The 57,671-nt window shown below is 68.7% G+C and carries 42 protein-coding genes and 2 pseudogenes (1 of these 44 running past the window's edge); 20 read left to right on the top strand and 24 right to left on the bottom strand.

Going from position 1 to position 57,671, the window contains the following annotated elements:
• Positions 1-27, top strand: partial view of a glycoside hydrolase family 15 protein gene (locus tag A9X00_RS09800; protein WP_067152375.1) — the final stretch only. Its footprint begins 2,025 nt before the window's first position; the window shows 27 of its 2,052 coding nt (coding positions 2,026-2,052); its start codon lies off the left edge, out of view; the stop codon is at positions 25-27.
• 21 nt (positions 28-48) lie between these two features.
• Here the strand turns inward: A9X00_RS09800 and A9X00_RS09795 are convergent, their stop codons facing one another.
• The 3 genes and pseudogenes from A9X00_RS09795 to lepA all read right to left on the bottom strand — a co-directional run bounded on the left by A9X00_RS09795 (position 49) and on the right by lepA (position 3,727).
• Positions 49-855, bottom strand: coding sequence for a sensor domain-containing protein (locus tag A9X00_RS09795; protein ID WP_197515114.1), 807 nt, complete (start codon positions 853-855; stop codon positions 49-51).
• A gap of 118 nt (positions 856-973) precedes the next feature.
• A complete protein-coding gene (locus A9X00_RS09790) occupies positions 974-1,741 on the bottom strand; it encodes a sensor domain-containing protein (protein WP_067152373.1) in 768 nt (255 codons plus the stop codon).
• Between the two features lie 2 nt (positions 1,742-1,743).
• Positions 1,744-3,727 (bottom strand): annotated as a pseudogene (gene lepA, locus A9X00_RS09785) (translation elongation factor 4).
• On the opposite strand from lepA, the gene A9X00_RS09780 reads away from it, so the two are divergent.
• Positions 3,709-4,287 carry a type II toxin-antitoxin system PemK/MazF family toxin gene (locus A9X00_RS09780; RefSeq protein WP_067152369.1) on the top strand — a complete coding sequence of 193 codons (579 nt, stop codon included), beginning with the start codon at positions 3,709-3,711 and terminating at the stop codon, positions 4,285-4,287. The pseudogene lepA and the gene A9X00_RS09780 sit on opposite strands and share 19 nt — an antisense overlap.
• Positions 4,288-4,482: 195 nt before the next feature.
• Here the strand turns inward: A9X00_RS09780 and A9X00_RS09775 are convergent, their stop codons facing one another.
• Positions 4,483-4,911 carry a CBS domain-containing protein gene (locus A9X00_RS09775; RefSeq protein WP_067152367.1) on the bottom strand — a complete coding sequence of 143 codons (429 nt, stop codon included), beginning with the start codon at positions 4,909-4,911 and terminating at the stop codon, positions 4,483-4,485.
• Positions 4,912-5,069: 158 nt separating this feature from the next.
• Between A9X00_RS09775 and A9X00_RS09770 the strand changes: the two genes are divergently transcribed.
• Entirely contained in the window at positions 5,070-5,912 is an 843-nt protein-coding gene (locus A9X00_RS09770; protein ID WP_067152365.1) for a ribonuclease Z, read from the top strand.
• Here A9X00_RS09770 and A9X00_RS09765 read toward each other — a convergent pair.
• Positions 5,880-6,578: a hypothetical protein gene (locus tag A9X00_RS09765; protein ID WP_082974960.1), complete on the bottom strand. Its 699-nt coding sequence runs from the start codon at positions 6,576-6,578 to the stop codon at positions 5,880-5,882. The genes A9X00_RS09770 and A9X00_RS09765 overlap by 33 nt on opposite strands.
• 155 nt (positions 6,579-6,733) lie before the next feature.
• Here A9X00_RS09765 and A9X00_RS09760 point away from each other — a divergent pair, with 155 nt between their 5' ends.
• A complete protein-coding gene (locus tag A9X00_RS09760) occupies positions 6,734-8,092 on the top strand; it encodes a PE family protein (RefSeq protein WP_067152363.1) in 1,359 nt (452 codons plus the stop codon).
• Positions 8,093-8,098: 6 nt separating this feature from the next.
• Here the strand turns inward: A9X00_RS09760 and A9X00_RS09755 are convergent, their stop codons facing one another.
• From A9X00_RS09755 to A9X00_RS09745, 3 genes are read right to left on the bottom strand one after another with little or no spacing between them, the layout of a single operon-like run.
• Positions 8,099-8,938: a transglutaminase family protein gene (locus tag A9X00_RS09755; RefSeq protein WP_067152361.1), complete on the bottom strand. Its 840-nt coding sequence runs from the start codon at positions 8,936-8,938 to the stop codon at positions 8,099-8,101.
• Positions 8,938-9,915, bottom strand: coding sequence for an alpha-E domain-containing protein (locus A9X00_RS09750; RefSeq protein WP_067152359.1), 978 nt, complete (start codon positions 9,913-9,915; stop codon positions 8,938-8,940). Before A9X00_RS09750 ends, A9X00_RS09755 begins: the two co-directional genes overlap by 1 nt.
• The gene (locus A9X00_RS09745; RefSeq protein WP_082974959.1) at positions 9,915-11,621 is read right to left on the bottom strand and encodes a circularly permuted type 2 ATP-grasp protein; all 1,707 of its coding nucleotides are present in this window, start codon (positions 11,619-11,621) and stop codon (positions 9,915-9,917) included. The genes A9X00_RS09750 and A9X00_RS09745 overlap by 1 nt, the downstream gene beginning before the upstream one ends.
• Before the next feature lie 145 nt (positions 11,622-11,766).
• Here A9X00_RS09745 and rpsT point away from each other — a divergent pair, with 145 nt between their 5' ends.
• On the top strand, positions 11,767-12,027 hold the full coding sequence (gene rpsT, locus A9X00_RS09740) for a 30S ribosomal protein S20 (RefSeq protein ID WP_067152355.1): 261 nt from the start codon (positions 11,767-11,769) through the stop codon (positions 12,025-12,027).
• Between the two features lie 16 nt (positions 12,028-12,043).
• Here the strand turns inward: rpsT and holA are convergent, their stop codons facing one another.
• Genes holA through A9X00_RS09725 form a run of 3 tightly spaced genes read right to left on the bottom strand, consistent with a single transcriptional unit; the run spans position 12,044 to position 15,467 of the window.
• Positions 12,044-12,994, bottom strand: coding sequence for a DNA polymerase III subunit delta (gene holA / locus A9X00_RS09735; RefSeq protein ID WP_156772021.1), 951 nt, complete (start codon positions 12,992-12,994; stop codon positions 12,044-12,046).
• Between the two features lie 44 nt (positions 12,995-13,038).
• Positions 13,039-14,565, bottom strand: a complete 1,527-nt coding sequence (locus A9X00_RS09730; protein WP_067152444.1) for a ComEC/Rec2 family competence protein — start codon at positions 14,563-14,565, stop codon at positions 13,039-13,041.
• A gap of 35 nt (positions 14,566-14,600) precedes the next feature.
• Entirely contained in the window at positions 14,601-15,467 is an 867-nt protein-coding gene (locus tag A9X00_RS09725; RefSeq protein ID WP_067152351.1) for a ComEA family DNA-binding protein, read from the bottom strand.
• Positions 15,468-15,622: 155 nt separating this feature from the next.
• Between A9X00_RS09725 and A9X00_RS09720 the strand changes: the two genes are divergently transcribed.
• The 3 genes from A9X00_RS09720 to A9X00_RS09710 are packed head-to-tail and all read left to right on the top strand — an operon-like array spanning position 15,623 to position 18,323.
• A complete protein-coding gene (locus tag A9X00_RS09720; protein ID WP_067152349.1) occupies positions 15,623-16,783 on the top strand; it encodes an acyl-CoA dehydrogenase family protein in 1,161 nt (386 codons plus the stop codon).
• Positions 16,784-16,790: 7 nt separating this feature from the next.
• On the top strand, positions 16,791-17,897 hold the full coding sequence (locus A9X00_RS09715) for an acyl-CoA dehydrogenase family protein (RefSeq protein ID WP_067152347.1): 1,107 nt from the start codon (positions 16,791-16,793) through the stop codon (positions 17,895-17,897).
• Positions 17,898-17,900: 3 nt separating this feature from the next.
• Positions 17,901-18,323, top strand: coding sequence for a PPOX class F420-dependent oxidoreductase (locus tag A9X00_RS09710; protein ID WP_067152345.1), 423 nt, complete (start codon positions 17,901-17,903; stop codon positions 18,321-18,323).
• A gap of 12 nt (positions 18,324-18,335) precedes the next feature.
• On the opposite strand, the gene A9X00_RS09705 is transcribed toward A9X00_RS09710, so the two are convergent.
• Positions 18,336-29,474: a type I polyketide synthase gene (locus A9X00_RS09705; protein ID WP_067152343.1), complete on the bottom strand. Its 11,139-nt coding sequence runs from the start codon at positions 29,472-29,474 to the stop codon at positions 18,336-18,338.
• Between the two features lie 445 nt (positions 29,475-29,919).
• On the opposite strand from A9X00_RS09705, the gene A9X00_RS09700 reads away from it, so the two are divergent.
• The 7 genes from A9X00_RS09700 to A9X00_RS09670 all read left to right on the top strand — a co-directional run bounded on the left by A9X00_RS09700 (position 29,920) and on the right by A9X00_RS09670 (position 42,030).
• Positions 29,920-31,341, top strand: a complete 1,422-nt coding sequence (locus A9X00_RS09700; RefSeq protein ID WP_067152442.1) for a condensation domain-containing protein — start codon at positions 29,920-29,922, stop codon at positions 31,339-31,341.
• Positions 31,342-31,363: 22 nt separating this feature from the next.
• Complete coding sequence (locus A9X00_RS09695; RefSeq protein ID WP_067152341.1) at positions 31,364-34,396, top strand: RND family transporter; 3,033 nt, start codon at positions 31,364-31,366, stop codon at positions 34,394-34,396.
• A 53-nt stretch (positions 34,397-34,449) separates the two neighbouring features.
• Positions 34,450-35,580: an acyltransferase PE gene (pe, locus tag A9X00_RS09690; protein ID WP_067152339.1), complete on the top strand. Its 1,131-nt coding sequence runs from the start codon at positions 34,450-34,452 to the stop codon at positions 35,578-35,580.
• Between the two features lie 44 nt (positions 35,581-35,624).
• A complete protein-coding gene (locus A9X00_RS09685) occupies positions 35,625-37,373 on the top strand; it encodes an AMP-binding protein (protein WP_082974958.1) in 1,749 nt (582 codons plus the stop codon).
• 96 nt (positions 37,374-37,469) lie between these two features.
• The gene (locus tag A9X00_RS09680; protein ID WP_067152335.1) at positions 37,470-38,528 is read left to right on the top strand and encodes a dihydrodipicolinate reductase; all 1,059 of its coding nucleotides are present in this window, start codon (positions 37,470-37,472) and stop codon (positions 38,526-38,528) included.
• Between the two features lie 143 nt (positions 38,529-38,671).
• Complete coding sequence (locus A9X00_RS09675) at positions 38,672-39,109, top strand: MmpS family transport accessory protein (RefSeq protein ID WP_068107905.1); 438 nt, start codon at positions 38,672-38,674, stop codon at positions 39,107-39,109.
• Positions 39,106-42,030 carry an RND family transporter gene (locus A9X00_RS09670; protein WP_067152333.1) on the top strand — a complete coding sequence of 975 codons (2,925 nt, stop codon included), beginning with the start codon at positions 39,106-39,108 and terminating at the stop codon, positions 42,028-42,030. Before A9X00_RS09675 ends, A9X00_RS09670 begins: the two co-directional genes overlap by 4 nt.
• Here A9X00_RS09670 and A9X00_RS09665 read toward each other — a convergent pair.
• The 5 genes from A9X00_RS09665 to nadD are packed head-to-tail and all read right to left on the bottom strand — an operon-like array spanning position 42,013 to position 45,315.
• Positions 42,013-42,849, bottom strand: coding sequence for a DegV family protein (locus tag A9X00_RS09665; RefSeq protein WP_067152331.1), 837 nt, complete (start codon positions 42,847-42,849; stop codon positions 42,013-42,015). The two genes, A9X00_RS09670 and A9X00_RS09665, sit on opposite strands and share 18 nt — an antisense overlap.
• Positions 42,850-42,853: 4 nt before the next feature.
• Positions 42,854-43,597 carry a diglucosylglycerate octanoyltransferase gene (gene octT / locus A9X00_RS09660; RefSeq protein ID WP_067152329.1) on the bottom strand — a complete coding sequence of 248 codons (744 nt, stop codon included), beginning with the start codon at positions 43,595-43,597 and terminating at the stop codon, positions 42,854-42,856.
• Positions 43,587-44,267: a glucosyl-3-phosphoglycerate phosphatase gene (gene gpgP / locus A9X00_RS09655; protein ID WP_067152328.1), complete on the bottom strand. Its 681-nt coding sequence runs from the start codon at positions 44,265-44,267 to the stop codon at positions 43,587-43,589. The genes octT and gpgP overlap by 11 nt, the downstream gene beginning before the upstream one ends.
• The gene (gene rsfS / locus A9X00_RS09650) at positions 44,264-44,659 is read right to left on the bottom strand and encodes a ribosome silencing factor (protein ID WP_067152326.1); all 396 of its coding nucleotides are present in this window, start codon (positions 44,657-44,659) and stop codon (positions 44,264-44,266) included. Before rsfS ends, gpgP begins: the two co-directional genes overlap by 4 nt.
• Positions 44,656-45,315 carry a nicotinate-nucleotide adenylyltransferase gene (gene nadD, locus A9X00_RS09645; protein WP_082974957.1) on the bottom strand — a complete coding sequence of 220 codons (660 nt, stop codon included), beginning with the start codon at positions 45,313-45,315 and terminating at the stop codon, positions 44,656-44,658. Before nadD ends, rsfS begins: the two co-directional genes overlap by 4 nt.
• Positions 45,316-45,386: 71 nt before the next feature.
• Between nadD and A9X00_RS29730 the strand changes: the two genes are divergently transcribed.
• Together A9X00_RS29730 and A9X00_RS09635 are read left to right on the top strand one after the other, a co-directional pair.
• Entirely contained in the window at positions 45,387-45,620 is a 234-nt protein-coding gene (locus A9X00_RS29730; RefSeq protein WP_082974955.1) for an AbrB/MazE/SpoVT family DNA-binding domain-containing protein, read from the top strand.
• On the top strand, positions 45,604-46,032 hold the full coding sequence (locus A9X00_RS09635; RefSeq protein ID WP_067152322.1) for a type II toxin-antitoxin system VapC family toxin: 429 nt from the start codon (positions 45,604-45,606) through the stop codon (positions 46,030-46,032). Before A9X00_RS29730 ends, A9X00_RS09635 begins: the two co-directional genes overlap by 17 nt.
• Before the next feature lie 35 nt (positions 46,033-46,067).
• Here the strand turns inward: A9X00_RS09635 and A9X00_RS09630 are convergent, their stop codons facing one another.
• Genes A9X00_RS09630 through A9X00_RS09610 form a run of 5 tightly spaced genes read right to left on the bottom strand, consistent with a single transcriptional unit; the run spans position 46,068 to position 53,335 of the window.
• Positions 46,068-47,513 carry a VWA domain-containing protein gene (locus A9X00_RS09630; protein WP_067152320.1) on the bottom strand — a complete coding sequence of 482 codons (1,446 nt, stop codon included), beginning with the start codon at positions 47,511-47,513 and terminating at the stop codon, positions 46,068-46,070.
• Complete coding sequence (locus A9X00_RS09625) at positions 47,513-48,388, bottom strand: MoxR family ATPase (RefSeq protein ID WP_067152318.1); 876 nt, start codon at positions 48,386-48,388, stop codon at positions 47,513-47,515. Before A9X00_RS09625 ends, A9X00_RS09630 begins: the two co-directional genes overlap by 1 nt.
• A 30-nt stretch (positions 48,389-48,418) precedes the next feature.
• Entirely contained in the window at positions 48,419-49,666 is a 1,248-nt protein-coding gene (locus A9X00_RS09620) for a glutamate-5-semialdehyde dehydrogenase (protein WP_067152316.1), read from the bottom strand.
• A gap of 46 nt (positions 49,667-49,712) precedes the next feature.
• Positions 49,713-51,116: a mechanosensitive ion channel domain-containing protein gene (locus A9X00_RS09615; RefSeq protein ID WP_067152314.1), complete on the bottom strand. Its 1,404-nt coding sequence runs from the start codon at positions 51,114-51,116 to the stop codon at positions 49,713-49,715.
• Positions 51,116-53,335, bottom strand: a complete 2,220-nt coding sequence (locus tag A9X00_RS09610; RefSeq protein ID WP_082974954.1) for an adenylate/guanylate cyclase domain-containing protein — start codon at positions 53,333-53,335, stop codon at positions 51,116-51,118. The genes A9X00_RS09615 and A9X00_RS09610 overlap by 1 nt, the downstream gene beginning before the upstream one ends.
• A 134-nt stretch (positions 53,336-53,469) precedes the next feature.
• Between A9X00_RS09610 and A9X00_RS09605 the strand changes: the two genes are divergently transcribed.
• Entirely contained in the window at positions 53,470-54,357 is an 888-nt protein-coding gene (locus tag A9X00_RS09605) for a ribokinase (protein WP_067152312.1), read from the top strand.
• Between the two features lie 15 nt (positions 54,358-54,372).
• Entirely contained in the window at positions 54,373-55,014 is a 642-nt protein-coding gene (locus A9X00_RS09600) for an isoprenylcysteine carboxylmethyltransferase family protein (RefSeq protein WP_232006735.1), read from the top strand.
• Here the strand turns inward: A9X00_RS09600 and A9X00_RS09595 are convergent.
• Entirely contained in the window at positions 55,011-55,829 is an 819-nt protein-coding gene (locus A9X00_RS09595; protein WP_232006734.1) for a GntR family transcriptional regulator, read from the bottom strand. The two genes, A9X00_RS09600 and A9X00_RS09595, sit on opposite strands and share 4 nt — an antisense overlap.
• A gap of 71 nt (positions 55,830-55,900) precedes the next feature.
• On the opposite strand from A9X00_RS09595, the gene A9X00_RS09590 reads away from it, so the two are divergent.
• The gene (locus A9X00_RS09590; protein ID WP_067152310.1) at positions 55,901-57,331 is read left to right on the top strand and encodes an MmgE/PrpD family protein; all 1,431 of its coding nucleotides are present in this window, start codon (positions 55,901-55,903) and stop codon (positions 57,329-57,331) included.
• Between the two features lie 153 nt (positions 57,332-57,484).
• On the opposite strand, the pseudogene A9X00_RS32745 reads toward A9X00_RS09590, so the two are convergent.
• Positions 57,485-57,671: pseudogene (locus tag A9X00_RS32745) on the bottom strand (carboxyvinyl-carboxyphosphonate phosphorylmutase); the annotation flags it as partial.

The raw sequence follows: 57,671 nt of genomic DNA, 5'->3' as shown, positions 1-57,671 counted from the left end.
TTCCAGCCGGCCAACGCGCCGGTGTAGGAGCGTGTCAGCGCCCGCCCCTTAAGCGAGGGCGCCGACCTTGTCCAAGATGGCCTGCGCGACGTCGACGGCGCTGGCCTGGGGATCGGCGTCGCGGTCCGACGGCTGGGTGTCACCGAAGAAGGCGACCTCGACCTCGACCAGGCAATTGCCGCGGACGCCGAGGGCACGCCCCGATGACAGGGACGCCGAATCCAAGCTACGCGACGCGAACCCCATCGAAATGGTCGCCGAGGCAACCGAATTCGCAACCTCGACGTTGGCGACGGCGGCCTTGAGCCTGAACACCGTGCCCGACAAGGGCATCGTCGTGCCGTCGCATTGCTGCCACTGCTGGGCGAATTTCTCGAACAGCGCCTGGGCCTCGGCGGGGCTGGGCAAGCTGACCACACCCTCCTTCACGCTGGTCAGCTCCACCGACTTCGGGGCGTGCCGCCACGTTTGCACGGCGACGTGGCGCACCTGGCTGGACTGATAGACGACGCGCTGCAGCATCGACGCGACGCCCAGGCAGTCACCGGGCGAGAGCCACCCGTCGTCGAGCAGCGCGTCGGGCCCACCGAACCGCGGCCGAAAGCGCGGATCAATCTTGAAGGACTGGTTGAGAATTCCCGACAACGCCCGGTGACCCAGTAGTACCTGCTTGATGGTTTGTCCGTGCAGCGATCGCGGTGCGATGCCCGGCGCCGGCCGCGCCGTGCCGTCGACAACCGTGGCGCAGCCGGCGGTCGCCATCGCGAGCAGCAGCGCGGCCACCACGCGCCAGCGGCGTCCCCCACGCGCGCGACATCGCGCCCGGTCTTCACCCGTCACACCCGCGCCATTCATCTTCCGGCTCCTTTGCGTTCACCGGAAGTTTACTTTTGAGCCAGCCGCGCCCGCCGTAAGACACACCAAAGACATAGAAAACCGCCAGCGTTGGCTCAGGGTGCGGCGACGGGGCGCCTCAGCTCAGGGCGCTGACCTTGTCCATCATGGCGCGCGCCACGTCGATGCCGCTGGTGTCCAGGTTGCCCGATCCCGGGTCGGACGGGCGGCGCTCGCCGAAGAAGACAACCTCCACCTCGACGAGGCAGTTCATCTTGACCCCGATCGCCCTCGCCTGTGGGGTGGGCCGCAGGGGCGGCATGTTGGGCAGCACCGACGTGGCGGTAATGGTCGCCGCGACAATGGTTTTGGACCCCTCGGGCACCCGGACGTCGCCGATGACGTTGGTCGTGCTGATCGGGCCGTTTTGCTCGGTCGTCGTCGCGCCGTTGCACTGCTGCCACTGCTGCGAGAATTGCGCGAACAGCGCCTCGGCCTGCGCGGCCGAGGACAGGGCGACCACGCCCTCGATGACGCTGATCACCTGCGCCGGATCGCCGTTGTTCCACCACGACTGCGACGCAACGTCTTTGACGTCCGCGGACTGGTACACGCTTTTCTGCAGCATCGCCGTGACGCCCAGGCAATTGGGCGGCGACACGGTTTCGTCCTTTTGGCTCAGCACGTCGGGACCGCCGAACTCGACCGGCTTGCGGGTGGCGAAGGGCTGGTTGAGCATCCGCGACAGGGCATCACCGTCGAGCAGCACTCGGCGGACGGTGTCGCCGGTGAGCGGTCGCGGCTTCAGGTTCGGTGCCGGCTTCGCCGTGCCGTCCACCACGCCACCACAGCCCGCCGCCAACGCGGCGACCAATATCAAGGCCGTCGCCGGCCCAACTATTCGCACGGCTACTTCTTACCCTTGTCCCCGGCGGCGTCGGTGGACAGCGCGGCGACGAACGCCTCCTGCGGCACCTCGACCCGGCCGATCGTCTTCATCCGCTTCTTGCCTTCCTTCTGCTTTTCCAGAAGTTTGCGTTTGCGGGTGATGTCACCGCCGTAGCACTTGGACAGCACGTCCTTGCGGATGGCCCGAATGTTCTCGCGGGCAATGATTTTCGATCCGATCGCCGCCTGCACCGGCACCTCGAACTGCTGGCGCGGGATCAGCTCCTTGAGCTTGGTGGTCATCTTGTTGCCGTAGGCGTACGCCGAATCCTTGTGCACGATCGCGCTGAACGCGTCGACGGCCTCGCCCTGCAGCAGGATGTCGACCTTGACCAGTTCGGCCTCCTGCTCGCCCGCCTCCTCGTAGTCCAGGCTGGCATAGCCGCGGGTGCGCGACTTCAGGGAATCGAAGAAGTCGAAGATGATCTCGCCGAGCGGCATGGTGTAGCGCAATTCGACCCGCTCGGGCGACAGGTAGTCCATGCCGCCCAGCTCGCCGCGCCGCGACTGGCACAGCTCCATGATGGTGCCGATGAACTCGCTGGGCGCGATGATGGTCGTCTTCACGACGGGTTCGTAGACGATGCGGATCTTTCCCTCCGGCCAGTCCGACGGGTTGGTCACCACGACCTCGCTGTCATCCTCTTTGACGACCCGGTAGACGACGTTCGGCGACGTCGAGATCAGGTCCAGGTCGAACTCGCGCTCCAGGCGCTCGCGGGTGATCTCCATGTGCAGCAGACCCAGGAAGCCGCAGCGGAAACCGAAGCCCAGCGCCACCGACGTCTCCGGCTCGTAGGTCAGGGCGGCGTCGTTGAGCTGCAGGCGGTCCAAGGCGTCGCGCAGATCCGGGTAGTCCGAGCCGTCGACCGGATAGAGCCCCGAGTAGACCATCGGCTTGGGTTCGCGATAGCCCGTGAGCGCCTCGGTGGCGCCGTGCCGGGCCGTGGTCACGGTGTCGCCGACCTTGGACTGTCGGACGTCCTTCACCCCCGTGATCAGGTAGCCCACCTCCCCCACACCCAGGCCCTCGCTGGGCTTGGGTTCGGGCGAGACGATGCCGACCTCGAGCAGTTCGTGGGTGGCGCCGGTGGACATCATCGCGATGCGCTCGCGCGGGGTGATCTTGCCGTCCACCACGCGCACGTAGGTCACCACGCCGCGGTAGATGTCGTAGACGGAGTCGAAGATCATCGCGCGGGTGGGCGCGTCGGCGTCACCCTCGGGCGGCGGGACCTCACGCACCACGTGGTCGAGCAGGTCGGCGACGCCCTCCCCGGTCTTGCCGGACACCCGCAACACGTCCTCGGGCTCGCAGCCGATGATGTGGGCGATCTCGCCGGCGTAACGGTCCGGGTCGGCGGCCGGCAGGTCGATCTTGTTGAGCACCGGGATGATGTGCAGGTCACGGTCCAGCGCCAGGTACAGGTTGGCCAACGTCTGCGCCTCGATGCCCTGGGCGGCGTCCACCAGCAGGACCGCGCCCTCGCAGGCCTCCAGCGCGCGCGACACCTCGTAGGTGAAGTCGACATGGCCGGGGGTGTCGATCAGGTGCAGGACGTAATCGGTCTCGTCGACCTTCCAGGGCAGCCGCACGTTCTGCGCCTTGATGGTGATCCCGCGCTCGCGCTCGATGTCCATCCGGTCCAGGTACTGGGCGCGCATCGACCGCTCATCGACGACGCCGGTGAGCTGGAGCATCCGGTCCGCCAGCGTCGACTTGCCGTGGTCGATGTGAGCGATGATGCAGAAATTCCTGATCTGCGCCGGCGGGGTGAAGGTCTTGTCGGCGAAACTGCTGATGGGAATCTCCTGGTCTGGGCCTGCTCGCGGCCGCCTGAGCGGTATGTCCAGGGTATCTGTGCGGGGTCGCCGGGACCTACTTGGACACATTCGCGCCCGGCCGCCCGCGGTTATGCTGCGAATATGGCGTCTCCCCGCAAATCCCAGTGGAAGACGTTGCAGCGCTTCGCCCGAAATGTGGTGGTCTACGCGCAGACCGCCCAGGTCGTCGCGCGCGAACTCGAGCGCGCCGTGAAGATCACCGCGAATGTCATCGCCTCGGCCGCGCCGCCGTCGCCGGCCGAGATCGCGGCGGGGCGGCCGGTGACCAGCACCAGCTTTCCCACCGCCCAGCGGGCGCGAAAGCTCGTCTACGCCCCGAACCTCGACGGCCGCGCCGACCCCGGCGAGATCGTGTGGACCTGGGTGGCCTACGAGGACGATCCCACCCGCGGCAAGGATCGACCGGTCCTGGTCGTGGGCCGTGACCGTCGCGTCCTGCTGGGGCTGATGGTGTCCAGCCAGGAGCGCCACGCCGGCGATCGCGACTGGGTCGGGATCGGGGCCGGCGCCTGGGATTACGAGGGCCGGGAAAGCTGGGTTCGCCTGGACCGGGTGCTCGACGTGCCCGAGGAGGGCATTCGCCGCGAGGGCGCGATCCTGGATCGCGAGATCTTCGACGTCATCGCCGCCCGGCTACGGGCGGACTACGCCTGGAGCTAGTGCGCGACAAGCGCCGAACGTGTAACCACGGCGCAAATTTCGCAGGATCTGCGCCCTGAGAACACGTTCGGCGAAACGCCGCGTCAGCCCCGCCCGGCGACGATGCGGGCCGGGCGCGGCCAGTTGAGGAGCCGGGCAATCAGCCCCGCCCGGCGACGATGCGGGCCGGGCGCGGCCAGTTGAGGAGCCGGGCAATCAGCCCTGCGTGATGTAGGACTGCAGCTGCTCGTGCTCGGCCTCGAGCTCCTCCATACGCGTCTTCACCACGTCGCCGATGCTGACGATGCCGATCAGCTTCTTGCCGTCCAGTACCGGCACGTGGCGCACCCGGTTCTTCGTCATCAGCACGCTCAGGGAGTCCACGGTGTCGGACTTCGTGCACGTGGCAACCGTGGAGGTCATGATCTTGGAGATCGGCCGCGAGAGCACGCTCGCGCCGTGGGTGTGCAGCTGGCGCACGACGTCGCGCTCCGAGACGATGCCGACGACGCCCTCGTCGCCGACCACCACCATGGCGCCGATGTTTTGCTCGGCGAGGCCGGCGACCAGCTCCTTGACGGTCGCATCGGGGTGGATCGTCACCACCGCCGCGCCCTTGTTCCGCAAGACGTCCGCAATCCGCATCAAGGCCTCCAGCCGGTTGTGATCCGCTTCACATCAGGCTACGGCTAACTCGCCCGGCGGGAAAGCCAACACGAAAAGCGGTAACCGCGGGCTCCCATACCCTCGGATTCCACGCCCAAACCCCACTGCGGGCGCGTCGGGCTTGCAAGGATGAACCCATGATCGAGATCACCCTGCTGGGCACCGGAAGCCCGATTCCCGACCCCAACCGGGCCGGGCCGTCGACCCTGGTGCGGGCCGGCGGGCAGGTGTTCTTGGTGGACTGCGGACGCGGGGTGCTGCAGCGCGCGGCGGCGGTCGGCGTGGGCGCCGCCGGGCTGTCGGCGCTGCTGCTCACCCACCTGCACAGCGACCACATCGGCGACCTCGGCGACCTCCTCATCACCCGCTGGATCTCCACCTTCGCGCCCGAGCCCGCGCCGCTGCCGATCATCGGGCCGCCGGGCACCGCGGAGACGGTGGAGGCGACGCTGAAGGCGTTCGGCCACGACATCGGTTACCGGATCGCACATCACGCCGACCTGAACGCGCCGCCGGCGGTCGAGGTTCACGAATGCACCGAAGGCCCGGTGTGGGAACGTGACGGCGTGTCGATCCGGGTCGCGCCGACCGACCACCGACCGGTGGCACCGACCATCGGGTTCCGCATCGAATCCGGCACGACGTCGGTGGTGCTGGCGGGGGACACGGTCCCGTGCGCGGGCCTGGACGAACTGGCAAGCGGCGCAGACGCATTGGTGCACACCGTGATCCGCAAGGACATCGTCGCCAACATCCCGCAGCAGCGGCTTCAGGACATCTGCGACTACCACTCCTCGGTTGAGGAGGCGGCGACGACAGCGGACCGCGCGGGCGTGGGCACCCTGGTGATGACGCACTACGTGCCGGCGCTGGTGCCCGGGCAAGAGGAACAGTGGCGCGCGCTGGCCGCCACCAAATTCGGCGGGCGCATCGAACTCGGCGACGACCTACTTCGGGTCGAGGTCACGGCGCGGCAGTAGCGCGCCGACCACCACCAGCCAGGCCAGCGCCGAAACCCGCGCGATCGGCAGCATCACCCCGAGTTGGGGCCACACCAAGACCAGCGTCGCCGCTTCGGCCAGGGCGGCGATCACCAGGCCGGTCCACGCCAGCGGGCGCGGCGTCAATCCCAAGACGAGGCTGGGCACCGCCATGCCCGCCACCAGCAGCCCGAGCGCCACGATGTGGCCCGGGCCGCCGACCAGAAACACCAGGAAGTAGACGGCGCGAACCAGCGCGGGGTCGGCGCTGACGTCCGGCCGTGACAGCGTCCACCCGAGCAACCCGGTCAGGCCCAGGGCACCCGCGGCCAGCGTGCCGCCGGCGAGGGCGATCGCGGCGCCCGTGGCAGTGACGCCGAGCTGCAGCAACCGGGCGCCGGCCGCCGCCGCGTAGATCGCCAACGGCACCGACGACGCGAACACCGCGGTGGCGATGACGTGGATGGCGACCGGCTGGGCGTGGACGTACGCAGTGACGGCGGACGCGGGCCCGTACGGCAACGGCATCACACCGCCCAGCGCGACGCCGATCGCAATCCCGCCGAAAAGCAATCCCACACAAGCGGCGGAAAGCAACACCAAGGGCGGCCCGCCCCGCCGGCGGCGACGGGCAACCCGAGTTGGAGCTGCCGGTGAATCGTTCATGGCATGAACGATATGCCGGCGTTTTGCCCGATTGCGGCCGCACCGGGTGACAACCTGGGAAAAACCCAGTCGAGTATCCCGGGATGGTTTGCTGTCGGCCCGGATGGCGATAGGATCCGCTTCGGCGGTACGCCCACGACGATGCGAGGTGCCGGATGTCGTTTGTAATCGCGGGGCCACAAGCAGTGCTGGCGGGCGCCGCCGATGCGGCCGGGATCGGTTCGGCGATCAGGGAGGCCAACGCGCTTGCGGCCGCCCAGACCACCGCCGTGGAGGCGGCCGCCGCCGACCAGGTATCGGCGGCCGTCGCCGCCGTGTTCGGATCGCACGGGCAGAGCTACCAGACGGTGAGCGCTCAGCTCGCGGCGTTTCACGACCAGTTTGTAGAAAACCTGGCCGCGGCCGGCGGGGCCTACGCCAGCGCCGAGGCCGCAAATGTGCAGCAAACCCTGCTCGACCTGATCAACGCGCCCACCCAGGCATTGCTGGGACGCCCGCTGATCGGCAACGGCGCCGATGGCGGGACCGTCGGCGGGGGCGGGCAGCCCGGCGCGCCCGGTGGCCTCTTGTTCGGCAACGGCGGCCGCGGCGGCGACAGCACGGGCCCGCTGGCGACCGGCGGAAACGGCGGGCCCGCCGGGCTGATCGGCAACGGCGGCGCCGGCGGTAGGGGCGGGTCCGGCAATGCTGCTATCCCATTCGGCGGCACCGGCGGCGTCGGCGGCACCGGCGGATGGCTGTTCGGCAACGGCGGGCCCGGCGGCCCCGGCGGGACCGGCGGCCTCGGCGGCGCGGGCGGCAGGGGCGGATTCGGCGGGCAGGCCTTTTTGATCGGCGCCGGCGGAGCCGGCGGCATCGGCGGATTGGACGCCAATGCCGGTGGCAACGGCGGCGACGGTGGGAACGGCGCGCCGGGTGGATTCCTCTATGGGCCCGGCGGCGCCGGGGCCGGAGGGGACGGCGGGATGTTGTTCGGCCACGGGGGCGCGGGCGGTGGCGGCGGCTTCGGCCTCCTGCAGGGCGGCAACGGCGCCAACGGCGGCTTCGCGGGGCTGTGGGGCCACGGCGGTGCCGGCGGAGCCGGCGGAACGGGTGGCGGCGCCGCCGGGGCCGGCGGCCAGGGCGGACTCCTCTACGGCGGCGGCGGCGCCGGCGGAGCGGGCGGAGACGGCACCGCCGTGCACACGAACGGTGGGCACGGCGGTAACGGCGGCGCCGCGATCGGCCTGATTGGCAACGGCGGCCACGCCGGCTCCGGCGGGGCCGGCTTTCTGGGCACTGGACCGGGTGGTGCCGGCGGCGACGGCGGGTCCGGCGCGCTGCTGCTGGGCAACGGCGGCGCCGGCGGTAACGGCGGCGCCGGGATCCCGCCGGTGGGTGGGGCCGGCGGTCGCGGCGGCAATGCGCAACTGATCGGTTTCGGCGGCGCCGGCGGCCACGGCGTCGACGGTGGTTCCGGCGGGGCCGGCGGCGAGGGCGGCAAGCTGTTGGGCCAGCCGGGCCCGCACGGTTAACGGCCTTCAGGCCAGCCGGGTGACCTCGACGATCACGTCGAGATCGGTCGCCCCTTCCCCGGAATAGATGCCCTTGAGCGGGGCGACGTCGGTGTAGTCGCGCCCGGCGCCCACGCTGACGTACTGCTCGGTGATCTCGCTGTCGTTGGTGGGGTCGAAGTTCCACCAGCCGCCGGTCCAGGCCTGAATCCACGCGTGGCTTCGCCCGTCGACGGTGTCACCCACGACGGCGTGGCGTTTGGGGTGCAGATAGCCGGACACGTAGCGCCCCGGAATTCCCATGGCGCGCAACAACATCAGCGTCAGGTGCACAAAGTCCTGGCAGACGCCCTTGCCCTCGGTCAGGGCGTCCAGCCCGGAAGAGTGCACGCTGGTGGTCCCCGGCAGGTAGTCCAGCTCGCTGCGCACCCACTTGCCCGCGGCGACGACGGCCTCGGCGGGGTCGCAGGACTTGGCGATCTTCTTGGCCACCGACGCGACGCGCTTGCCTATCGGGGTGTGCGCTGTGGGCCGCAGCAGCTCGTCGAAACGATCGATCACGGCCTCGGAGCGCAGGTCGTTCCAGCTGACCTCCGCCACCGCCGGGTCCCCCCGTTCCGTCTCGACGACCGAGGACGACGTCACCGTCAGATCGGTGTGCGGCGCGTGCAGGTCGAACGCGGTGACGGCGGTTCCCCAATAGTCGATGTAGCGGTGCGACCTTGTCGCCGGGATGGTTTCGACGCGATTGAGGATGACGTTTTGCCTGGTGTCCGATCGCGGGGTCAGCCGAGCCTCGTTGTAGGACGCGGTCACCGGCGATTGGTAGGCATAGCCGGTGGTGTGTACCACGCGCAGCCGCCACATCAGTTTTCGCCCTGCCTGCCGACCAGCCGCGCGCGCTGGCCGGCGTCCGACCACGCGACCCACGGGGTCACATGGAAGTACTGCAGCGACAACGCTTCTCCGACATCGCGACAGGTGAGCTGCAGGCCCGCCAAGCGGCTCTCCAGCGACTCGAGCAACACACCCGGTTGGACGAATTCCAGTTCGCTGCGGGCCTTCCCGAGCAGGCGCTGCGCCTCGGCGGTGGAACCGATCCGGCTCTGCGGATTATGCAGCAGCTCTTCGAGATTGTGTTCGGCCAGCCTCAGCGAGTAGAACACCGAGCGCGGAAACAGCCGGTCCAGCAACATGAATTGGACCACCCGGCTCGCGTCCAGCACCCCCCGGTAGGTCCGCAAGTAGGTGTCGTGCGCGCCGGCCGAGCGCAGCAGGGTCACCCACGCCGGCGACGACGCGCTGTCCCCGACCCGCGACAGCAGCAGCCGCACCGTCATGTCGACCCGCTCGATGGCGCGGCCCAGCAACATGAACCGATACCCGTCGTCGCGCGACAGCGTCGAGTCGGCCAGCCCGGCGAACATCGCCGCGCGGCCCTCGATGAACGCCAGGAATTCGTGCGGCCCAAGGCGTTTCGCGGCGCGCTCGCGTTCGGCCAGGGCGTGGTAGGTGGTGTTGAGGCACTCCCAGATTTCGCTGGACGTCACCTCGCGCGCCGACTTCGCGTTCTCCCGCGCCGCGGTGATGGCATCGACGATCGAACAGCCGCCCGACGCGTTGGTGCTGAAGGCCACCAGGTCGGTCAACGACCACACGTCCAGGTCGTGATCCGGCGGGTCGATGCCGAGGACCCGCAGCAGCAACCGGGATGCCTGGTCCGGGTCGACGCTGGAATCCTCGAGCAGCTGGTGCAGCGCGACGTCCAAAATTCGTGCGGTGTCGTCGGCGCGCTCGACGTAGCGACCGATCCAGTAGAGCGCCTCGGCGTTGCGGGCCAGCATCAGCGCATCCTCTGCTGTTGCTGCTGCTGGGGCTGCTCGTCCGGCGCCCCGCTGGGCTGCGCCTGCTGCTGCGACAGCCGTGGCGCCCCGTCGAGCACCGGATCCGGGATGGACTTCGGCAATGACCGCACGACCTCCGCGGCGCCCAGCTCCCTGGCGCCTGCCGCGGCGCGCGGCGCCAACACCCAGGTGTCCTTCGAGCCGCCGCCCTGGCTGGAGTTGACCACCCGCGAGCCCTCGACCAGGGCAACCCGCGTCAATCCGCCCGGGAGCACCCACACGTCGTCGCCGTCGTTGACCGCGAACGGCCGCAGGTCGACGTAGCGGGGCGCCAGCGCGCTGCCGATCTGCGTCGGCACGGTCGACAGCTCCATCATCGGCTGGGCGATCCAACTGCGCGGATCGTCGCGGATCTTCTTGGCGACGGCGGCCAGCTCCTTGTCGGACGCCTCGGGACCGAACACGATGCCGTAGCCACCGGACCCCTCGACCGGCTTGAGCACCAATTCGTCGATGCGGTCCAGGACCTCTTCGCGCTCGTCGTCCAGCCAGCAGCGGTACGTCTCGACGTTGGCCAACAGGGGCTTCTCGCCCAGGTAGTACTCGATCATGGTCGGCACATAGGTGTAGACGAGCTTGTCGTCGCCGACGCCGTTGCCGATCGCGCTGGAGATGACGACGTTGCCGGCGCGGGCGGCGTTGACCAGGCCGGCCACCCCCAGCACCGAGTCGGCGCGGAACTGCAGCGGGTCCAGGAAGGTGTCGTCGATGCGCCGGTAGATGACGTCGACCTGGCGTTCGCCCTCGGTGGTGCGCATGTACACCTGGTTGTCGCGGCAGAACAGGTCGCGGCCCTCGACGAGCTCGACGCCCATCTGGCGGGCCAGCAGCGAATGCTCGAAGTAGGCCGAGTTCGCCACGCCGGGGGTCAGGACGACGACGGTCGGATCGGCCTCGTTGGTGGCCGCGGAATTGCGCAGCGCGCGCAGCAGGTGCGAGGCGTAGTCGTCGACGGCACGCACCCGATGGGTGGCGAACAGGTTGGGAAAGACCCGCGCCATGGTGCGCCGGTTCTCCATCACGTACGACACCCCGGAGGGCGAGCGCAGGTTGTCCTCCAGGACGCGGAAGTTGCCCTTCTCGTCGCGGATCAGGTCGATGCCGGCGACGTGGATCCGCACGCCGTTGGGCGGGACGATGCCGAAGGCCTCCCGGTGAAAGTGCTCGCAGGAGGTGATCAGGCGGCGCGGGATGATGTCGTCGTTCAGGATTTCCTGGTCGCCGTAGATGTCGTCGAGGTACATCTCGAGCGCCTTGACCCGCTGGGTGATGCCGCGCTCCAGCCGGCTCCACTCTGCGGCCGAGATCACGCGCGGCACCAGGTCGAGCGGGAACGGCCGCTCCTGGCCCGACAACGAGAACGTGATGCCCTGGTCGATGAACGCGCGGCCCAGCGCCTCGGCCCGGGCCTTCAGCTCGGACGCGTCGGAGGGCGCCAGCTCGGCGTAGATCCCCTTGTAAGGGCCGCGGACGGTGCCCTGGGGGTCGAACATCTCGTCGAAGGCCTTGGAGTACACGTCGGCGTAGGAGTCCGACGTGGTGTAGCCGCCAAAGATGCGTTCGGAGCGCGCATCCGGGCGCGCCGCGGCGCCGCGCGATCCCCGCCTGGTGTCCTCAAGCTGGTTCGGAAGACTCACTTTAGAGATGCTGCCTCACATCGGCGTTATAGCAGGCCACGGGTTCCCATTTTGGGAAAAAACGTAACCGACTGCTAACCTGGGCAGTCGCTATTGGGTGTGGGGCGCCCCCCGAAAAGCACCGCAATCACCGATTCGAAGAAGGAACTCACGCGTGGCCAACATCAAGTCGCAGCAGAAGCGCATCAAGACGAACGAGCGCGCCCGGCTGCGCAACAAGTCGGTGAAGTCCTCGCTGCGTACCGCCGTCCGCGCGTTCCGGGAAGCCGCCGAGGGCGGCGACAAAGAAAAGGCCGCTGAGCTGCTGGTCTCGACCAACCGCAAGTTGGACAAGGCGGCCGGCAAGGGCGTGATCCACAAGAACCAGGCCGCGAACAAGAAGTCGGCGCTGGCGCGGGCCCTCAACAAGATCTGAGCCTTCGAAAGCCCGGTCAGTGGCCCCGATCGGCCACCAATTCGGCAACCTGCCTGACCGCCGATTCCAGCGCGTAGTCCGCGTCGGCGACGGCCCCCTTCACGTTGGCGTTGAGCTCCGCCACGACTTTCATCGCGATCGCAACGGTTTCGCGTGTCCAACGCCGGGCCTGCTTCTGCGCCTTCTGCACACGCCAGGGTGGCATGCCCAGCTGCGACGCCAGCCGGTACGGGTCGCCGGATAGCGGCCCCACCCGGCCGATGCTGTGCACGGCCTCGGCCAGCGCGTCGGCCAGCACCACCAGCGGCTCGCCGCGCATCATCGCCCACCGCAGCGCCTCGGTGGCTCCCGCGACGTCGCCGGCCACCGCCTTGTCGGCGATGTCGAAGCCCTTCACCTCCGCCTTCCCGCTGTGATAGCGGCGCACCGCGGCGGCGTCGACGCGACCGGCGGTGTCGGCGACCAGCTGCGAGCACGCGGCGGCCAGCTCGCGCACGTCGGACCCGACGGCGTCCAGCAGCGCGGTCACGGTCTCCTCGTCGACCTTGACCCGCAGCGCGCGGAATTCCTTGCGGATGAAGTCGACGCGCTCGCTGAGCTTGGCGATCCGCGCGCACGGATGCACCTCGGCGCCCAGCGACTGCAGCTCGGTGGCGAGCGCCTTGGCGCGCCCCCCGCCCGAGTGCACCACCACCAGGACCGTGCCGGCCGGCACGTCGGCGGCCGCCGCGGCGATGACCGCGGCCGCGTCCTTGCCCGCTTCGGCGGCCGCCTCCAGCACGACGATGCGCTCGTCGGCGAACAGCGACGGGCTGAGCAGCTCGGCGAGTTCGTAGGTGCCGACGTCGCCGGCCCGCATCCGGCTCACCGGGACGTCGTCGGTGCCGGCGCGCTCGCGCGCCGACCGCAGCACGTCGGCCACGGCCCGCTCGACCAGCAGCTCCTCGTCCCCCAACACCAGGTGCAGGTGCGCAACCTCGCTCACCCCACGATGGTGTCACGCGGCCCCGACTAAGCGGCGAGCGCTCCCGACAGCGACCACGCCAGCGCGCACACCACGACCGCTCCCCCGGCCCATCCGAGGGCGCGGCGACACCAGCGCCACCGCCACAGCAGCCTGCCCAGCAGAAGCATCGAGACCGTCGCCGCGGCGACCAGCGCCACGCCGGGTGCGCCGGCCGGAACGGGCAGCGTCGCCGCGGGCACACCGGCCGACCACCTCGCCACGTTCACGACCCACCACAGTTCGGGGCCGGTGAAACGGATCAGCAACTGCGCACCGCCGGGCCACGCGACGCACAGCAGGGCGGCGGCGCTGCCGAGCACGGTAATCGGCGCGATCACCGGCGCGACCGCGAGGTTGGCGGCCACGGCGACCAGGCTGACCCGCCCCGAGATGCCGGCGACCAGCGGGGCGGTCACCACGTGCGCGGCGCACGCGACGGCGAGCGCATCCGCCAGCGGCTTGGGCCAGCCCCTGCCGACCAGGCACCGCGACCACCCCGGCGCGATCAGGATCAGCGCGGCCGTCGCCAGCACGGACAACGCGAAGCCCACGTCGACCGCGAGGTGCGGAGCGACGGCCAGCAGGATCAACACCGCGGCCGACAGGGCCGGAATCGCCTGCCGCCGGCGCGACGACAGCACTCCCGTCAGCGCGATGGCGGCCATCACGGCGGCCCGTAGCACGCTGGCCGTCGGCTGCACGACGATGACGAACGCCACCAGCGCGACCGCGGCGAGGGCGACGGCGGCGCGCGGCCCGATCAACCGGGCCGAGAACAGCACCGCCCCGCACACGATCGTGACGTTGGCGCCCGACACCGCGGTCAGGTGCGTCATGCCGGCCGCCCGAAAATCGCGGCTGGTCGCGTTGGTGACGGCCGAGGTATCGCCGAGAACCAAGGCGGGCAGCATCGCGGCGTTGTCGGCGGTCAGGCTCTCGCGGGCGGCGGCGGCGAACCGGCCGCGCACGGCGTGGGCAGCGCGCTGCACCGCCCCGGCGGTGCCCATCGTCGGGCGGCCGGACGCGTTGAGCACAGCGACGGTCAGGTCACGCCGGCCCGGACGGCTGACGCGCGCGGTGAACCGCACCGGCCGGCCCACCGCGAGGTCGCCGAAGTCCGACGCCCGGGCGAAGACCACCACTCGACCGGACATCCTGTCGTCGCGCAGGCGCTGCAGGGTGGCGCGAAACATCAGCCGGCCCGGGCCCAGGGGCAACGGGCTCTCGGTGGGGCTGACCGTCACCGGGGCGGACGTGCCGAACGCCGCGGTGATCGGGTGGCGAGCGACCGCGTCGGCGCGCAGCGCGATCGCCAGCCCAAACCCCGCGCCCACCACCCCGACCGCCGCCAGGCCGGCGCCGACCGTCCGCATCCGGCGGGCCCGGGCCGGCCCGCGCGCCGCGTGGCAAGCCAGCGCCGCACCCACGCCGAGCAGCACGACACAGCACGCCGCGACGGCCCGTCCGAGCGGCCACCAGATCCCGGCGGCGGTGACCACCCAGCCGGTGAGCGCGGCCGGGACCAGCCGCACATCGACGTGTGCGGACGCCGGGTCGCGCACCGCGGTCAGACACGGACCAGCGGGCGCAGTTTCTCCAGCCGCGCCGGGCCGATGCCGTCGACGTCGGCGAGCTGGTCGACGCTGGTGAATTTCCCGTTCGCCTGCCGCCACGCGACGACGGCTGCGGCGGTCACCGGCCCCACCCCGGGCAGCGCGTCCAGCTGCTCCTGGGTCGCCGTGTTGAGGTCGAGCGCCTCACCGGCTTTCGGCTTCACCGTCCCCGAGACCGGTCCCGGCGCCCCGGAGGCCGCCGACGTCCCCGCGGACACCGAGCTGCCGAGCGCCGCCCGCTGCCCCGCGACGGGAGCGAGCCCGACCACGATCTGCTCGCCGTCGCCGACCGGGCGGGCCATGTTCAACCCGATGGTGTCGGCGCCGTTAACCGCTCCCCCGGCGGCCTGCAGGGCGTCGGCGATGCGCGCGCCGGGCGCCAGCGTGACCAGGCCGGGGGTGTGCACCAGCCCGACGACGCTGACCACCACCGGCCGGTCGGAAGCGGCGGGCTGCCCGGCGCTCGGGCTCGCCGACGACCTGGGGCTCGCGGTCGCGGCCTTCTCCACCGGCGGCAGCTTGGCCGACATCACCGGCGCCGGCCGGTCGCGCACCAGGGTGAACACCGTCACCAGCACCGCGAGGGCGGCCACCACCGCCAGGGCGATGGCACCGGCGCGGCCCGGGTCGGCGCGCATCTTCGCCACCCAGCCCCGATGATCGGCGGCGTCGGGAAGCCAGCGCGGCAGCAGCGAATTCGGGTCTTCTGATTCGCGCGAGTCAGGGGAGTGTTCCGCCGAGTCCGACTCGTCGGCCGGGTCGGTCTCGGGGTCGGCGCCGAGGCGTCGCTGTAGCCGCTCGGCGGGCAGTTCTGTTCGCATGCGCCGACCGTAGGTGCGCCGAACGACGCGACGGCCCCGCGCGGCGGCGCCGCGACGCCGGGGTGTGGACCAATCCGAGGCTGTGCACAAGCACCGAACGGGATGGGTAAAGATGGGAAGGGTCGCGACGTTCACCTCAACCAAAGGAGGCTGCCATGCAACTGGCGCTCACGCCGGAGGAAGCCGCGTTCCGCGACGAGCTTCGCACCTTCTACACGACCCAGATACCGCAAGAGCTGCGGGACCGGGTGCGCCAGGGCGCGGCGTCGGTGCGCCGCGACGACATCGTCACCAGCCACAAGATCCTGCACGAGCATGGCCTGGCGGTCCCGAGTTGGCCCGTCGAATGGGGCGGCAAAGACTGGACGCCCACCCAGCACCAGATCTGGGCCGACGAGATGCAACTGGCGTGCGTGCCCGAGCCGCTGAACTTCAACACCAAGATGGTCGGCCCGGTGATCGCCGAATTCGGTTCCGAGGAGATCAAACAACGCTTCCTGCCGCCGACGGCCAGCCTCGACATCTGGTGGTGCCAGGGCTTCTCCGAGCCCGAGGCCGGCTCCGACCTGGCGTCGCTGCGCACCACCGCGGTCCGCGACGGCGACCACTACATCGTCAACGGCCAGAAGACCTGGACGACGCTCGGCCAGTACGCGGACTGGATCTTCTGCCTGGTGCGCACCGACCCGCAGGCACCGAAGCGGCAGGCCGGCATCTCGTTCCTGCTCTTCGACATGAAGACGCCGGGCATCACCCTGCGCCCGATCAAAACGATCGACGGCGGCCAGGAGATCAACGAATTGTTCTTCTCCGACGTCCGGGTGCCCGCCGATCAGCTTGTCGGACAAGAGAATCAGGGCTGGACGTACGCGAAGTTCCTGCTCGGCAACGAACGTACCGGCATCGCCGGTGTGGGGCGCACCAAAGTGCGCCTCGCCGAGGTGAAAAAACGCGCCGCAGAGACCGGGGTGCTCAACGATCCCCTGTTCGCAGCGCGACTCGCCGAGGCCGAAAACGAGGTCCTGGCACTGGAACTCACGCAATCGCGGGTGGTTTCGGACTCCGCGGACGGCCAGCCCAACCCGGCGTCGTCGGTGCTCAAGTTGCGCGGCAGCCAGCTGCAGCAGATCGCGACCGAGCTGCTGGTCGAGGTCGCCGCGCCCGAGGTGGTGCCCGCCGACGGCGAAGACATTTCATCGCCCTCCTGGGCGCAACACAGCGCACCGCATTACCTCAACTACCGCAAGACGACGATCTACGGCGGCAGCAGCGAGGTGCAGCGCAACATCATCGCGTCCACCATTCTCGGATTGTGAGGCAGCCATGGACTTTCAATTGACCGACGAACAGGCCCTGTTGCGCGACACCACGCGCGACCTGCTCTCGCGCACCTACGACCCGGAGAGCCGCAACAAGGTCATCGGGTCCGACCTCGGCTGGAGCCGCGACGTGTGGAGTCAACTCGCCGACACCGGGATCCTCGGGCTCGGGTTCGAGCCAGAGGAGGCCGGCCAGATCGAGATCATGGTGGTGCTCACCGAGGTCGGGCGCCGGTTAGCGCCAGAGCCCATCCTGCACGCCGCCCTCGCACCGGGTGCGCTGATCGCCGAGCTGGGCAGCGACGCCCAGAAGCAACAGCTCGACGAGGTCGCGGCCGGCCAACGCCTGCTGGCCTTCGCCCACCTGGAACCGGGTCACCGCGCGCCGTCGGCCACGGTCACCACTGCCGCTGCGCGGCAAGGTGATTCATGGACGTTGAACGGACGCAAGAACCCGGTGCTCGCCGGCGACTGCGCCGACGCGTTGGTGGTCAGCGCCGCACTGCCCGACGGCGGCACCGGCCTGTTCCTGGTCGACGCGGATTCGGTCACCCGGCATCCGTACCGGACCTTCGACGGACAGCGCGGCGACCAGGTCGATCTCGACGGCGCCGCCGCCGAACCGCTTGGCGAAGGGGGCGACGCCTCGCTCGCCATCCGCAACGCCGTCATCCGTATCCAGTCGGCGTTGTGCTCCGAAGCTGTCGGGGCCATGGAGGAAGCGCTTCGCCTGACCACCGATTACCTCAAGACCCGCAAGCAGTTCGGCGTCACGCTCAACAAGTTCCAGGCTCTCACCCAGCGGGCCGCCGACATGTACGTGTCACTGGAGGTGGCGCGCAGCATGAGCTTCTACGCCGCTATGTCGATCGCCGACGGCAATCTCGACCCGGTGATCGCTTCGCGCGCCAAGGTACAGATCGGCCGGTCGGGACGGCACATCGCACAGGAGTCGATCCAGATGCACGGGGGAATCGGCGTCACCGCGGAATATCCCGTCAGCCACTACGCGGCCCGGCTCACGGCGATCGAGCACACGCTGGGCACCTCGAGCGACCACCTGCACAACCTGATCGACCATCTCGGCGACTACGACCTCGCCCGGCTCTAGCGCATGGCCGAACTGTCCGACGAAGTGATCGAGTTCATGTCGGCCGGCACCCGCACCGGGATGTTCGGGTACGTCGCCGCCGACGGGCGGCCGCTGGTCGCGCCGGTGTGGTTCGTCGTCGATGACGGCCAATTGGTGTTCACCACTGGCCGCGACACTTCGAAAGGCCGTGCGCTGGTGCGTGATTCACGCGTGACGATCTGCGTCGACGACCCGCATCCGCCGTATTCGTTCGTGCAGGTGCAGGGCGTCGCCTCGGTGAGCGACGATCAGCCGGACGTACTCGATGTCGCGACGCGCACCGGCGCGCGCTACATGGGCGCCGACCGGGCCGACGAATTCGGCCGCCGCAACGCCGTTCCCGGCGAACTGGTGGTGCGGGTGCGCCCGACCAAGGTCATCACCGGGTTCGACATCGCCGACTGACGCGCCGGGGTATCAACTCGGCTCAGGCGCCGCCTCGGATTCCGGGCTCGGCTCCGCCTCCTCAGCGGCCGGCGCCGTGTCCGCCTCCTGCGCGGCCGGCGCCGGCTCCGAATCCGGCAGCTGACCCGCGAGGTACTCGGCGAGCCCGCCGATCGTCGGATAGTCGAACACCGCGGTGGCGTTGATCGTGAACGCCCCACCGAACTGGCTGTAGAGCCGGTTGCGCAGTTCGACTGCCATCAGCGAATCCGTACCCAGGTCCAGGAACCGGCTGGTTGCGGCGGGCGGTTGCGCGAGCCTCAGGAAGCCCTGCACCTCGCGCTGCAGGAATTCGGTGATGAAGCCGGCCCGCTGCGCCACCGGTATCTCCTGCAGCTGCCGGAGCAACTCGCTGTCGCCGGTCGGCTCCGTGACGGCGCTCGGCAACACCAGGTCGAGAATCGGCGGGCGGGATGCGCCCAGCAGCTTGGCGGCGCGCTGCCAGTTGGCCTTGATCACGGTTGCCTGCGCGGTCCCGCTGGCGACGGCCTCGGCCAGCGCGTTGAGGGCAGCGCTGGGCTCCAGCGGAATCAGGCCCTGCGCACCGAGATTGGCGCGCGCGGCCTCCGAAGACGCCATGCCGCCCTTGCCCCAGGGACCGAGGTTGACGCCGGTCGCCGGCAAGCCGTGCGCCTTTCGCTCGGCCACCAGCCCGTCGAGCAGCGCGTTGGCGGTCGAGTAGTTGGCCTGGCCGGGTGAGCCGAGCAGGCTGGCCACCGAGGAGGACACGATGAAGAAGTCCAGATCGTCTTCCCTCGTCAACCTGTCCAAGTAGCAGGCGCCGAACGCCTTGGGCGCCAACGTCGTGCGGAAACGCTCCAGGCTCTGCTGCGACAGCAGCGCGTCGTCGAGCACGCCCGCCAGGTGTGCCACCCCAGCGAGCGGCGGCAGCTCCGCGCGGATGCGCTCCAACAGCTTTTCGACCTGCGCCTCATCCCCGACGTCGGCCGCGAACGTGTGGATGCGGCACCGGTAGCGCTCGACGATGTCCTCGATCGCCCGTTGCGCGTCCGCGTCGGGTGCGCGCCGGCTGGTCAGCACGATGTCACCGGCACCGAGTTGGGCCAGATACGCCGCGGTGTGCAGGCCGATCGCGCCGAGGCCGCCGGTGATCAGGTAGCTCCGATCACCGCGCGGCTGCAGCGGTTTCGGCATCTGCAGCACGATCTTGCCGATGTGCCGCGCCTGCTGCATGCGCCGGAACGCCGTCTTCGCCTCGGTCAGCGGGTAGATCTCGGCGGGCAGTGGCGTCCACTCGCCACCGGCCAGCCCCTCCGACACCTCGGCCAGCAGGCCACGGATGCGCTCGGGCTCTTGGAACGTGACCGTGTCCAGCGCGACGATCTCGTAGGCGATGTCCGGACGGGCCGCCGCCATCTGCTCCGGGGTCCAGATGTCTCGCTTGGCGATCTCGGCGAACCGGCCGCCCTGGGCGGTCGCCCGCACGGTCGCTTCGATGAACCCCTCGTTGGTCAGGCTGTTGAGCACCACGTCGACGCCGGCGCCGTCGGTGTCGGCCAGGATCTGGTCGGCGAAATCCGTACTGCGCGAGTCGTAGACGTGTTCCACGCCCAGCTTGCGCAGCGTCGCGCGTTTGTAGGTGCTGGCGGTGGCGAACACGATCGCGCCGTGCTGCTGCGCCATCTGGATGGCGGCCAGTCCGACGCCGCCGCTGGCGGCGTGGATGAGGACGCGGTCACCGGGCTGAAGCTGCGCCCAGTCGAACGCGAGCCGGGCCGTGAGCGCCGCGGCGGGGATCGTCGCCGCGTCCACCGCGCTCAGCCCGTCCGGAATCGGCGCCAATAGCTGCGCCGGCACGTTGAACCGGGTGGCGAACGCGCCCTGCATGAAGCCAAACACGCGCTGACCAACCTCGAGTCCGGTGACGCCGGCGCCCAATTGGGTGACGACGCCGGCGAAGTCGCCGCCGATCGGGCCCGGATCGCCCGGGTAGAGGCCCAGCACATTGAGCACGTCCCGGAAGTTCAAACCCGCGGCCTCCACGCGGACCTGGACGTAGCCGTCGCCCGGCGGCGGCACTTCCGCCTCGGTCAGACGCAGGTTGTCGATCGCGCCGCGTTCGGTGGGTGCCAGGACGTAATCGTTGGCCCGCGGCAACGCGAGATGACCGCTGCGCGACCACTGCAGCAACCGGGACGCCAGGAACTTGCCTTGCCGCACAGCGAGTTCGGGCTCCTCGATCGGTGTGCCGAGCAGACCGGCCAGCGCGCGCACGGCCTGCTCCGACCCGTCGCAATCGACCAGCCTGCAGCGCAGGGCCGGTTCCTCGTTGACGATGGTGCGCCCGAGCCCCCACAGCGCCGCCTGCACCGGGTCGACGGGCTCGCCGGATTCGGTCGCGACGGCGCGTTCGGTGATGATCCACAGCCCGTTGGGAAGTTTGAGCTGCGCGTCCGCCTGCACCGCGTGCACGACGCTGAGCAGCTGGGCGATCCCGGCCTCCAGGCGCGCGGCGGATTGCGCGTCCGACTCGTCCGCGCTGGGTCCGGCGCTGCGCCAGATGATCCCGGAGAACGGCATGCCGCGCTCCTTGGCCTGGGCCAGCAGCTGCCCCACGGGCTCCGGATCGGTGGCCGGGTCAGAGGCGATGCAGCCCGGCAGCTCGGCGGCGAGTTGACCGAAGCCGGCAACCAGCCAGGTGCCGTTCGGGTTTCCGGCGCCCTCGGTATCACCGCTCGACGGCGGGGGCGGCACCTCGTGCCAGCCAAGGGCGTACAGCAGCCGGGTGGCGTCGCCGCCGAGCCCGCGCAACAACGCCTCCCGGGGCGCGCGTTTGACGGTGAACTCGCGAATCCCGCCGAGGCGGCGGCCATCGCGATCTACGAAGTCGAGATCGAAGACCTGGGTTTCGCTGTCGAGGCCGCTGGTGTGCCACTTCGCGCGGCAGTAGAACCGCCGCGGCATCTTCTCGCGCAGCTCGACCTGCCCGTAGCGCAACGGCAAGAACAGGTCGGAGACGCCCTGTTCGGCCGCCAGCAGCGCGGGGAACGCCGGGAACGCGACGCCGGTGCAGAGGTCCATCAGCACCGGGTGCATCGGCTCGGTTCCGAGATGTTCGGCCAGTTCCTCGCCGACGGTGATATCGCCGATCGCCTCGCCCTCGCCGAGCCACAGCGACTTCAGCGAACCGGACCAGTTGGGGCCCCAGGCCAATTCCATGTCGGCGAAGGTCTCGAACAGCTGCTGCGGACGCATGCGGTTCATCTGCTCGATCGCCGCCGCAATGGAATCCGCGGAATCCGCGGAATCCGGGGAATCCGCGGGCTCGACTTCCGCGGCGCCGGTGCGGAGGGTTCCGTCGGCGTTGAGCGACCATTCGGCATCGCTGACGCCGTAGGGGCGGCTGTGCACGCGGAAGCTCCAGCCGCCTGCCTCATCCAGCGGATGCAGCGTCAGCTGCACCTCGCGAGATGCCCTCTCGGGCAGGATGATCGGCTCGTAGAAAAAGACGTCTTGCACCCGCGCCGGCGGCCCGACGGCGGCCAGCGCCATGGCCACATACGTCGCGCCCGGAACGACGACTGTGCCGTAGATGACGTGATCGGACAGCCACGGCTGCGACTTGACGGAGAGCCGACTCGTGTAGACGGAGTCGCCGGAGGCGAGATCCCTTGCACTGCCGAGGATTCCGGAAACGCCGGCGCCCGGTCCGTCGATGCCGGCGATCCCGGAAGTCTTGGGCCAGAAGTGGCGGCGCTGGAACGGATAGGTGGGCAGTTCGAGTCTGCGGCGGGGTTGACGATGCAGCGCGGCGAACTTGGGCCGGTGGCCGCTGACGTAGGCGGCGGCCACCGCCTCGGCGATCTGGCGCCGGTCGCCGATGCCCTTGCGCATCGAGACGATCGCGCGCGGCGGGGCAAGGTGTTCCGGCCAGACCTGCACCGCGGCCCCGGTCAGAACCGGTTGCGGGCCGATCTCCATCAACACCGAGCAGCCCAGCGCCGCTACGGTGCGCACGCTTTCGGCGAACTGCACCGGCTGGCGGGAATGCCGCCGCCAGTATTGCGCGTCCAGCGGGGTTTCACCCGTGAGCACGGCGCCGGTGCGGTTGCAGACCAGCGGCAACGTCGGCACGGCGAATTGCAACTGCGCCGCGTACGACTCGAATTCACCGAGAACCGGCTCCAGCAGCTCCGAATGGAACGCATGGCTGGTTTCCAGCCAGCTGCACCGGATCCCGTCGCCGCCGCACCTGGCGAAGATCTGTTCCAGGTCGTCGCCGGGTCCCGAGAGCACCGTGTTGGGGCCGTTGTAGGCGGCGACCGACACCAGCGGGAAATCGTTGGCGATCTCCTCGACGTACTTGGCGTCGGCGAACACCGCCACCATTCGTCCGCCCTCGGGCAGGCTGCCGAACAGCCGGCCGCGCTCGGCCATCAGCCGGGCCCCGTCCTCGAGGCTGAAAACCCCGGCCACACACGCCGCCGCGTACTGGCCCACGCTGTGCCCCAGCACCACGTCGGGCTCGATGCCCCAGGACTGCCACAGCCGGGCCAGGCCCATCTCGACCGCGAAAAGCGCGGGCTGCGCAAAAGAGGTGTGCCGCAGCATCTTCCCGGCCTCACCGCCGGTTTCCCTGTCCGTCGCGAACAGCACCTCCAGCAACGGGCGCGGCAGCATCCCGTCAACCGCCTCCGCGCAGCGGGTCACCGTGTCCGCGAAAACCGGCTCCGCGTCGAACAACTCGCGCGCCATCCCCGGGTACTGGCTGCCCTGCCCGGTGAACAACCACGCCGTCGTCGGCGGGTCCGCGCACTCGCCGCGCACCACGCCCGGCCGCATCCGGTTCTCGGCCAATTCGGCCAGCACCTCGCGGGCACCCTGAACCGAATCCACCACCAGCGCGGCCCGATGCTCGAAATGCGAACGGCCGGACCCGGCCGTGAAGCACACGTCGGCGATGTCGACCTTCGGGTGGGCGTTCAGCCAGTCCCCGTATCGCTGCACCAGCGCCACCAGCGCCTCCGGTGACCGCGCGGACAGCGGCAGCACCTCGACCGGTTCCTCTCGAGCGTCCGGCTCCGATGCAGCGGTGTCGTCGTGAAAGATGTCGCTGGTGGAGTATTCGTCGGCGGTCGCCGCCAGCGGTGGTGCCTCCTCGATCAGCACGTGCGCGTTGGTGCCGGTGAACCCGAAGGAGCTGACGCCGGCGCGACGCGGTTTTCCGTTGGCCTGCCACGGAATCGCCCTGTCCACGACCCGCACCGGCAGCGAATCCCACGGGATGTGCGGCGACGGCGTCTCGAAATGCAGGCTCTGCGGCAGCATCTCGTGCTGCAGCGACAGCACGACCTTGATCAGACCGGCGACTCCCGACGCCGACTCGAGGTGGCCGATGTTGGTCTTCACCGACCCGATCAGCAAGGGCCGGTCCGCGTCGCGGGCGGCGCCGAAGACGGCGCCGGCCGCCTGCACCTCGATCGGATCACCGAGCGCCGTACCCGTCCCGTGCGCCTCCAGGTAGTCGACGTCCCCGCCGTTCAGACCGGCGCGAGCCAGCGCCGAGCTGATAAGCCGTTGCTGCGCACCACCATTGGGCACGGTCAAACCGCTCGATGCGCCGTCCTGATTGACCGCGCTGCTGGGGATGACCGCGCACACCCGGTCACCGTCGCGCACCGCGTCGCTCAGCCTCTTGAGCACCAGGATCCCGCAGCCTTCACTGCGCACATAGCCGTCGGCGGAGGCGTCGAAGGTCTTGCATCGCCCGACGGGGGAAAGCATCCTGGCGCGTGACGCGGCGATGATGGTCACCGGGCTCAGCAACACGTTCACCCCACCAGCCAACGCCAAATCGCAGTCACCGGAGTGCAATGCCTGGCAGGCCTGATGCACGGCCACCAGCGACGAGCTGCACGCGGTATCGACCGCGACCGCCGGTCCCTCCAGTCCGAGCGCGAACGCGACCCGGCCCGAAATGGCGTTCAGCGCATTGCCGGTGATGAAGTGGGGCTCGAGCTTCTCGACCGAGCCGGACGACAACAGGTGCGAATACTCGTTGGCGCCCACCCCGACGAAGATCCCGCTTCGGCTGCCGCGCAACGCGGACGGCGCGTACCCCGCCCTTTCGAGGCCCTCCCACACCGTTTCCAGCATCAGCCGCTGCTGGGGATCGATCCACACGGCCTCGCGCGGGGAAATGCCGAAGAATTCCGGGTCGAATCCGTCGATCTCGTCGATGAATCCGCCGAAACGGCTGTAGATCTTGCCCGGGGTCTCCGGGTCCGGGTCGTAGAACTCGTCGATGTCGAAACGGTCCTCCGGAATTTCCCGGATCGCGTCGACACCGCCGGACAATACGTCCCAGAACGCCTCCGGATTCGGCGCGCCGGGAAAACGGCACGCCACCGCGACGATCGCGATCGGCTCGTCCGTGCGCGTCGTCGCCGCCGCCGGCCGGGGCTTGGTCTCCGCCTGCTCGCCGATCCCCAGTACGTCGGCGAGCAGATAGTCCGCCACGTCCACCAGACGTGGGTGGTCCATCGCCAGCGTCGCCGGTATCTCCTTGCCCACTCCGTGCTCGATGCGCTGCCGCAATTCGATGGCCATCAGCGAATCCATGCCGAGATCGAAGAATCCGGCGTCCTCGCGGATCTCCGCCGCGTCGACTCGCGTCACCTCCGCGACCGCCTCGCGCAGGTAATCGACGAGAAGTTTCTTGCGCCGCTGCACCGGCGCGTTGGTGAGCTGCTCGACCAGTCGGGTCGGCCCGGACGGCCGGGACAACGGCTGCGCGGCAACAGAATCCGGCAACTCGCGTTCCAGCTCCGCGAGCAACGACCGCCGTCCCGCCTGCTGGTAGAGCGGCAGGAAGCGGGCCCAGTCGATCCGGGCCACCACCCCGTTGGCCACCCCCTGCGCGGACGAAGCCGCCATGAGCTCGGCCATCCCCGCCAGCGCGTCGGAGGGCGCCAACGTCCGGACCCCGCGCCGATCCAGCCGGGCCCGGGCCTCCGCGTCGGCCATGCCCGCCGACCAGGGACCGAAATTGACGCTGACCGCGGGGACCCCGTGCTCGCGCAGCCGCCAGGCCTGCCCGTCCAGGAAGGCGTTGGCCGCGCCGTAGGCGGTCTGACCGAACCCGCCCCATACCGAGGCGATCGAGGAGGTGCTCACGAAGAAGTCCAGCCGCAGACCGAAGGTGTCCAGGGCGGCCTCGCTCAAATTCCAAGCGCCCCAAACCTTCCCGGCAAACACCCGATCGACCTCGTCGTCGTCCAGGGCGCGCAGCGGGGTGGTGCCGATCTCGCCCGCCGCGTGGACGATGCCGGCCACCGGCGGTAGTTCGGCCTGCACGGTGGCCAACAGGCGCGCGACATCGTGCGCATCGGCGACATCGGCGGCAATGACCCGGACTTCGCAACCGTGCTGTTCTTGGATGGCATCGATGCGCTGTTGGGCGGCGTCGCCGGGCGCGCGCCGGCCGGTCAGCACCAGGTGCCGGGCGCCGTGCGCCGCCAGATAGCCGGCGATCTCCAGTCCGATCGAACCCAACCCTCCGGTCACCAGATAGGTTGCGCCGTCGCGCAGCGGCAGGGGTGCGGCGGGCGGCCGGCCGGCACGTCGAACCAGCCGGGGCACGTGAACGGCTCGATCGCGCAGCGCCAGTTGGTCTTCCCGGACGGCCGGGTCGCGCGGTGCGGCGGTCAGCCCGTCGATCAGCCGCGACCATTCGTCGGCGTCGGTTTCCCTGCCCGGCGGCAGATCGGCCAGTCCGCCCCACACCTGCGGATGCTCCAGCGCGGCGGCGCGTCCGAATCCCCAGAGGCAGCTTTGATCCGGTGACACGGTGTCCGCGTCGGTGACCCGTTGCGCGCCACGGGTTACCACCCAGATGGGCGCCCGCAGTTCGGCGGACACCGCGGCGCGAAACAGCCGCCGGGTACCGCCCAGGATTCGGTGTTGCATCCGCAACAGCGACCGCGCCGACGGTGCGGTATCTGAATCGAGGGCCGCGACGTGCAGGATCCGCAGCGTCGATTCGTCGGCCTCCGCGGCGCGCAACGCGGCCTCGAGATGTTCCTCGTCGGCGTCGGACACCGGCAGCCCGACGATCCGGTGCTGATGCCCGCGTGCGGTCAGCACGTCCACCAACGGGCGAACCGCTTCGGCATCATTGCCGATGAGCAGCCATGCCGATCGCTCCGTCTCGGAGTCCGGGGCCCTGGCGGGCTCGGCGGTGGATGTCTCCCAGCGGACCTCGTAGCGGTCGTCCGCGATGGACCGGGTGTCGCGCTGTTGGTTGTGTTGTGCGGCAAGCTTTGTCAGCACCTGCACGGTCTGCTGGTCCGCGCTCGCGCCGTCGAGCAGCGCGGCGAGTTCGTCGATCCGGCCGTCCTCGAGCAGCCGCACCGTTTCGGTGCTGGCGGCGGTGTTCTGCTGCTGGTTGGGGCGCTCGCGATTGTCGCGATACCAGTACTCGCGATGCTGAAACGGATACGGCGGCAGGTCGACCTTGCGCGCGCGCCCGATGACGGCGCCGAAGTCGGGCAGGTGACCCATGACGTACGCGCCCGCGAGGGCTTCGCCGATCTGGCGGTGGTCGGCGGCGCCGCGACGCAATGAGGCGATCGCCCGCGGCGCGGTGCCCGGGTCGGGCCACGCCCGCAGGGCAGCGGCGGTGAGCACCGGTTGCGGGCCGATCTCCAGCAACACCTTGCAATTCAGTTCGGCGAGGGTGTGCACGCTCTTGGCGAACTCCACCGGTTGGCGGGCGTGGCGACGCCAATAGGAGCCGTCGAGCTTCACGCTCCTGCCGAGCGCGGCGCCGGTGCGGTTGCACACCAAAATCCGTTGCGGCGGGCTGAAATCGAACCGGTTCGCATACGCCTCGAACTCGTCGAGGATCGGATCCAGCAGCGAGGAGTGGAAGGCGTGGCTGGTGTCCAGCCAGTCGCACCGCACACCGTCGGCCGCCAGCCGGGCCACCGCCTGGTCCAGATCCTGCGCCGGTCCCGAAAGCACGGTGTTGGCACCGTTGTAGGCGGCGACCGACAGGCTCGGGAATTCGTCGGTGAGGCCCTCGACCCGCTCGGCGGCGGCGAAAACCGCGACCATGCGACCGCCGTCGGGCAAACTGCCGAACAGGCGGCCGCGCTCGGCCATCAGCAGCGCGCCGTCCTGAAGGCTGAACACGCCCGCGACGCAGGCCGCGGCGTATTGACCCACGCTGTGGCCCAGCACCACGTCGGGCTCGAAGCCCCATGACTGCCACAGCCGGGCCAGGCCCATCTCCACCGCGAACAAGGCCGGCTGCGCGTAGGAGGTCTGCCGCAACGTCTCTTCGTTGTCGGGGCCGTCCACGTCGAAAATCACGTCTAGGAGCGGCTTTTCGAGAACATCCGCGACCACTTCCGCGCAGCGGTTCACCGTTTCGGCGAACACCGGCTCGGTGTCGAACAGCTCTCGGGCCATGCCCGGGTACTGGCTGCCCTGACCGGTGAACAGCCACGCGGTCTTCGGCGTGTCGTCGGATAGCCCGCGCAGCAGGCCGGGTGCCGGGCGGTCGTCCGCGAGCGCACCGAGCAGCTCGGCGGCGGATTCCTTCGAGTTGATCACCAACGCGGCGCGGTGCTCGAAGTGCGCTCGCCCCACCCCGGCGGTGAAGCACACGTCGGTCAACGACGCTTCGGGGTGCGCGCTCAACCAGCTGCGGTACTGATCGGCGATCTGCACCAGCGCGGCGGGCGTGCGCGCCGAAAGCGGCAGCACGCTGAACCGTTGCTCGTCCGGACCGGGCGCCACCGCGACCTGCCCCGCCCCTTCGGGCGCTTCTTCGATGATCACGTGCGCGTTGGTCCCCGCGAAGCCGAACGAGCTGACCCCCGCAATGCGTGGCCGGCCGTCGCGCTCCCAGGTGGTTGCCTCCTGCACGACCTGCACCGCAAGCCGTTCCCACGGAATGTGCGGCGACGGGTTGCGGAAGTGCAGGTGCTGCGGCAGCAACTCGTGCTCGAGCGACAGGATGACCTTGATCACGCCGGCGATCCCGGCGGCGGCCTCCAGATGGCCGATATTCGTTTTAACCGAACCGATTAACAGCGGCCGGCTGGGGTCGCGCCCCTCGCCGAACACCGCGCCCGCGGCCTGCGCCTCGATCGGATCGCCCAGCGACGTCCCGGTCCCGTGCGCCTCCAGGTAGCCGACGTCGCCGGGTGCGATGCCGGCGCGCTTCAGCGCCTCGGCGATAACCCTTTGCTGCGCAATGCCGTTCGGCACGGTCAAGCCACCCGACGCGCCGTCCTGGTTGATCGCGCTGCCCCGGATCACGGCCCTGATGCGGTCGCCGTCTCGGATCGCGTCCTCAAGCCGCTTGACGACGATGACACCGCAACCCTCGCCGCGCACGTAGCCGTCCGCGGCCGCGTCGAAGGTCTTGCACCTGCCGTCGGGCGCGAGCATGTGGGCGTGGGAGAACGTGATCATGGTCGCCGGGGTGAGCATGACGTTGGCTCCGCCGGCCAGCGCGAGGTCGCATTCCCCCAAGCGCAGCGCCTGGCACGCCTGATGGATCGCCACCAACGACGAACTGCACGCCGTGTCGACGGCGACCGACGGGCCCTGCAGCCCCATTCGGTAGCTGATCCGGCCCGCCGCTGCGGCGTTCGACGTCCCGATCGCCATATAGGCTTCGATCTCGGGATAAGTCAGCTCGTCCGATGCCATTCCCAGGTAGTCATGGGTGGCCAAACCGACGAACACGCCGGTGTTGGAATTCGCCAAAGCCGTTGGCGCAGTGCCCGAATGCTCCACCGCCCGCCACGCCGTCTCCAGCAGCAGCCGGTGCTGCGGGTCCATTAACCTGACCTCGCGCGCCGACATTCCGAAGAACGGTGCGTCGAACCCCGTTACGTCATCGACGAAACCCGCCCGACGGGTGACAACCTTCCCGGGCACATCGGGGTCCGGATCGAAGAACTCGTCGACATCCCAGCGGTCGGGAGGAATCTCCGATACCGCATCGCGGCCCTCGGACAACACCCGCCAGAATTCGTCCGCATCCGCCGCGCCCGGAAAACGCGCCGCGTAGCCGACGATCGCGAAGCCCCCAGAAGCCAACGCCCGCTTCATCGGGTCCTCGACGGATGTCATGCAGTTGTCCTCCCCGTTTCGACCGGAAAAATTGATGCCCGCGGGCCCTTGCGGCGCCGCAGCCGTGGCTTCTTCGAACCACGTCCTAGGCCGCTCACTGCATACACACCCAGGACCAGAGCTGGCAGAACCCCCCCGGGTACTGCCTTACAGCGACCGTCATCGCGAATCTACACATCCAGGCCGGGTTGCCGCAGCCGAATCGCCTACGCCGACCAGTATTACAAGCGCGGGCCGATTCGCCGTGCCGCGACGCGCGGATGCCGTCATTTGGGGCGCCGAACGCGCCCGGGCCGACCGTTCCCCGAGGGACCGGCGCCCGCCGTGCCGATGCGCAGTTGCGCGCGGATATGCGCATGTCGGGGACGGTGGCTGCCGGAGGGGCTATCTTGGGTCTCGCTACCGGCGGGGCCGAAGTGCCGCCGTGAAACTCGGGGAGAACATATTGCGCATCGGGAAGATCAGGATCGGCTCACTCGGTGACTGGACGCCAACCGCGGGAACGGTCATCTCGTGGCATCCGACCGCCGCGTCCCAGGAGAAGGCCCGCCAAGCGCCGGTCAGTTCGGTGCCCGTCAGCTACATGCAAGGCCAACACCTGCGCAACTTCCACGAGCGCACGGCCGCCGGGCTGGACTTCTCCCGGCAGATCATCGCCACCTGCGAGGTACCCGGCCAGTGCGACATCGCCGCCATGGATCACGCCGTCAACGCGTACCTGCGTCGGCACGACACGTTCCGCAGCTGGTTCGAACCCACCGAGGATGGGCAGTTCATCCGGCACACCCTCACCGATCCCGCCGATATCGAATTCACGCCGATCGACCACGGCACAATGACGGTGGAGGAAATACGGGCGCATCTGGTGGCCATTCCAAATCCGCTGGAGTGGGGCTGTTTCACCTTCGGGATCGTCCGAAACGAGGAGCATTTCACTTTCTTTGTCGCCATGGATCATGTCCATGGCGACGCGACGTTGATCGGCACGACGATGCTCGAGGCCAACGGGATGTATGCGGCGCTGAGTGGGGGCGGTGAACCCCTGGCGCTTCCCGAGGCCGGCAGCTTCAACGATTTCTGCGCGCGCGAGCGCCAGTACGCGTCGACGTTGACCCTGGATTCGCCGCAGGTGCGCGCCTGGATCGACTTCGCCGAGAACAACAACGGCGGCTTTCCCGAATTTCCGCTCCCGCTGGGTGATCCGTCGGAGCCCAGCGACAGCGAGTTGCTATCCGAATTCCTGATGGACCCCGAGCAGACGGAGCGGTTCGAATCGGCCTGCACGGCGGTGGGCGCGCGCTTCATCGGCGGCCTGTTCGCCTGCTTTGCCCTGGTGGAGCACGAGTTCACGGGGGCCCTCACGTATTACGGCCTCACCCCCAGGGACACCCGCAGGACCACGGACAATTTCATGACGCAGGGTTGGTTTACCGGCTTGGTTCCGATCACGGTGCCCATAGCCGCGGCCTCGTTCGCCGAGGCCGCGTGGGCGGCGCAGGCATCGTTCGATTCGGGCCTGGACTTGGCGAAGGTGCCGTATTACCGCGTGTTGGAATTGGCGCCGTGGTTGAAGTGGCCGGAGCCGAATTTTCCGGTGTCGAACTTGCTGCACGGCGGGGCGGCACCGCTCAACGCCGTCCTTGCCGCGGCCGACCTGGGTTATGCGAACAATTTGGGAATTTATTCTGACGGTCGCTATTCGTATCAATTGACCATTTACGTGTTCCGGTACGGCGAGGGCACGGCGATGGCGATCATGTATCCCGACAATCCCGTCGCGCTGAAATCGGTCACCCGCTACATGGAAGCAATGAAGTCCGTATGCGCGCGGGTCGCCGACAGCGGCCATTGGGGACGCGTTGCCTAGTGTGGTTTGAGGTGAGGCCAAGATGCGACGGCTAACCGATTTTGTGGTGCGGTGGCCCTGGGCGGTGATCGGGGTGTGGGTCGCGATTGCGGTCGCCCTGCCGCTGACCCTGCCCTCCCTGAACGAGATGGCCCAGAAGCATCCGCTCGCGATCCTGCCCAGCGATGCACCGTCGAACGTCACCGCGCGGAAGATGACGGAGGCGTTTCACGAATCCGCGTCGGAAGACCTCCTTTTGGTGGTCCTGACTGACGACAAGGGGCTCGGCCCCGCCGACGAGGCCGGGTACCGCAAACTGGTGGACGCCCTGCGCGCGGACACCCGAGACGTCGTGATGCTGCAGGATTTCATCAGCACGCCGCCGCTGCGTTCGGTCGTGACCAGCCAGGACCACAAGGCTTGGGTGCTGCCGGTCGGCGTGGCGGGCGAGTTGGGCACCCCACAGTCCTACGCCGCCTTCAACCGCATCGGCGACATCGTCAAACGCACCTTGGAGCAAGCGCAAGCACAGGCCCCACCCGGGACGCATCTCACCGTAAACGTCACCGGCCCCGCGGCGACCGTCGCCGATCTCACGGTCGCGGGTAATCGGGACCGGCTGCCGATCGAGCTCGCGATCTCCGTCCTGGTGCTGATCGTCCTGCTGGTGGTGTACCGCAGCGCGATAACCATGCTGCTGCCGCTGATCACGATCGGGTTGTCGCTGGTGATCGCCCAGGCGCTGGTGGCGGGCTACTCCCAGCTGACCGGCTCGGGCGTCTCGAACCAGTCCATCGTGTTCCTGAGCGCGATCATGGCCGGCGCCGGAACGGACTACGCCGTGTTTCTCACCAGCCGATATCACGACTATCTGCGGACCGGCGCCGATTACGACCAGGCTGTCAAGCGGGCGATGATCTCGATCGGGAAGGTGATCACCGCGTCCGCCACCACCGTGGGCCTCACCTTTCTCCTGATCAGCTTCGCCCGGATGGGAATCTTCGAAACGGTCGGAGTGTCGTCGGCGATCGGGATCGGCGTGGCATTCCTCGCCGCTATGACGTTGCTGCCGGCGATTCTGGTACTCGCCGGCCCACGCGGCTGGGTCAAGCCGCGGCGCGAACTGACCGCCCGGTTCTGGCGGCGTTCGGGCATCCGCATCGTGCGCCGACCGAAGGCCCACCTGGTTGCCAGCGTGTTGGTGCTGATCATCCTGGCCAGTTGCGCCGGCCTGGTGCGCTACAACTACGACGACCGCAAAGCCCTGCGGCCTTCGGCCCCGAGCTCCATCGGGTACGCGGCGCTGGATCGCCACTTCCCCGTGAATCAGTCGATTCCGGAGTACATCCTTGTCCAATCGCCGCGTGACCTGCGCACGCCGCAGGCCCTCGCGGACTTGGAACAGATGGCCGACCGCGTCAGCCAGTTGCCGAACATCGCCGCGATCAGCGGCATCACCCGTCCCACCGGAAACGTGCCGGAACAATTCCGAGCGACCTATCAGGCGGGCGCCATCGGATCCTTTCTGGCCGGCGGGTCCACCCTGATCAACGAGCACACCAACGACCTCAACCGGCTGGTCGAAGGAGCCGGCACGCTGGCCGACAGCCTCGGCGACGTGCGCGGCCAGGTCAGCCAGCTCGCCGCCAGCGTGCAGGAACTCGAAAACGCCTTCTCCGCGACGAAGAACCAGTACAGCGGCGACACGCTGGTCAAAGAGGTCGACATCGCGGCCCAACTCGTCGACCACGTCAACTCGCTCACCAATGCCATGGGCTGGAACTTCTCGGCCGCCAAGAACATGTTCGCCTGGATCGGCCCGGTGCTGGCGGCGCTGCAGGGCAACCCAGTCTGCGACGCCGATGCGTCGTGCAGCGCGACCCGCGGGACGTTCGAGCAGTTGGTCGGCTCGCGCGACCAAGCGGACCTCGACGCGATCAACGACCTGTCCCACCAACTGCAGGCCTATCCGGACAGACAGACCCTGAGGGCGTCGACGGACCGCCTGCGCAATGCGGTCGGCAAGCTCACCAACGTGCTGCGCACCATGGGGATGGACCAGCCCGGTGGCCTGCAGTCCAACCTGAACACCCTGCAAAACGGCGCGGACCGGTTCGCGGGTGGGAGCCGGCAGGTGGCCGACGCAGTGGCCCAACTCGTCGAACAGGTCAAGAAGCTGGGCGCCGGGCTCAGTGAGTCAGCGACATTCTTGCTGTCGCTGAAACACGACGCGGCGCAACCGGCGATGGCCGGGTTCAACATCCCGTCCCAGCTGTTGCATCTCAAGGAGTTCCAGGAGGCCGCCAAGGTCTTCATCTCGCCGGACGGCCACTCGGTGCGGTATTTGGTTCAGACGAAGCTCAACCCGTTCAGCACCGAAGCCATGGATCAGGTCAACGCGATCACCGCGACGGCCCGGGGCGCCCAACCGAACACCGCCTTGGCGGACGCCAAGATTTCGATGGCGGGCTACACCGTCGGCCTCAAGGACACGCGCGACTACTACCAACACGACATCCGTTTCATCATCGCGGTGACCCTCATCGTCGTGCTGCTGACCCTGATCGCGCTGCTACGTGCGATCATCGCGCCGCTGTATCTGGTTGCGTCCGTGGTCGTTTCGTACCTGTCGGCGGTAGGGATCGGCGTGGTGTTCTTCCAGTTCATCCTGGGCCAGCATTTGCATTGGAGCGTGCCGCCGCTGGCATTCGTGGTCCTGGTCGCGGTGGGCGCCGACTACAACATGCTGCTCGTCTCGCGAATGCGTGACGAGTCCCCGAACAGCGTGCGTTACGGCATCATTCGCACCCTCAGTTCGACGGGCGGCGTGATCACCGCGGCCGGGCTGATCTTCGCGGCCTCGATGGCCGGCCTGTTGTTCTCCAGCATCGGCACCGTGGTCCAGGGCGGTTTCGTGATCGGTGTCGGAATTTTGCTGGACACCTTCCTGGTGCGCACCATCACTGTTCCGGCCATCGCGGCGCTGTTCGGGCGGGCGAACTGGTGGCCGTCGCGAGTGAACGTGCGGCGGTCCACGTCGTCGCAAGTCGGACGCGCCGCGCCGCAAGCCGGTTAGCAGGCACACGTCATGTATGTGAAACTAGACAAGCAGAGCGGTCGGGGGCACGGATGAACAGAACACTCGCAAGGGCTACCGCGCTGGTAACTGTCGGCGCCACAGTGTATTTCGGCGTCGGGGCGGCATCGGCCGACGACACGCCCATCGGCGGACCGCCGACACCGGGGGCCCCGGGCGACCAGACGGCGTACGCCCTCGGCGGCGCTCACGTTCTCGGCATCCCCTATGACGAGTACATCCGCCAGGAGGGCGCCCAATGGTTCCCCGGCCAGCAGCGCAAAATCATCGACTACCCTGCGGGGCAGGTGCAGGGCCACGTGCTCGGGCGGCTCTTCCCGGGAATCGGCAAGGCCGGCGACGAGATCATCCCGGGCCTGGGTCTGGACGGCCCCAGCGTCGGCGAGTCGGTCGACGCGGGAGTGGACAACCTTGTCGCCGCAATCAAAAACGGTCGCCCGGGGACCGCGATCGGCCTGTCCGAGGGCGGGTTCGTGGTCGACGGCGCGCAGGCGCGGCTGGCGACTGACCCGACCGCTCCCCCGCCGGACACGCTGAACTTCGCCACATTCGGCGACCCGATCGGGCATCACGCCTTCGGCCAGAGTTTCCTGACCTCCGTGTTCCCGGTCGGCAGCACCGTTCCCGCGCTCGACTACACCATGCCGCCGCCCTACGAAAGCCAGTACGACACCAACAGGTTCGTGGCCGCGTACGACTCGATCGCGGACTTTCCCGACCGGCCCGACAACTTGTTCGCCTTCGCCAACACGCTGATGGGCCTGGCCACCGGTCACACCGCGGTGGCCTTCACGAACCGGAGCATGGTGCCGCCGCAGAACATCAGGACCACGATCAACTCCCGGGGCGCGAAAGACACCACGATCATGGTGCCGGAGAAGCACCTTCCGCTGGTGATGCCGCTGAAATACATCGATATCCCAGAGGACACGCTGAACAAACTCGACGCGATCCTCGTCCCCCGGGTGAACGCGGGCTATTCGCGAAACGACGACCCCTCGACGGCCCCGGTTCAGGTGGACCCGGTGCATGGCTTCGATCCGGCGGAAGTCACCGCGCCGGCAAACCAGGCGACCTTCGGCGGCGGCGCCGACCCGTTCTCGCAGATTCTCGCCGGTGCCATGTCGGTGTTGTCGCACAGCGCATTACAGGCCGACCACTGACTCCATCGGAGTCGACGAACCAGTACGGACGTGATGTAACCCCTATGTCTCAATCAACGATTCTGTCGATGCTGCACGGGCGGGCCAGCCTGCGGCCCCACGACGTGGCGTACACGTTTACCGACTACACCGACGATTGGGGCGGAGTTCCCGAGAGCCGCACGTGGTCGCAGCTGTCCCGCCGAACGCTCAATGCGGCACGCGAGCTCAGCCTGCACGGGTCGGTCGGGGACAGGGCGGTGATCCTGGCTCCCCAATCCCTCGATTACGCCGAGGCGTTCCTGGGGTCCATGCAGGCCGGGCTGATCGCCGTTCCACTGCTGTTGCCGCACAAGGGCTCCAGCCATGAGCGGGTGAGCGCGGTCCTTTCCGATACGGCGCCCTCGGTGGTTCTCACGACGTCCGCGGTCGCGGAAGACATCGTCAAATACGTCGACGAAGCGCGCCTCGACACCGTTCCCAAAATCATCGAGATGGATTCGATCGATCTCGACGCGGACGGCGGAACGAGCGTTCGGGCCGCCGAGTTGCCCAGCATCGCGTATCTGCAATACAGCTCGGGTTCGACCCGGGCGCCGACCGGGGTCATCGTCTCGCACCGCAATCTCCAGGTGAATTTCGAGCAGCTGATGCGCAGCTTCTTCGCTGACTCCGACGTCAAAGCCCCCGCGGACACCACGATCGTGTCGTGGTTGCCCTTCTACCACGACATGGGTTTGGTGTTGGGAATCTGTGCGCCGATCCTGGGCGGCTATCGCGGCGAGCTGACGAGTCCGGTTGCGTTCCTGGAGAGGCCGGCCAGGTGGATGCGGTCTTTGGCCGAGAATCCTCATGCCTGGTCGGCGGCGCCCAACTTCGCCTTCGACCTGGCCGCGCGCAAGACAACCGACGCCGACCTGGCAGGGCTTGACCTCGGCGAGGTGCTGGGCATCATCAGCGGTGCCGAACGCGTCGAGCCGGCCACGCTGCACCGCTTCGTTGACCGGTTCGCCCACTTCAACTTTCGCGACCAGATGATGCGCCCCTCGTATGGTTTGGCGGAGGCGACCGTCTTTGTGACGACGGGCACCTGGAGCGAGTCGTCGAGCGCGGTTGCCTTCGACATCGACGAGCTGTCCGCGGGCCGCGCGCGGCGATGTGCCGAAGGGACAGGCACCGCGCTGGTCAAATACCAAGTGCCGCAATCACCCACGCTGCGCATCGTCGACTCCGACACCCACCGCGAGTGCGCGCCGGGCCTGGTGGGCGAGATCTGGATCCACGGCCCCAACGTCGCCGACGGCTACTGGGGCAAACCGCCGGAGGAGCAGCGCTGTTTCGGCGCAACGCTCGCCGACCCGTCGCCCGGCACGCCCGAGGGACCCTGGCTGAAGACCGGCGACCTGGGCTTCGTCTTCGAGGGTGACCTGTTCATCGTCGGCCGCATCAAGGATCTGCTGATCATCCGCGGACGCAATCACTACCCCGAGGACATCGAGGCGACGGTGCAAGAGATCACCGGCGGTCGGGTCGCGGCGATATCGGTTCCGGTCCGCAGCACCGAGGAGCTCGTCGCCGTCGTCGAGCTCAAGAAGCGAGGCCATTCCCACGACGACGCCCAGGACATTGGGCACTGGCTCACCTGCGTCAAGCGCGACGTCACCTCCGCGATATCCAACGCGCACGGCGTGAACGTCGGGGATCTCGTTCTGGTGCCGCCGGGGTCGATTCCGACCACGACGAGCGGCAAGATCCGGCGCGCCGCGTGCGTCGAGCAGTACCACCGGGACCAATTCACCCGGTTGGACGGCTAAGTCGGGCGGCCTCCCGTCGGTTTGGGCGACCGGCCCGCATTCTCGCGGGCCTGGTTGAACATAATGAGTCCAATCGCACCGGCAAAGGAGCCCCCCATGAGCCCGACCAGCGCAGACCGTCCCTATCGCGTGATCCAGTGGACGACCGGCAACATCGGGCGGCGGTCGTTGCACGCCATCATCGGCCGGCCGGACATGGAACTGGTCGGGGTGTACGCGCACGGCGCCGAAAAGGTCGGCGTGGACGCCGCCGACCTGTCGGGTTGGCCGGAGCCCACCGGCATCAAGGCCACCAACGACATCGATGCGCTGCTGGCGCTGCGCCCCGACGCGTGCTGCTACAACCCGTTGTGGCCCAACGTCGACGAACTGGTGCGGCTGCTGGAGGCGGGCGTCAACGTATGCACCAGCGCCGCCTGGATCACCGGCGGCAAGCAGACACCGGAAGACCGCAAGCGTATCCAGGACGCCTGCGAACGGGGCGGTTCGACGATCTTCGGCAGCGGAGCGCACCCCGGAATGACGAACATGGTCGGGATGGTGCTGTCCGCCTCCTGCGAGCGCGTCGACGAGATCCGCATCACCGAGTCGGTGGACTGCTCGACCTACGAGTCGGCGGAAACGCAGACGGCGATGGGTTTCTCGCAAGACCCCGACACCCCTGGACTGGCAGAGAGCGTGCGCCGGGAAAGCGAGGTCTTCGCGGAATCCGCCGCGATGATGGCCGACGCGATCGGCGCCAAACTGGACAAGATGACGTTCGACGTCACGTTCACCGCGGCCACCGCCGACTCCGATCTGGGCTTCATGAAGATCCCGGAGGGAACGGTCGGCAGCGTCTACGGCTACCACCGCGGCTGGGAGGGCGACCGCAACGTGGTCAGCGTCGGGTTCAACTGGACGATGGGCAGCCACGTGGTCCCGCCCAAACCGCTCGAGCACGGCCACGTCATCCAGGTGTTCGGCCTACCCAACATGCGCACCGTCCTGCACTGCCTGCCGCCGAAGGATTGGACCGAGCCCGGCTTCATGGGGCTGGGAATGATCTACACCGCGATGCCGGTGACCAACGCCGTTCCCGCCGTCGTCGCAGCCAGGCCCGGGATAGTCACGCTTGCCGATCTGCCGCCGGTCACGGGCCGGGTGACGCACTAACCCCGCGTTGGCCGCCCCTTAGGCCCGGGCCCGGAGGAACGGTTCCGTGCACTAGGTCTACGATGCTTAGCTGAGCAATGTATCGGCAACCGGCGTTGTCAGTGACGGCGGTGATCCGCCGGGGCGAGCGGAAGGCGGTCAAGGTGAAGGCCTTAACCCGGGCGCTCAGACGAGCGTGGATTCCTCTGGTGTTGGTGGTCGTGCTCGCCGTCTCGGCCTTGGTGGTCTCGCGGCTGCACAAAATTTTCGGGTCCCAGGACCTCAACGCCAACGCGGGCAAGGGGATCGAGATCGTGCAGTTCAATCCGAAGGTCGTCGTCTACGACATCTCCGGGCCGCCCGGATCCACCGCGAACATCAACTACTGGGACGAGAACGCGAACACCCACCAAATCAACAACGCGCCGCTGCCCTGGTCGACCACCATCTCCACCACGCTTCCCTCGGTCAGCGCCAACATCATGGCGCAAAGCGACGGCAGCCGAATCAGCTGCAAGATCAGCGTGGACGGCGTCGTCCGCGACAGCCAAAATTCCGACGGCCATAACGCCCAGACCTTCTGCCTGGTGAAGTCCGCATGACCGACATCGACAGGGCGGCGCGCGACGCGAGCACGGCGGACACGGGTCCGATCACGACCCAGCGGCCCAGCATGGCGGATCGCGGCCACCGTCCGTATCTCCCCCACGCGATCCGCATCTTCGCGATACCGATCATTCTGGGTTGGGTGGCCGTCACCGTGTTGGTGAACGTCATCGTTCCCACGCTGGAAAAGGTCGGCGAGGCGCATTCGGCGCCGATGACGCCGCTGGACGCGCCGTCGATGAAGGCGATGATGCGGATGGGCCACAACTTCCGCGAATTCGATTCCAACAGCACGGTAATGATCGTGCTAGAGGGCCAGCAACCCCTCGGCCCCGACGCGCACCAGTACTACGACAAGCTGATTCGGCAGCTTCGCCAGGACCCCAAGCACATCCAGCACATCCAGGATTTCTGGGGTGACCGGCTGACGGCGGCGGGCGCTCAAAGCGCCGACGCGAAGGCCGCCTATGTGCAGATAAACCTCGCCGGCAATCAAGGCACCACCCTGGCCAACGAGTCCGTGGACGCGGTCCGCAAGGTGATCGAGGAGAACAAGGCGCCGCCCGGCGTGAAGGCCTACGTCACCGGTCCCGCCGCGCTGTCCGACGACATGCACATCATCGGCAACGCCAGCCTGGCCAAGATCACGCTGTTCACGCTGGGCGCCATCGCGATCATGTTGCTGCTGGTCTACCGGTCCATCGTCACCACGCTGCTGCAGCTGTTCATGACCTTTGTCGCCCTGGCGTGTGCGCGCGGGGTCGTCGCGGTGCTGGCGTATCACGACGCGTTCGGGCTCACCACCTTCGCCGCGAACATCCTCACCATGCTGGCGATCGCCGCCGGGACCGACTACGGCATCTTCCTGATCGGCCGCTATCAAGAAGCGCTGGCCGCCGGCGAGGACCGAGAAACCGCGTACTACACCACATTCAAGGGTGTTGCTCCCGTCGTCTTGGGCTCGGGCCTGACGATCGCCGGGGCGACCTATTGCCTGAGCTTTTCGCGGTTGCCCTGGTTCAACACCATGGGCGCACCCGTCGCGATCGGCATGCTGGTCGTGGTCGCGGCCGGACTTACGCTGGGCCCCGCGGTCGTCTTCGTCGGCAGTCGATTCCATCTCTTCGAACGGCAGGCCAAGCGTGGTCGGCTATGGCGACGGGTGGGCACCGCGGTAGTGCGTTGGCCCGCACCGATCTTGGCCGTAAGTGCCGCGGTCGTGCTGGTCGGCATGATCGCCCTGCCGAGTTTCCACACGAGCTACAACGACCGCCATTACCTGCCGTTGTCGGCGCCGTCCAATCAGGGGCAAGAGGCCGCGAACCGGCATTTCTCCGAGGCGCGGATGAACCCCGACCTGTTGATGGTCGAGTCCGACCACGACATGCGAAACCCGGCCGACATGCTGGTGTTGGACCGGGTGGCCAAGAACGAGATGCGTACACAGGGCATCGCCATGGTCCAGGACATCACCCGGCCACTGGGAATCCCGATCCAGCACAGCTCGATTCCGTTCCAGAACAGCATCCAGAGCCAGACCACGATGCAGAACATGAGCTTCCTCAAGGACCGCATCGCCGACATCCTGAGGATGGCCGACGATCTGCAGACCCAGATCGACACCACGCAACGCCAGTACGAGGTGTCGCTGGACCTGGCCAATGCCGCCGACGACAGCGCGAAGACCACCGAGGTGACGTCACAGATCACCGACAAGTTGCGCGACCACATCGCCGATTTCGACGACACCTTCCGGCCGATACGTAGCTACTTCTACTGGGAGAGGCACTGCTACGACATCCCGTTGTGCATCGGCATACGGTCCCTCTTCGACACGTTCGACGGCTTCGACCAGCTCGCCGAGCAGTTCCACTACCTCACCGCCGATATCGCACACACCGCCAAGGCCACACACGACCTGAATGCGCTGTTCCCCGTGCTGATTTCGACGCTGAAGAACACCAGGGGCATCACTCTGACGCTCTACCAGACGTTCAAGGCGATGATCGATCAGATGGAGGCGATGAGCAACACCGCCATCGTGATGGGGCAAAGCTTCGATCAGTCCAAGAACGACGACTTCTTCTACCTGCCGCCGGAGGCCTTCGACAACCCCGATTTCCAGACGGGCCTTCGCATGTTCCTGTCGCCGGACGGCAAGTCGGCGCGGTTCTTCATCACCCATCAGGGCGATCCGATGAGTCCGGAGGGCATCGCACGGGTCGACGCCGAACGCACCGCAGCGCAGGAGGCGTTGAAGCAGTCCTCGCTGTCGGATGCCCGGGTGTATCTCGGCGGAACCGCCGCGACGTTCCGGGACATGGCCGACGGCGAGAAATACGACCTGATGATCGCCGTGGTGTCGGCCCTGACGCTGATCTTCATGATCATGCTGCTGCTCACCCGGAGCGTGGTTGCCGCGCTGGTGATCGTCGGCACCGCGGCCAGTTCGATCGCCGCGTCGTTCGGGCTGTCGGTGCTGATTTGGCAGGACCTGTTCGGCATCAGAATCCACTGGATCGTGATGGCGCTGTCGGTCATCATCCTGCTGGCCGTCGGCTCCGACTACAACCTGCTACTGGTGTCGCGGTTCAAAGAGGAAATCCATCACGGGCTCAAGACGGGGATCATCCGGTCGATGGCCGGCACCGGTGGGGTGGTCACGGCGGCGGGCCTGGTGTTCGCGTTCACCATGGCGGCGATGCTGGGGAGCGAGCTGCGGGTGCTGGGGCAGTTCGGGTCCACGGTATGCATCGGCCTGCTGCTCGACACCCTGATCGTGCGCACGCTGCTGATGCCGTCGATCGCCACCCTGCTCGGTCGCTGGTTCTGGTGGCCGCTCGTCGTTCACCCGCGCGGTGACTACGGTCGTCCGCGGGCAGTGGCGGCACCGGTGGCGTCAGCCGCCCGGAGCTAAGTCCAGGCACACCGCGACGGCCCCGGGGCCGACGTGCAGCCCGAGCACCGGCCCCAACGGGCTGACGATCGCCGGCTCGCACGCGGGCAGCCGCCGGGCCAGCTCCGCCGCCACCTCGTTCGCGCCCTCCGGGTTGGCCACATGTTGCACCGCCAGGGCCGCGGAGTTCTCGCCGACGACCTCGCACACCCGGTCGATCATCGCCGCGGTCGCGGCGGTCACGGTCCGCACCCGTTGGGCGAGAACGAGTTTGCCGTCGTCGATGCGCAACAGCGGCTTGAGCGCCAGCGCGGTCCCCAGCCACGCCGTGGCCCCGCCGATCCGCCCGCTGCGACGCAGGTTGTCCAGCCGGTGCACCACCACGAACGCGTGGCCGCGCGACACCGCCGAACTGGCCGCGCCCGCGACGGCGCACAGGTCGCCGCCGTCGGCCGCGGCCCGGGCGGCGGCCAGCGCCACGAACCCGGTTCCCATTGCGGCCGAGCGCGAGTCGACGACGCGCACGTTCGCGTCGAGATCGGCCGCGGTCCGTTGGGCGGCGCCGTAGGTTCCGGACAGCGCCGACGAAAGGTGCACCGCCACCACCCCGTCACCGCCACTGTCGGCCAGCGCCTGCTGATAGGCGTTGGCCAGTTCGGCCGGGGTGGCCGCCGCCGTGGTCGCGTGCTGCTGGTAGATCTCGTCGGGGATGTCGTCCACGCCGTCGCGGAGGTCGCGGCCGTCGAGCAGGATGTGCAGGGGAACGACGCGTATCGACCACTTTTCGAGCAAGTCGGCGGGCAGCCGCGACGACGCATCGGTCACCACCACGACAGGCATCGTTTTACCCGCGCGGTTTCTCGTTGGTTATGCCGGCTTCGGCCAGGGCCTTGAGCATGAGCTCCGCGACCGCCCGGTGGGCCTCGAAATTCCAATGGATGCCGTCGGGATTGCCGCGCCCGCTCATAACCTGTTCGGCCACAGCGGCTTTGAGATCCACCAGGGGAACATCGTGTTGCTGCGCCCACTCCGTGATCGCGGCCACCGTCCCCGCGCGGCCATGGTGGGCCTTGCCGTACGTCTCGGCGATGTGCACCGACGGCAGCGACGCCACGATCGGAATGCCCGGGCGGTTGAAATCGATTGCGCCGCGGGTCTGTTCGAGGTATTCGGCGCTCAGGTGCGGCGGCAGCGCCGACCGGGCCACCGGCGAGAGCCGGGGCTGCAGCCACGCGTAGCCGTCGCGCACCCAGCGCCGCAACCACGGCGGGCGCACATAACGGATCAGCTCGCGCACCGCGGTCGGCAGCACCGAGGGCAGCGAATCCATCCCGCCGGTCGCGAAGATCACCGCGCCCGCCCGAGGCAGCGCCGCCCAGGCCCGCGGGTCCTGCGTCGCCGCCCACCAGACGTCGCGGCAGGTCCAGCCGATGCGCCCGATCAGCTCCACATCCCAACCCAGTTGCGACGCAACGATATTGGGCCAGATGCGCGGGTCGTCGGCGGGCAGGCCCCCGGTGGGCCCGTAATAGGACAGGGAGTCGGCGAACACCAACAGGGTGGTCCTGGTGTGCGGGTCAGAGGACATCGTTGGCAACCTGCGCGGACGCGTTCCAGACGTCGAGGCGCCAGCGGACCGCATCGAAATCGGCGCCGGCGCCCGAATCGTCGGAGTGGCCGGACAACTGCACCCAGCTGGCGTTGCCCATGCCGCCCAGAATCGGCCAGTTGTCGACCGGCAGCTTGAGCAACGCGGCGGACAGGGCGGCGATCAGACCCCCGTGCGCCACCAGCACCACGGGTCGGTCCGGCTCGTCGGGGTCACCCCATTCCGGCTCGCCGGTCACCAGCTCGGCGACCACGGGGACGCTTCGCGCGGCCACGTCGACCCTGCTTTCCCCGCCGTGCGGCGCCCACCTGGCGTCGTCGCGCCAGGCCAGCCGCGCGCCGGGGGCCTGCGCGTCGACCTCGGTGTGTGTCAGCCCCTGCCAGTCGCCCAAATGTGTCTCGCGCAACCGGGGGTCCACCCGGACCGTCAACCCGGTCCGCTCCCCGAGCGTGACCGCGGTGTCATAGGCACGATGCAGGTCCGACGAAACGATCAGCAACGGCGGCAGCTTGCCCAGCACTTCGGCGGCGGCGACCGCCTGGGCGCGACCGAGTTCGGTGAGCGCGGAGTCCAGCTGTCCCTGCATCCGGCTGTCCGCGTTGAAGTCGGTTTGGCCGTGCCGGAGCATCACCAGGCGGCGGATCCTCATCGCGCGCTCGCCGAGTCTGCAGGACCTTCCGGGTCGTCTAAGTCCACCGAGATCACCGGGCAGTCGCTCCAGAGCCGGTCCAGCGCATAGAAGTTGCGGTCGTCCTGGTGCTGGATGTGCACGACGATGTCGCGGTAGTCGAGCAGCGTCCAGCGACCTTCCCGGGCGCCCTCGCGCCGCGCCGGGCGGTAGCCCGCCTTGCGCATTTTCTCCTCGACCTCGTCGACGATCGCGTTGACCTGCCGCTCGTTGGACGCCGAAGCGATGACGAAGCAGTCCGTGATCACCAGCTGGCCCGAGACGTCGATGACAATCACGTCGTCGGCCAGTTTGGCGGCGGCGGCGCCGGCCGCCACGGTGGCCATGTCGATGGCTTCCTGGGTGGCGGTCATGTGTTGTTTTCCGCCGCGAATGTCGTTGGGCGCGTGGCCCCTTCGGTCGTGCGGTACAGCCGGCGTTTCGAAACGTATTGCACGACACCGTCGGGCATCAGGTACCACAGCGGCCGGCCCTCCTCGGCGCGCCGGCGGCAGTCGGTCGACGAGATCGCCAGCGCCGGAACCTCCACCAGGGTCAGCGCGTCCTCGGTCAGCTCGCCCAGGACGCCGGTGACGTGTTCGCGGCGCAGCTCATATCCGGGCCGGCTGACGCCGATGAAGCGCGCCAACCCGAACAGTTCCTCCCAGCCTTGCCACGACAGGATCGATTCGAGCGCGTCCGCACCGGTGATGAAGTACAGCTGCGATTCGGGGTTGAGTGCGTGCAGGTCGGCCAGCGTGTCCCGGGTGTAGGTGGGCCCGCCGCGGTCGATGTCGACCCGGCTCACCGAGAACCGCGGGTTGGACGCGGTGGCGATCACCGTCATCAGATAACGGTCCTCGGCGGCGGAGACGTGCCGGCTCTTCTGCCAGGGCTGGCCGCTGGGCACGAAGACCACCTGGTCCAGGTCGAACAGGTCGGCGACCTCGCTGGCGGCCACCAGGTGGCCGTAATGGATGGGGTCGAACGTCCCACCCATCACCCCGAGCCGGCGAAGCTGCTTTTGCACGATTTGCCAGCTTACTTGAGCGTGCGGGCCCGGCTCGGCCGACGTCAGCGCGGTAATGGTAATCTCTAGGCATGCGTGCAACCATTGATAAGGCAGGTCGATTGGTTATTCCAAAGGCGCTGCGCGACCACCTCGGGCTTCAACCGGGCGAAGTCGAGGTGACCGCCGACGGCGCGGGTCTTCGCGTCGAGCCGCTGGCCGATGGCGCCCTCGAAGAGCGAGACGGGCGCTTCGTCATACCCGCGGGCGGGGCCGATGTCGACGATGCCCTCGTGCAGGCATTGCGAGATGCCGACCGGCGCTAGAACCACGGCGGTGCTCGTCGACACCAGCGTCGCCGTCGCACTTGTGGTTGCGGATCACGAACATCACGAGAGCACCTTCCAGGCACTGCGCGGCCGTGCCCTCGGTCTGGCCGGCCACGCCGCATTCGAGACCTTCTCGGTGCTCACCCGGTTACCGCCCCCCGCGCGGCGGACGCCGGCGATCGTCACGCAGGTGCTTACCCACACGTTCCCCGAGACGAGGTTCCTCGGCGCTCGCGCCGCCGCATCGCTGCTCACGGCGCTCGGCTCGGACAGGATTGCCGGCGGCTCGACCTATGACGCGCTTGTCGGCGCCGCCGCGAATGAGCACCAGCTCACGCTCGTGACCCGCGACCGGCGCGCGCTGGAGATCTACCGCAGGCTCCAGGTCGAGGTCGAGCTACTGGCCTGATCGGCGTGTCGGCGTACGCACGCTGGCGAGAAGTCCTACACCGGCAGCAGCTGGTCGATCACCGCCGCCAACTGCTTGGCGGACCGGCATTCGTGCATCGTGATGACCTCTTGGTAGCGCGGCACCGCCGAGTCGCCGCTGCCCCACAGGTGCTTGGGTTCGGGGTTGAGCCAGTGCGCGTGGCGGCTGGCGGTCACCATGTCGACGAGCACGTCGATGGCCGGGTCGCGATAGTTGGTGCGCCCGTCGCCGAGCACCAGCAGCGAGCTGCGCGGCGACAGCGCGTTCGGGTGCGCCTGCAGGAATGAGACGAACGCGTTGCCGTAGTCGGAGTGCCCGTCGCGGCTGTACACGCCGGCCTCGCGGGTGATCCGCTGGATCGCCACCGCCAGGTCGGCCTCCGGCCCGAACATGTGGGTCACCTCGTCGGTCGTGTCGATGAACGCGAAGACGCGAACCCGCGAGAACTGCTGCCGCAGGGCATGCACCAGCAGCAGGGTGAAGTGGCTGAAACCCGCGACCGAACCCGAGACGTCGCACAGCACAACCAGTTCCGGGCGGGCCGGGCGGGGTTTGGCCAGCACCACGTCGATCGGCACCCCGCCGGTGGACATGGACTTGCGCAGCGTCTTGCGCAGGTCGATGGTCCCGGCGCGGGAGCGCCGCCGGCGCGCCGCGAGCCGCGTCGCCAGGGTGCGGGCCAGCGGCGCCACCACCCGTTGCATCTGGCGCAGCTGGTCGCCGGATGCGCGCAGGAATTCGACGTTCTCCGAAAGCTGTGGGATGCCGTACATCTGGACGTGGTCGCGGCCCAACTGCTCGGCGGTGCGCCGCTTGGTCTCGGCGTCGACCATCTTGCGCAGCTGCGTGATCCGCTGGGCCGCCAGCGCTTTGGCGATCTGCTCCTGGGTGGGCGTGGGTTCGTCGCCGTACGGCGCGAGCAGTCCCGCCAGCAGCTTGCCCTCCAATTCGTCCAGCGCCATCGCCTTGAGCGCCTGGTACGACGAGAACGACGGGCCGCGGCTGGAACTGTATTTGCCGTAGGCCTCCACGATCCGGGCGATCATCGCGACGAGACGTTCGTCCATGTCGGCCAGTTCGGGGTTTTCGGTGAGCAGGTCCAGCAGCATCTGGCGCATCGCCTCGACGTCGTCGGGCGCCAGGCCGCCGTCCCGCGCCTCGCCGGCCTCCTCCTCGGTGACCACCGCGCGGGCGGCCAGCGCGGCGGGGAACCACAGGTCGAACATGGCGTCGTAGGTTTCGCGGTGGTCGGGGCGGCGCAGCACGGCGCAGGCGATCCCCTCCCGCAGCACCTCACGATCGCCCAGGCCGAGGGTGGCCATCACCCGCCCGGCGTCCACCGTCTCCGAAGGTCCCACCGAAATACCCTGCGCGCGAAGCGCTTCCACGAAACCGACCAGATGGCCCGGCAACCCGTGCGGGGCGAGCGGGCGGCTGGGGCGGATGCGGCGGGCGGCCATCAGTTCAGCCTCAGTTCTCCCGCGGCGCGTTGCTGGTCGGATTGATGCTTGAGCACCACGCCGAGCGTGGCGGCGACCACCGCGTCGTCGATGGTGTCCAGCCCCAACGCGAGCAGCGTGCGACCCCAGTCGATCGTCTCGGCGATTGAGGGCACCTTCTTGAGCTGCATTCCGCGCAGCACCCCGATGATGCGCACCAATTCCTCCGCCAGGTGCAAGGGCAGCTCGGGCACCCGGGACAGCAGGATGCGCCGCTCCAGGTCGGGGCTCGGGAAGTCGATGTGCAGGAACAGGCAGCGCCGCTTGAGCGCCTCGGACAGTTCACGGGTGGCGTTGGAGGTCAGCACCACGAACGGCGCCCGCTCGGCGACGATCGTGCCCAGTTCGGGCACGGTCACGGCGAAGTCGGACAACACCTCGAGCAGCAGGCCCTCGATCTCGATGTCGGCCTTGTCCGTCTCGTCGATCAGCAGCACCGTCGGCTCATTGCGCCGGATGGCTGTCAGCAGCGGGCGCGACAGCAGGAACTCCTCGCTGAACACGTCGTCCTTGGTCTGGTCCCAGTCCCCGGAGCCGGCCTGGATACGGAGTATTTGCTTGGCGTGGTTCCACTCGTAGAGCGCGCGGGCCTCGTCGACGCCCTCGTAGCACTGCAGGCGCACCAGGCCCGAGCCGGTGGCCTGGGCGACGGCGCGGGCCAGCTCGGTCTTGCCGACGCCGGCGGGGCCCTCCACCAGCAGCGGCTTGCCGAGCCGGTCGGCCAGGAACACGGCCGTCGCGGTGGCGGTGTCGGGTAGGTAGCCGGTCTCGGCCAACCGCCGCGAGACGTCGTCGATGTCGGCGAACAACGGCGCCGGCCGGGCGGGCACACTCACGATCTCAGTTCTCCTATGGGCTTTGGGGCGTCAGGCCGGGCGGGTCTGCCCGTCTCCCCACGCGATCCACTTGGTCGAGGTCAGTTCCGGCAACCCCATCGGGCCGCGCGCGTGCAGCTTCTGCGTGGAGATGCCGATCTCGGCGCCAAAACCGAACTGCTCGCCGTCGGTGAAGGCGGTCGAAGCGTTGACCATCACCGCGGCCGCGTCGACTCCGTCGCTAAACCGTTGAGCCGCTGCCATATTCGTCGTCACGATGGCCTCGGTGTGCCCGGTGCCGTACTCGTTGATGTGGGCGATCGCCGCGTCGACGCCGTCGCCGACGGCCACCGCGATGTCCATCGACAGGTATTCGCGGCGCAGGTCGTCCTCACCCGCGTCGAGATGAACCGTCACCCCGGCGTCCTGAAGGGCGCCGACCAGCCTCGGCATGGCCGTCGCCGCGATCGCGGCATCGACCAGCAGCGTCTCGGCGGCGTTGCAGACGCTGGGCCGACGGGTCTTGGAGTTCAGCAGGATCCGTTCCGCCACGTCGAGGTCGGCGGACTCGTGCACGTACACATGGCAGTTGCCGACACCGGTCTCGATGGTGGGCACCCGGGCGTCGCGCACCACCGCGTCGATGAGGCTCGCCCCGCCGCGCGGGATCACCACGTCGACCAGTCCGCGCGCCTGGATCAGGTGGGTCACCGTGGACCGGTCGGCGGCCGAGAGCAGCTGCACCGCGTCGGCGGGCAGGTCCTCGCTGACGAGCGAGCCGCGCAGCACGTCGACGAGGGCCTCGTTGGATTTCGCCGCCGACGAGCTGCCGCGCAGCAGCACCGCGTTGCCCGACTTGAGCGCCAACCCGAACGCGTCGACGGTGACGTTGGGCCGGCCCTCGTAGATCATGCCGACCACCCCGAGCGGGACCCGCTGCTGGCGCAGGTGCAGCCCGTTGGGCAGGGTGTAGCCCCGCAGCACCTCGCCGACCGGGTCCGGCAACCCCGCGACCTGGCGCAGGCCGGCGGCGATCCCGTCGACGCGCTTGCGGTCCAGGGCCAACCGGTCGAGCATCGCGGCCGGCGTGCCGGCGGCCCGGGCGGCGTCGAGGTCTTCGGCGTTGGCCGCCAGGATCCGCTCGGTGTGGGCGCCTATCGCGTCGGCCGCCGACTGCAGCGCCGCGTCCTTGGCGACGGTCGGCAACAACGCCAGCGCGCGGGCGGCGACGCGGGCGCGGCGCGCGGCGTCGTGGACCTCCCGGCGCAAGTCGGGGCGCGTTGGGGCTTGCAGACTCATTTATCCAGGGTAACGGTCCGTAGCGGGCCAGGTCAGAGCGGGCGCCTCACGCGACCCGCTCGCCGCGCCGCGCCTGCCGCACCTTGCTTTGCCGCTCTTCGAGGATGTGGCCGAAGTTCTGCAGCAGCAACGGTTCACGCATCACCAGGTGCTCGATGTGTTCGCGATCGATCTCCAGCGCGGTCACCTCGTCGAGCGCGTAGGCGCTCGCCATGTTCGGCTGCCGGGTCAGCGCGGTCAGCCCCAGGAACGAGCCCTCGAGCAGCGTGCTGATCGGGACGATCGAGCCGTCGTCGGCCAGCGCGGTCAGCTGCACGCGGCCCTCGACCAGAAACGTCATCCCCCTGGGTATCTGACCGGCGTATTCCACGGTTTCGTCGGCGCCGTATCGGACGAGTTTCGCGGACGAATGCAGCGAGCGTTGTTCGTCGGCGTTGAGCCGCAACGCCGGCGCCACCACGGTGCGCAGCGCCTTCTCCACGCGTTCGGGGCTCGAGTAGTCGTCGTCGCTGTTGTCCAGGTGCAGGTCTTCCCGCCGGGCGGCGTACCAGACCCAGCGCAGGAAGGTTGCCTTCGCGGCCCCGTCGTCGGCGGGCGAGGTCAGCCCGATCGAGGTGCGGTATTCGCCGCCGCCGAGCGGCACCGAGCGAGGGGCGCTGTCGGCCTTGAGCTGCGGCAGCCCGAGGGCCACCCGCGACAGCATGGCGCACACCCGGTCGGGCGGGTCGGCGGGCGAAAACGTCGTCGTCATCGCCAGTTTATGGGTGCCCGCCGGGCGGCTGAGGTTGGTGAACGCCGTCGTCGCCAGCACCGAGTTCGGCGTGACCCGCATTCCGCTGCCGGTGTCGATGTGCACGGCCCGCCAGTTCACCTCGACGACGCGTCCCTTCGCCGTGCCGGTGTCGAGCCAATCGTTGATCCGGAACGGTTGCTCGAAGAGCATGAACAAGCCGGACACGATCTGGCCGACGGAGTTCTGCAGCATCAGCCCGATGACGACCGACGTGACGCCCAGCGCGGTGAACAGGCCGCCGACCCGGACGCCCCAGATATACGACAGAATCAAAACCAGCCCGACGCCGATCAGCGCGAAACGCGCCACGTCGAGGAAGATGGCGGGCATGCGCGCGCGCCAGCTGTCCTCGGGCGCGCCCTCGAACACAGTGGCGTTCAGCCCGGACAGCATCAGCACCAGCACCAGGAAGCCGAACACCGTGGTAAGGAGCCGCACCGGGACCTCCCCGGCCGGAATCTGCGATGCCTTGACGAGCAGCAGCAAGAGCGCAACCAGCGGCAGCACGTAGTTGCGCAGCAGGCCGACCTGCCTGGCCAGGCGGCTGTTCCGGCGGACCAGCGTGTGGTGTAGCTCGGTCAGAAAGATCAGCCCGACCGGAAACCCGATCGCGATGCCGATCGCCCAGTAGAACCACGAGGAGTTCCAGGCGTTCATCATCGCTCCGACAACCGATACATGGCCTGCTCGGTTCCACCGACCGAAATGGTGCCCGCGGGGGTGAACTGACGCACGTCGCGCATCGCCTCGTACACCGGGGTGCTGACGTAGATGCCGGGCTGGGGTGCGCCCCTGTGCATCTGGGAGGCCAGGCTCACCGCCGCGCCCCACATGTCGTAGACGAGGCTCGATCGGCCCACCAGCCCGCTGATGACGTTGCCGGTGTTGATCCCGACCCGAAGGCCCAACTCGTGGCCGGTCTGGCTGTTGAACCGCTCGATGATGCGGCGCATCTCGATGGCGAAGTCAACGGTTCGGTGGATGCTGTCCAACCGCGGGGTGATCACCCCGCAGGTGGCGAGGTAACCGTTGTGGAAGGTGCGGATCCGTTCCACGCCAAGGGTTTCGGCGGCCGAATCGAACTGGCGGAACAGCTCGTCGACGATCCCCACCAGTTCATCGCCGGAAAGATCGTTGGAGAGCTCGTCCAGGCCGGCGATGTCGGCGAAGATGATCGCGACGTCCTGGTGCTTCTGCGCGATGGTCGCCTCACCCTCGCGATACCGTTGGACGATCGGCTCGGGCATCAGCGCCAGCAGCAGGCGATTGTTCTCGTTGCGCTGCTCGTTGAGCAGCTCCTCCTTGATCGCGAGGTTGCGGCTCATCTCGTTGAATGCCGCCGTGAGGTCGCCGATTTCGTCGCGCGCCATCACCGGAATATTCACGTCGTAGTCGCCGGAGCTGATCTTTCGCGTGCCCTCCTCCAGGCGCCGGACCGGCCGCATCGCAGTCCCGGCGATCACCATCGAGGCCACGCTGATGACGAAAACCAGCGCGGTGACCGCGATCACGAGGGTCTTGCTGAACCTGCCCAGCCGGGCAAACGCGTCCGAGTCGTCGCGCGTCGCCAGGATCGACCAGTGCAGGTCGGAATTGGGAATGTCCAGTGGCGCATAGGCTTCCAATTCCTTGTTGCCCGTGTAGTCAACGGAGCTCATGGTGCCGCTCTCCCCGCGCTCGGCGGCGCGAAGACCCGCAGTGTCGACCGGTTGCACCAACGTCGTGCCACCCAACCGGATCGCCTTTTCCACGACTTCGGGCGCCGTGCCGGCGGAGATGGCATCGCGCTTGTATTCCTGCGGGTTTTCCAGGAATTCCCGTGAATCCGAACGCATCAGGCCGTCGGGTCCGGCCAGATACGTTTCGGTCGCCGAGCCCATGCCGGCGGCCTGCCAGTGCTTGTTGGCGGTCATGATGTTGTTGATCTTGGCGATCGGCACCGGAAGGGCCATGACCCCGTCCATCTTGCCGTTCATGCCGACCGGCGAGACCACCCACGCCGTGGGCGCGTCGAGCGCCGGCTGATACGGCTGAAAGTCGGTGATCCACACGAAGTCAACGTCGTTGGAGCGCAGCGCCTTGTCGTAGGCCTCGTGCAGCTTCGATTCGCGATAGGGCCCGGTGAGGATGTTGGTCCCGAGGTCGGGGCCCTTCCTGACGGAGTAGACGACGTTGCCCTGCATGTCGAGCAGCAACGCGTCGCGGTAGTCGAAGCGGGTGACGATGTCACGCATGTAGAAATCGAAGCGGGCGTTGGCCGCCGACCATGCGCTGCCGTCGCCGGCGTCCGCGACGGGTAGCGCGTCGGGGGTCGGCCGCGGCGGCGCGGTGTAATACGCCTGAACGTATTTCTGCGACGGGGAACTCGGCAGGACCGCGTTGAGGTCGATTTCGTTGCCGTTTATCCGTTTGATAGGCGCGATCATCTGGTTTTGGTAGTAGTTGACGAGCTCCTGCTGTTGGGCGGGGGTGATTGTCGAGTTGCCCAATTGGTTGAAGCCCGCCGTCAACGCCGCGGTGGCCTCGTTGATGCTGAATCCGCTGCTGTAGACGATGAGGGAGTTCGTCACCTCCTTGAACAGCGCCTGAACCTGCCGCTTTTGCGACTCACGCAACTCGATCAATCGCTCGGACTCGACTTGTCGCAATGCGTTGCGGCCGGATATCGCCCCGATGAGCCCGATCACGCCCACGCCGAGAATGCCCGAGAGCAGCATCGCGATGAGGATCTTGGACTGGATGCCGAAGCGGAAACGGTGCCACACCAGCGGCCGACGCTGGCCCGCACGCCTCATTTCCGGCGGTGCCGGTTCCGGAGGAGTTTCCGGCGTGTCGTCCGACGCCTGTTCGGCCGTTTTCGGCTCGGTCAACGTCATTCGCCTTTCCCCCTCCCTCGGACGGGATTCAGCACGATCACGCTGCAGACTAACGCGCGGACATCACGATATTGGCCATTGCCGCGAAAGGATGGGCGGCAAAATGCCGCAGCGGGCCGACTAACGTCGCCGTCATGGCACGGGTCTGCGTGGTCGGCAGCGTGAACATGGACCTGACGTTCGGCGTCGACGCCCTGCCGCGGCCGGGCGAGACGGTGCTGGCCACGTCGCTGACCTCCGCACCGGGCGGCAAGGGCGCCAACCAGGCGGTGGCCGCGGCGCGCGCGGGGGCGCGGGTGCAGTTCGTCGGCGCGCTGGGTGACGACGCGGCCGCCGGAAGGTTGCGGGCTCACCTGCGGGCCAACGGCGTTGAGCTGGACGGGACGATCGCGGTTTCGGGGCCGAGCGGCACCGCGGTCATCGTGGTCGACGCCGGTGCCGAGAACACCATCGTCGTCGCTCCGGGCGCCAACGCTCAGCTGACGCCGGCCGCGGCCAGCCGGGCGATCTCCACGTGCGATGTGCTGTTGACGCAGTTGGAGATTCCGGTGCCGACCGCGGTGGCGGCGGCGCGCGAAGCCCGGTCGGCGGGGGCGGTCGTCATCGTCAACGCCTCGCCCGCCGGCCAGGACCCGAGCCGGCTGGCGGAACTGGCGTCCGCCGCGGACGTGGTGGTCGCCAACGAAGCCGAGGCCGACCACTGGCCGTGGCGGCCGCCCCACTTGGTGGTCACCCTCAGGGCGCGCGGGGCGCGCTATGTCGGCGAAGACGGCGATTTCGTCGTACCGGCGCCGGCGGTCGAAGCCGTTGACACCACCGGCGCGGGCGACGTGTTCGCCGGGGTGCTGGCCGCGAGTTGGCCGCGCGGCCCGGGAGCGCCAGCCGGGCGGCTCGCCGCGCTGCGGCGTGCCTGCGCCGCAGGCGCGCTGGCGACGCTGGTGCCCGGCGCCGGTGACTGCGCGCCGCGCGCGGGCGCGATCGACACGGCTGCGCTGGACGCTTTTCCCGACCAAACCGATTGATGTACCCTCGCTGCGATGCCTGCGGTCATGGGAGCCTGCATGCCGGCGAGCGCCGCCGCCGACATGGCACTCGTGCTCTTCGCGATATTCGGCGCGCTCGGATTCGGCTGGCGCAGTTGGCTGCAGTATCGGCGCACCGGGTCGACCGGCTTTCGCGGCATCCGCACCGGTGGCGCGCTGGAACGCCTGGCCGGCGTCGGCTTCGTCGCCGCGCTCGCGGTCGCGGTCAGCGCCCCAATCCTGCAGGAGGCCAAGGTCGTTGAACCCGTCAGCGTCCTGGATGAGGCCTGGGTCCAGGCCATCGGCATCGTGGTGGCGACGGCCGGCATCGCGGCGACGGTATACGCGCAACTCGAGATGGGTGATTCCTGGCGGATCGGGGTGGACCAGAGGGAGACCACCACGCTGGTACACACCGGCGTGTTCGGCCAGATCCGCAACCCCATCTACTCCGCCATGTTCACCTTCGGCTTCGGCATCGCGCTGGTGACGCCGAATGTCGTTGCCTTCGCGGGCCTTGTCCTGCTGGTCGCCACGATCGAGCTGCAGGTCCGTTGCGTCGAGGAGCCGTATTTGCTTCGGACGCACGGCGACGCCTATCGCGCCTACGCCTCCAGGGTGGGTCGATTCGTCCCCGGGGTGGGGCTCGTTCGTTAGCGCGGCGTGGCCACGTCGTGGGCGATGGTCAAACCATGGCCCGTTTCCAGTTCGTCCGCCGTCTGGCTGAGCAGCACGCGGCTACGGTTGGGCGATAACAGAACCGACAGGTGGTGATGCGGCGCGTCGGCCACGAATGCCAGGCGGTTGACGCGCAGCAGCGCGGCGCCGATCGGGGTGTCCAGCAGATGCGCGTTGCGCGGGCCGGCGATTTCGGCGGTGATTTCGTGCCGGATGCGATCCACGACGACGCCGGCGTCGGCCAGCAGGTCATACAGCGGCGCTCGTCGCAGCGCGGGCTCGGTCAAGGCACCGGCCAGTTCCGCCGGCAGCCAGGCGTCGGTGACCATCAACGGCTCGCCGGTGCGGCGTTGCCGGCGCACCCGCACGATCTGCAGCCGCTCGCCGGACGCCTCCAGCGCCTCGGCGATCGGCCGCGGCGGGCGCCGCGTCCCGAGTTCGACCACGTCGACCTCGGTTTCGAATTGGGTCTGGCGCAACCCCTCCAGGTACGAGCCGCCGGCCGGCACGTCGGACGGACTGTGCTCGCGCACAAACGAACCGACACCGTGCCTGCGCTCGATGTATCCCTGCTCGGCCAGGTCCGCGAGCGCGCGGCGGACCGTGATGCGGGATACCCCGAACTGGTCGCACAACGTCTGCTCGGTGGGCAACGCCTCGCCCGGGGCAATGGCGCCGCGATCGATCTCGTCGTGCAGCACCAGGAACAGCTGCCGATGCAACGGCACCCCCGCGGCGGTGGACACCGGTCCCGCCCTGTCACCGCTGTGCTGCACGGTCGTCAATGTTTCCACACCACCCGCCTTGCGCCGATCCGATCAGTTGTTATATACCTATAACAACTGACTCCCTCGAAGGAAGCCCGATGACCGCGGTGCAACAGCAACCCGCCACCGATCCGGCGGGGCCGACCGGCCGGCTGGCCACCTGGGTCGCCGGCCTCACGCTCGACGACGTCCCCCGGACCGTCGTCGAGCGGGCCAAACACCTGCTGCTGGACGGCCTGGGTTGCGCGCTGGTCGGGGCCCAATTGCCCTGGTCGCGTGTCGCCACCGACGCCGTGCTGGGTCTTGAGGGCCCCGGCGATGCGGTGATCATCGGCACCGGGCGCACGGCCGGCGCGCCGGCGGCCGCGGTCCTCAATGGCACCTTCATCCAGGGCTTCGAACTCGACGACTTCCATCCCCTGGCCCCGCTGCACAGCTGCTCGCTGCTCATCCCCGCGCTGCTCTCGACGGTGTCGACGCGTGGCGCAGCCACCGGGGGCGCCGACCTGCTGGTGGCGGCGATCGCCGGCTTCGAGGTCGGCCCCCGCGTCGGCTACACGCTGCACGGCACCCAGATGCTGGACCGCGGCTGGCACTCCGGCTCGGTCTTCGGCACCCACTCGGCGGCCGTGGCGTCCGGCAAGCTGCGCGGGCTGTCTCCGGCCCAACTCGAGGACGCCCTCGGCCTGGCCGGCACCCAGTCGGCGGGGCTGATGGCCGCGCAGTACGAGGCGATGAGCAAGCGCATGCACCACGGCTTGGCGGCGCGCAGCGGCTTCTACGCCGCGGGCCTGGCGGCGGCCGGCTATACCGGCATCAAGCGGGTGTTCGAGCGCGAATACGGCGGGTTTCTCAGCGTTTTCGGCGAAGGCCACGATCCGGATGCGTCACTGCTGACCGGCCAGCTCGGCCGGCGGTGGGAGACCACCATCATCATGGTCAAGTCCTACGCCGCCATGGGCGGCCTGCACGGGGTGATCGACGCAGCCCGGCGGCTGCGCGGTTCGATTGCACCGCAAGACATTTCAACGGTCGACATCACCGTGGGCGAGACCATCTACAAGCACGGTTGGTGGCGGCCCCAGCGGCCGCTCACCCCGATCGGCGCCCAGATGAACATCGCGTATGCGACCGCCGCGGCGCTGCTCGACGGCGACGTGCTGCCCGAGCAATTCACGCCCGGCCGCCTCGATTCCGACGACATCTGGTCGCTGATCGGGGCGACGACCGTGCACCTCGACGAGTCGTTGGCCCGCGCCGAGATCACCGAGAAGTACCGCACCGACGTCGCGGTAACCACCCGCGACGGCGCCGTCCATCGCGCCCGTGTGGCCTTGCCGCACGGCGCACCCAACGACCCCGTCACCAACGACGAACTCGTGGCGAAGTTCCATGCGCTCGCCGACCGGGTCACCAGCCGCGGACGCGCCGACGCCATCGAGCGGGCGGTGATCGGGCTGGACAACCTCGACGACATCGATTTGCTGATCGATCTTCTCGCCGCCCCCGTCGCGGGGGCACTGGACTGAAAGGACGGATATGGCCACGACACCGGCCCGCCAGCGGCTGAAAGGCCTGCTGGCCAGGCGCGAACTCATCGTCGCGCCAGGCGTTTTCGACGGCATCTCCGCGCAGCTGGCCAAACGGACGGGCCACGTCGCGGCGTACATGACCGGCGCCGGCGTCGCGGCGTCGGCGATCAGCGGAACGTCGCCCAGCGCGTCGGCGATCATCCGGACGCGGTCGGCCATTTCGCTGGCGGTGACCAGCCCGATATCGGGCAGGCCGAAACCCGACGCCGCGACGCCGGCGCCGGTCATGTACGCCGCGACGTGGCCCGTCCGTTTGGCCAGCTGCGCGGAGATGCCG

The sequence above is a fragment of the Mycobacterium sp. 1245805.9 genome, from assembly GCF_001672915.1.
In the GTDB taxonomy this organism is placed as follows: Bacteria; Actinomycetota; Actinomycetes; order Mycobacteriales; family Mycobacteriaceae; genus Mycobacterium.
Note: the sequence above shows the minus strand (reverse complement) of the source record. Positions and strands in the feature narration are given on the sequence as shown.

Excerpts from the sequence above, each read along its gene's own strand:
- A9X00_RS09795 (WP_197515114.1), bottom strand. The coding sequence starts at position 855 with ATGAATGGCGCGGGTGTGACGGGTGAAGACCGGGCGCGATGTCGCGCG.
- A9X00_RS09780 (WP_067152369.1), top strand. The coding sequence starts at position 3,709 with ATGGCGTCTCCCCGCAAATCCCAGTGGAAGACGTTGCAGCGCTTCGCC.
- A9X00_RS09775 (WP_067152367.1), bottom strand. The coding sequence starts at position 4,911 with ATGCGGATTGCGGACGTCTTGCGGAACAAGGGCGCGGCGGTGGTGACG.
- A9X00_RS09770 (WP_067152365.1), top strand. The coding sequence starts at position 5,070 with ATGATCGAGATCACCCTGCTGGGCACCGGAAGCCCGATTCCCGACCCC.
- A9X00_RS09765 (WP_082974960.1), bottom strand. The coding sequence starts at position 6,578 with ATGAACGATTCACCGGCAGCTCCAACTCGGGTTGCCCGTCGCCGCCGG.
- A9X00_RS09760 (WP_067152363.1), top strand. The coding sequence starts at position 6,734 with ATGTCGTTTGTAATCGCGGGGCCACAAGCAGTGCTGGCGGGCGCCGCC.
- A9X00_RS09755 (WP_067152361.1), bottom strand. The coding sequence starts at position 8,938 with ATGTGGCGGCTGCGCGTGGTACACACCACCGGCTATGCCTACCAATCG.
- A9X00_RS09750 (WP_067152359.1), bottom strand. The coding sequence starts at position 9,915 with ATGCTGGCCCGCAACGCCGAGGCGCTCTACTGGATCGGTCGCTACGTC.
- A9X00_RS09725 (WP_067152351.1), bottom strand. The coding sequence starts at position 15,467 with ATGCGAACAGAACTGCCCGCCGAGCGGCTACAGCGACGCCTCGGCGCC.
- A9X00_RS09720 (WP_067152349.1), top strand. The coding sequence starts at position 15,623 with ATGCAACTGGCGCTCACGCCGGAGGAAGCCGCGTTCCGCGACGAGCTT.
- A9X00_RS09715 (WP_067152347.1), top strand. The coding sequence starts at position 16,791 with ATGGACTTTCAATTGACCGACGAACAGGCCCTGTTGCGCGACACCACG.
- A9X00_RS09710 (WP_067152345.1), top strand. The coding sequence starts at position 17,901 with ATGGCCGAACTGTCCGACGAAGTGATCGAGTTCATGTCGGCCGGCACC.
- A9X00_RS09705 (WP_067152343.1), bottom strand. The coding sequence starts at position 29,474 with ATGACATCCGTCGAGGACCCGATGAAGCGGGCGTTGGCTTCTGGGGGC.
- A9X00_RS09695 (WP_067152341.1), top strand. The coding sequence starts at position 31,364 with ATGCGACGGCTAACCGATTTTGTGGTGCGGTGGCCCTGGGCGGTGATC.
- pe (WP_067152339.1), top strand. The coding sequence starts at position 34,450 with ATGAACAGAACACTCGCAAGGGCTACCGCGCTGGTAACTGTCGGCGCC.
- A9X00_RS09685 (WP_082974958.1), top strand. The coding sequence starts at position 35,625 with ATGTCTCAATCAACGATTCTGTCGATGCTGCACGGGCGGGCCAGCCTG.
- A9X00_RS09680 (WP_067152335.1), top strand. The coding sequence starts at position 37,470 with ATGAGCCCGACCAGCGCAGACCGTCCCTATCGCGTGATCCAGTGGACG.
- A9X00_RS09670 (WP_067152333.1), top strand. The coding sequence starts at position 39,106 with ATGACCGACATCGACAGGGCGGCGCGCGACGCGAGCACGGCGGACACG.
- A9X00_RS09665 (WP_067152331.1), bottom strand. The coding sequence starts at position 42,849 with ATGCCTGTCGTGGTGGTGACCGATGCGTCGTCGCGGCTGCCCGCCGAC.
- octT (WP_067152329.1), bottom strand. The coding sequence starts at position 43,597 with ATGTCCTCTGACCCGCACACCAGGACCACCCTGTTGGTGTTCGCCGAC.
- gpgP (WP_067152328.1), bottom strand. The coding sequence starts at position 44,267 with ATGAGGATCCGCCGCCTGGTGATGCTCCGGCACGGCCAAACCGACTTC.
- rsfS (WP_067152326.1), bottom strand. The coding sequence starts at position 44,659 with ATGACCGCCACCCAGGAAGCCATCGACATGGCCACCGTGGCGGCCGGC.
- A9X00_RS29730 (WP_082974955.1), top strand. The coding sequence starts at position 45,387 with ATGCGTGCAACCATTGATAAGGCAGGTCGATTGGTTATTCCAAAGGCG.
- A9X00_RS09635 (WP_067152322.1), top strand. The coding sequence starts at position 45,604 with ATGCCGACCGGCGCTAGAACCACGGCGGTGCTCGTCGACACCAGCGTC.
- A9X00_RS09630 (WP_067152320.1), bottom strand. The coding sequence starts at position 47,513 with ATGGCCGCCCGCCGCATCCGCCCCAGCCGCCCGCTCGCCCCGCACGGG.
- A9X00_RS09620 (WP_067152316.1), bottom strand. The coding sequence starts at position 49,666 with ATGAGTCTGCAAGCCCCAACGCGCCCCGACTTGCGCCGGGAGGTCCAC.
- A9X00_RS09615 (WP_067152314.1), bottom strand. The coding sequence starts at position 51,116 with ATGAACGCCTGGAACTCCTCGTGGTTCTACTGGGCGATCGGCATCGCG.
- A9X00_RS09610 (WP_082974954.1), bottom strand. The coding sequence starts at position 53,335 with ATGACGTTGACCGAGCCGAAAACGGCCGAACAGGCGTCGGACGACACG.
- A9X00_RS09605 (WP_067152312.1), top strand. The coding sequence starts at position 53,470 with ATGGCACGGGTCTGCGTGGTCGGCAGCGTGAACATGGACCTGACGTTC.
- A9X00_RS09600 (WP_232006735.1), top strand. The coding sequence starts at position 54,373 with ATGCCTGCGGTCATGGGAGCCTGCATGCCGGCGAGCGCCGCCGCCGAC.
- A9X00_RS09590 (WP_067152310.1), top strand. The coding sequence starts at position 55,901 with ATGACCGCGGTGCAACAGCAACCCGCCACCGATCCGGCGGGGCCGACC.